The 57040-nt window shown below is 72.8% G+C and carries 49 protein-coding genes and 1 pseudogene (1 of these 50 cut by a window edge); 25 read left to right on the top strand and 25 right to left on the bottom strand.

The genetic code is table 11. From position 1 onward, the window contains the following. The 7 genes from ACFWVE_RS14490 to ACFWVE_RS14460 all read left to right on the top strand — a co-directional run. A protein-coding gene (locus tag ACFWVE_RS14490) for a hypothetical protein (protein WP_384012952.1) crosses the window boundary here: on the top strand, positions 1–162 show its 3' portion. It extends 129 nt beyond the left edge of the window; the window shows 162 of its 291 coding nt (coding positions 130–291); the start codon falls outside the window, past its left edge; the stop codon is at positions 160–162. Between the two features lie 109 nt (positions 163–271). Then, a complete protein-coding gene (locus tag ACFWVE_RS14485; protein ID WP_384012949.1) occupies positions 272–556 on the top strand; it encodes a hypothetical protein in 285 nt (94 codons plus the stop codon). A gap of 23 nt (positions 557–579) precedes the next feature. Continuing rightward, on the top strand, positions 580–1419 hold the full coding sequence (locus ACFWVE_RS14480) for a hypothetical protein (protein WP_384012946.1): 840 nt from the start codon (positions 580–582) through the stop codon (positions 1417–1419). A 1-nt stretch (position 1420) separates the two neighbouring features. Then, the gene (locus ACFWVE_RS14475) at positions 1421–2683 is read left to right on the top strand and encodes a hypothetical protein (RefSeq protein ID WP_384012943.1); all 1263 of its coding nucleotides are present in this window, start codon (positions 1421–1423) and stop codon (positions 2681–2683) included. A gap of 202 nt (positions 2684–2885) precedes the next feature. Continuing rightward, on the top strand, positions 2886–4379 hold the full coding sequence (locus ACFWVE_RS14470) for an SCO6880 family protein (protein WP_384012941.1): 1494 nt from the start codon (positions 2886–2888) through the stop codon (positions 4377–4379). Positions 4380–4660: 281 nt separating this feature from the next. Continuing rightward, on the top strand, positions 4661–6253 hold the full coding sequence (locus ACFWVE_RS14465; protein WP_384013012.1) for an ATP/GTP-binding protein: 1593 nt from the start codon (positions 4661–4663) through the stop codon (positions 6251–6253). Next, positions 6250–8097, top strand: a complete 1848-nt coding sequence (locus ACFWVE_RS14460) for a type IV secretory system conjugative DNA transfer family protein (RefSeq protein ID WP_384012938.1) — start codon at positions 6250–6252, stop codon at positions 8095–8097. Before ACFWVE_RS14465 ends, ACFWVE_RS14460 begins: the two co-directional genes overlap by 4 nt. A 40-nt stretch (positions 8098–8137) precedes the next feature. Here ACFWVE_RS14460 and ACFWVE_RS14455 read toward each other — a convergent pair. Both ACFWVE_RS14455 and ACFWVE_RS14450 read right to left on the bottom strand, forming a co-directional pair. After that, positions 8138–8644: pseudogene (locus ACFWVE_RS14455) on the bottom strand (DUF418 domain-containing protein); the annotation flags it as partial. A gap of 644 nt (positions 8645–9288) precedes the next feature. Next, positions 9289–9681, bottom strand: coding sequence for a hypothetical protein (locus ACFWVE_RS14450; protein WP_384012935.1), 393 nt, complete (start codon positions 9679–9681; stop codon positions 9289–9291). Between the two features lie 201 nt (positions 9682–9882). On the opposite strand from ACFWVE_RS14450, the gene ACFWVE_RS14445 reads away from it, so the two are divergent. Further along, complete coding sequence (locus ACFWVE_RS14445; protein WP_384012932.1) at positions 9883–10917, top strand: NlpC/P60 family protein; 1035 nt, start codon at positions 9883–9885, stop codon at positions 10915–10917. Positions 10918–11016: 99 nt separating this feature from the next. Here the strand turns inward: ACFWVE_RS14445 and ACFWVE_RS14440 are convergent, their stop codons facing one another. Beyond that, on the bottom strand, positions 11017–11934 hold the full coding sequence (locus ACFWVE_RS14440) for a hypothetical protein (protein WP_384012929.1): 918 nt from the start codon (positions 11932–11934) through the stop codon (positions 11017–11019). A gap of 225 nt (positions 11935–12159) precedes the next feature. Between ACFWVE_RS14440 and ACFWVE_RS14435 the strand changes: the two genes are divergently transcribed. From ACFWVE_RS14435 to ACFWVE_RS14420, 4 genes are all read left to right on the top strand, one after another. Continuing rightward, positions 12160–13407: a hypothetical protein gene (locus ACFWVE_RS14435; protein WP_384012926.1), complete on the top strand. Its 1248-nt coding sequence runs from the start codon at positions 12160–12162 to the stop codon at positions 13405–13407. Between the two features lie 194 nt (positions 13408–13601). Beyond that, complete coding sequence (locus ACFWVE_RS14430; RefSeq protein WP_384012923.1) at positions 13602–14153, top strand: DUF4913 domain-containing protein; 552 nt, start codon at positions 13602–13604, stop codon at positions 14151–14153. A 186-nt stretch (positions 14154–14339) separates the two neighbouring features. Continuing rightward, complete coding sequence (locus ACFWVE_RS14425) at positions 14340–15725, top strand: hypothetical protein (protein WP_384012920.1); 1386 nt, start codon at positions 14340–14342, stop codon at positions 15723–15725. Positions 15726–15755: 30 nt separating this feature from the next. Beyond that, positions 15756–17414, top strand: a complete 1659-nt coding sequence (locus ACFWVE_RS14420; RefSeq protein WP_384012918.1) for a glycosyl hydrolase — start codon at positions 15756–15758, stop codon at positions 17412–17414. A 170-nt stretch (positions 17415–17584) separates the two neighbouring features. On the opposite strand, the gene ACFWVE_RS14415 is transcribed toward ACFWVE_RS14420, so the two are convergent. Next, positions 17585–20695, bottom strand: coding sequence for a BTAD domain-containing putative transcriptional regulator (locus tag ACFWVE_RS14415; protein ID WP_384012915.1), 3111 nt, complete (start codon positions 20693–20695; stop codon positions 17585–17587). A gap of 205 nt (positions 20696–20900) precedes the next feature. On the opposite strand from ACFWVE_RS14415, the gene ACFWVE_RS14410 reads away from it, so the two are divergent. Then, complete coding sequence (locus ACFWVE_RS14410; RefSeq protein WP_384012912.1) at positions 20901–22541, top strand: hypothetical protein; 1641 nt, start codon at positions 20901–20903, stop codon at positions 22539–22541. Here the strand turns inward: ACFWVE_RS14410 and ACFWVE_RS14405 are convergent. Next, positions 22531–24156, bottom strand: a complete 1626-nt coding sequence (locus ACFWVE_RS14405) for a PH domain-containing protein (RefSeq protein WP_384012910.1) — start codon at positions 24154–24156, stop codon at positions 22531–22533. The genes ACFWVE_RS14410 and ACFWVE_RS14405 overlap by 11 nt on opposite strands. A gap of 202 nt (positions 24157–24358) precedes the next feature. On the opposite strand from ACFWVE_RS14405, the gene ACFWVE_RS14400 reads away from it, so the two are divergent. Then, positions 24359–24661 (top strand): zinc-ribbon domain-containing protein, encoded by a 303-nt coding sequence (locus ACFWVE_RS14400; RefSeq protein ID WP_384012907.1) that lies wholly within the window; start codon positions 24359–24361, stop codon positions 24659–24661. A gap of 196 nt (positions 24662–24857) precedes the next feature. Further along, complete coding sequence (locus ACFWVE_RS14395; protein WP_384012904.1) at positions 24858–25727, top strand: sporulation protein; 870 nt, start codon at positions 24858–24860, stop codon at positions 25725–25727. Positions 25728–25812: 85 nt separating this feature from the next. Here the strand turns inward: ACFWVE_RS14395 and ACFWVE_RS14390 are convergent, their stop codons facing one another. Both ACFWVE_RS14390 and ACFWVE_RS14385 read right to left on the bottom strand, forming a co-directional pair. Then, the gene (locus tag ACFWVE_RS14390) at positions 25813–26748 is read right to left on the bottom strand and encodes a M56 family metallopeptidase (protein ID WP_384012902.1); all 936 of its coding nucleotides are present in this window, start codon (positions 26746–26748) and stop codon (positions 25813–25815) included. A gap of 6 nt (positions 26749–26754) precedes the next feature. Further along, a complete protein-coding gene (locus ACFWVE_RS14385; protein WP_384012899.1) occupies positions 26755–27144 on the bottom strand; it encodes a BlaI/MecI/CopY family transcriptional regulator in 390 nt (129 codons plus the stop codon). A gap of 141 nt (positions 27145–27285) precedes the next feature. Here ACFWVE_RS14385 and ACFWVE_RS14380 point away from each other — a divergent pair, with 141 nt between their 5' ends. Next, positions 27286–27606, top strand: a complete 321-nt coding sequence (locus ACFWVE_RS14380; protein ID WP_384012896.1) for a twin-arginine translocase TatA/TatE family subunit — start codon at positions 27286–27288, stop codon at positions 27604–27606. Between the two features lie 57 nt (positions 27607–27663). On the opposite strand, the gene ACFWVE_RS14375 is transcribed toward ACFWVE_RS14380, so the two are convergent. Both ACFWVE_RS14375 and ACFWVE_RS14370 read right to left on the bottom strand, forming a co-directional pair. Next, on the bottom strand, positions 27664–28467 hold the full coding sequence (locus tag ACFWVE_RS14375; RefSeq protein WP_384012893.1) for a TIGR03943 family putative permease subunit: 804 nt from the start codon (positions 28465–28467) through the stop codon (positions 27664–27666). Continuing rightward, entirely contained in the window at positions 28464–29507 is a 1044-nt protein-coding gene (locus ACFWVE_RS14370) for a permease (protein WP_384012890.1), read from the bottom strand. Before ACFWVE_RS14370 ends, ACFWVE_RS14375 begins: the two co-directional genes overlap by 4 nt. Before the next feature lie 227 nt (positions 29508–29734). Here ACFWVE_RS14370 and ACFWVE_RS14365 point away from each other — a divergent pair, with 227 nt between their 5' ends. Next, positions 29735–31714 (top strand): potassium channel family protein, encoded by a 1980-nt coding sequence (locus tag ACFWVE_RS14365; RefSeq protein WP_384013009.1) that lies wholly within the window; start codon positions 29735–29737, stop codon positions 31712–31714. Positions 31715–31769: 55 nt separating this feature from the next. On the opposite strand, the gene ACFWVE_RS14360 is transcribed toward ACFWVE_RS14365, so the two are convergent. Continuing rightward, positions 31770–33662: a prolyl oligopeptidase family serine peptidase gene (locus ACFWVE_RS14360; RefSeq protein ID WP_384012887.1), complete on the bottom strand. Its 1893-nt coding sequence runs from the start codon at positions 33660–33662 to the stop codon at positions 31770–31772. A gap of 156 nt (positions 33663–33818) precedes the next feature. Here ACFWVE_RS14360 and ACFWVE_RS14355 point away from each other — a divergent pair, with 156 nt between their 5' ends. Then, positions 33819–34649 (top strand): SURF1 family protein, encoded by an 831-nt coding sequence (locus ACFWVE_RS14355; RefSeq protein WP_384012884.1) that lies wholly within the window; start codon positions 33819–33821, stop codon positions 34647–34649. 30 nt (positions 34650–34679) lie between these two features. Here the strand turns inward: ACFWVE_RS14355 and ACFWVE_RS14350 are convergent, their stop codons facing one another. The 9 genes from ACFWVE_RS14350 to ACFWVE_RS14310 all read right to left on the bottom strand — a co-directional run bounded on the left by ACFWVE_RS14350 (position 34680) and on the right by ACFWVE_RS14310 (position 42048). Further along, positions 34680–36083: a hypothetical protein gene (locus ACFWVE_RS14350; RefSeq protein WP_384012882.1), complete on the bottom strand. Its 1404-nt coding sequence runs from the start codon at positions 36081–36083 to the stop codon at positions 34680–34682. Next, the gene (locus ACFWVE_RS14345) at positions 36080–36754 is read right to left on the bottom strand and encodes a SigE family RNA polymerase sigma factor (protein WP_384012879.1); all 675 of its coding nucleotides are present in this window, start codon (positions 36752–36754) and stop codon (positions 36080–36082) included. Before ACFWVE_RS14345 ends, ACFWVE_RS14350 begins: the two co-directional genes overlap by 4 nt. Before the next feature lie 420 nt (positions 36755–37174). Next, the gene (locus tag ACFWVE_RS14340) at positions 37175–38236 is read right to left on the bottom strand and encodes an aspartate-semialdehyde dehydrogenase (protein ID WP_384012876.1); all 1062 of its coding nucleotides are present in this window, start codon (positions 38234–38236) and stop codon (positions 37175–37177) included. Beyond that, positions 38236–39513, bottom strand: a complete 1278-nt coding sequence (locus ACFWVE_RS14335) for an aspartate kinase (protein ID WP_384012873.1) — start codon at positions 39511–39513, stop codon at positions 38236–38238. The genes ACFWVE_RS14340 and ACFWVE_RS14335 overlap by 1 nt, the downstream gene beginning before the upstream one ends. A gap of 272 nt (positions 39514–39785) precedes the next feature. Continuing rightward, on the bottom strand, positions 39786–39947 hold the full coding sequence (locus tag ACFWVE_RS14330) for a hypothetical protein (protein ID WP_384012870.1): 162 nt from the start codon (positions 39945–39947) through the stop codon (positions 39786–39788). Between the two features lie 110 nt (positions 39948–40057). After that, entirely contained in the window at positions 40058–40246 is a 189-nt protein-coding gene (locus ACFWVE_RS14325) for a hypothetical protein (protein ID WP_384012867.1), read from the bottom strand. Positions 40247–40394: 148 nt separating this feature from the next. Beyond that, on the bottom strand, positions 40395–41054 hold the full coding sequence (locus tag ACFWVE_RS14320) for a DUF5063 domain-containing protein (protein ID WP_384012864.1): 660 nt from the start codon (positions 41052–41054) through the stop codon (positions 40395–40397). Continuing rightward, a complete protein-coding gene (gene recR / locus ACFWVE_RS14315) occupies positions 41047–41646 on the bottom strand; it encodes a recombination mediator RecR (RefSeq protein ID WP_384012862.1) in 600 nt (199 codons plus the stop codon). The genes ACFWVE_RS14320 and recR overlap by 8 nt, the downstream gene beginning before the upstream one ends. Positions 41647–41706: 60 nt before the next feature. Continuing rightward, complete coding sequence (locus tag ACFWVE_RS14310) at positions 41707–42048, bottom strand: YbaB/EbfC family nucleoid-associated protein (protein WP_384012859.1); 342 nt, start codon at positions 42046–42048, stop codon at positions 41707–41709. A 389-nt stretch (positions 42049–42437) separates the two neighbouring features. Between ACFWVE_RS14310 and ACFWVE_RS14305 the strand changes: the two genes are divergently transcribed. Beyond that, entirely contained in the window at positions 42438–43190 is a 753-nt protein-coding gene (locus tag ACFWVE_RS14305; RefSeq protein WP_384012856.1) for an SLATT domain-containing protein, read from the top strand. Positions 43191–43219: 29 nt separating this feature from the next. Here ACFWVE_RS14305 and ACFWVE_RS14300 read toward each other — a convergent pair whose 3' ends face one another. The 4 genes from ACFWVE_RS14300 to ACFWVE_RS14285 all read right to left on the bottom strand — a co-directional run bounded on the left by ACFWVE_RS14300 (position 43220) and on the right by ACFWVE_RS14285 (position 48059). After that, positions 43220–44719 carry a substrate-binding domain-containing protein gene (locus ACFWVE_RS14300; RefSeq protein WP_384013006.1) on the bottom strand — a complete coding sequence of 500 codons (1500 nt, stop codon included), beginning with the start codon at positions 44717–44719 and terminating at the stop codon, positions 43220–43222. A gap of 195 nt (positions 44720–44914) precedes the next feature. Continuing rightward, positions 44915–46876, bottom strand: coding sequence for a serine/threonine-protein kinase (locus ACFWVE_RS14295; RefSeq protein WP_384012853.1), 1962 nt, complete (start codon positions 46874–46876; stop codon positions 44915–44917). A gap of 77 nt (positions 46877–46953) precedes the next feature. After that, a complete protein-coding gene (locus ACFWVE_RS14290) occupies positions 46954–47457 on the bottom strand; it encodes a MarR family winged helix-turn-helix transcriptional regulator (RefSeq protein ID WP_384012851.1) in 504 nt (167 codons plus the stop codon). Next, complete coding sequence (locus ACFWVE_RS14285) at positions 47454–48059, bottom strand: type 1 glutamine amidotransferase family protein (RefSeq protein ID WP_384012848.1); 606 nt, start codon at positions 48057–48059, stop codon at positions 47454–47456. The genes ACFWVE_RS14290 and ACFWVE_RS14285 overlap by 4 nt, the downstream gene beginning before the upstream one ends. Before the next feature lie 141 nt (positions 48060–48200). On the opposite strand from ACFWVE_RS14285, the gene ACFWVE_RS14280 reads away from it, so the two are divergent. The 3 genes from ACFWVE_RS14280 (at position 48201) to ACFWVE_RS14270 (ending at position 51229) form a co-directional block, all read left to right on the top strand. Next, positions 48201–49556, top strand: coding sequence for an aspartate aminotransferase family protein (locus ACFWVE_RS14280; protein ID WP_384012845.1), 1356 nt, complete (start codon positions 48201–48203; stop codon positions 49554–49556). Between the two features lie 129 nt (positions 49557–49685). Continuing rightward, positions 49686–50393 (top strand): GntR family transcriptional regulator, encoded by a 708-nt coding sequence (locus ACFWVE_RS14275; RefSeq protein WP_384012842.1) that lies wholly within the window; start codon positions 49686–49688, stop codon positions 50391–50393. 185 nt (positions 50394–50578) lie between these two features. Then, positions 50579–51229, top strand: a complete 651-nt coding sequence (locus ACFWVE_RS14270; RefSeq protein ID WP_384012839.1) for a hypothetical protein — start codon at positions 50579–50581, stop codon at positions 51227–51229. Between the two features lie 110 nt (positions 51230–51339). On the opposite strand, the gene ACFWVE_RS14265 is transcribed toward ACFWVE_RS14270, so the two are convergent. Then, entirely contained in the window at positions 51340–52623 is a 1284-nt protein-coding gene (locus ACFWVE_RS14265) for an adenylosuccinate synthase (RefSeq protein WP_384012836.1), read from the bottom strand. A 186-nt stretch (positions 52624–52809) separates the two neighbouring features. Between ACFWVE_RS14265 and ACFWVE_RS14260 the strand changes: the two genes are divergently transcribed. Next, on the top strand, positions 52810–53691 hold the full coding sequence (locus ACFWVE_RS14260) for a diacylglycerol kinase (RefSeq protein WP_384012833.1): 882 nt from the start codon (positions 52810–52812) through the stop codon (positions 53689–53691). A 31-nt stretch (positions 53692–53722) separates the two neighbouring features. Here ACFWVE_RS14260 and ACFWVE_RS14255 read toward each other — a convergent pair whose 3' ends face one another. Then, on the bottom strand, positions 53723–54226 hold the full coding sequence (locus ACFWVE_RS14255) for a GbsR/MarR family transcriptional regulator (protein WP_384012830.1): 504 nt from the start codon (positions 54224–54226) through the stop codon (positions 53723–53725). Between the two features lie 149 nt (positions 54227–54375). Between ACFWVE_RS14255 and ACFWVE_RS14250 the strand changes: the two genes are divergently transcribed. Together ACFWVE_RS14250 and ACFWVE_RS14245 are read left to right on the top strand one after the other, a co-directional pair. Then, entirely contained in the window at positions 54376–55353 is a 978-nt protein-coding gene (locus tag ACFWVE_RS14250) for an ATP-binding cassette domain-containing protein (protein WP_384012827.1), read from the top strand. Then, positions 55350–57011: an ABC transporter permease gene (locus ACFWVE_RS14245; protein ID WP_384012824.1), complete on the top strand. Its 1662-nt coding sequence runs from the start codon at positions 55350–55352 to the stop codon at positions 57009–57011. Before ACFWVE_RS14250 ends, ACFWVE_RS14245 begins: the two co-directional genes overlap by 4 nt. The last annotated feature ends 29 nt before the right edge of the window (positions 57012–57040 follow it).

Below are 57040 nucleotides of genomic sequence, written 5' to 3'. Positions count from 1 at the left end.
CTGATCATCGTCGGCATGCAGATGGCGATCCAGCTGCGCCGCGGCGAACCGGGCGAGGGCGGCGAGCACTTCCGCGGGGTCTTCTACGTCACCCTCGGCTGTCTGGTCGCCTCGACGGCCGGGCCGCTCGTCGCCTTCCTCGGCAATCTGTCCCTCCTCTGAGGTTCACAAACCTCTTCGGCACCACTCACCTCAGCCGCACCTCAGCCCCATCTCACCCCTACCTCGCGCCCACCGCTCACCCGGTGGCGCCGACCTCTCGGAGATCCCCATGTCCCTGCTCCTCGAAGCCACCACCGTGCTCGCCGCCGGCGTGCCCCAGCCGGTGAGCAACGCACCCGGCGAACTGACCTCCAAGGTCAACACCGTGCTCGGCATAGCCGCCTGGGCCGGTACCGCCGCCGGCGTCGCCGGGGTGCTGATCACCGGCACGATGATGGCCGTCTCCCTCAAGCGGGGTGAGAGCTCGGAGCACATGAGCCGCCTCGGCATGGTGCTCGGCGGCTGTGTCCTGGTCGCCACCGCGGGTCCGCTGGTCGGCTTCGTCTTCAACTGAGCCCACGGACGGGAACGGTCGAGATGTTCACACGCAGGGAGTACCGGGAGCCACGCCGGTACCGGTCGGACCCGTCGGGGCCGTACTGGAAGCAGCGCGGCTGGCAGGTGTCGGCGGGGTTCCTCGCCGTCGTCGTCGTAATGAGCGGAATCGTCGCGCTGACGACCGACCAGGACACCGACGGGAAGGACGGGAACGCGCCGGCGGCCGAGGGACCGCTGTCCGGCACTCCGGCCATGAAGGACGGCCGGCCCGAGGGATGCCGTACGGATGACGGCGACGGCGACGCCCTGCCCACGGCTCCGCCCGACGACGTCGACTGGCACACCCTCGACGTCACGCGTGTGCCCGTCTCGGCCTCCGCCGGGCCGACCCTGACCCAGGGGCCCCTGTGGTGGTGTTTCGCGCACACGCCGACCGGGGCCGTGCTGGCCGCCCACATCATTCCCTCGCAGATGAGCGGACCCGACTGGCGGACCGTCGCGCGCGAGCAGGTCGTGTCCGGCCAGGGACGGGACCTGTTCGTCTTCAAGCGCTCCACGGTCCGGGACGACGACGCCACCGAATCCGGCTCCGGCGCCAGTACCGATGCCGGTGACGGACCGGGCTCAGGCTCCGGCGCGAGTGCCGGGACCGGCAGTTCGTCCGTCGCCTCCTACGCCGGATACTCGGTGCCCGCGTACTCCGGCGAGGCGGCGACCGTCGAACTGCTGCTCAAGACCAGCCAGGGCTACGCCACGACCTCCATCGCCCTGCGCTGGAGCGGCGGCGACTGGAAGGTCCAGCCCTCCGACAACGGTGCCCTGCACACGCCGGTGAAGGCGGTCCAGGGAACCAACGGCCATCTCCTTTGGGGGGTTTGACATGGCGTGCCCGACCGGTAATCCCATCGTCGACATCGCGGTGGGATTCTTCAGCTTCCTCGGGGATCCCATCGGGACCATCGTCGAGGGCGTCGCCAACGCCGTCCTCGCGGGCGCCATCGCGGTGTTCGGGGCGCTGACCACCAGCATCCCGACCCTCTCGGGAACCACGACGGCCCAGGACATCAACAGCCAGACACAGTGGATCGTGGTCTATCTGGCGGTCGGCTCGCTGCTGTTCGCGTCCGCCCGGATGGCCATCGAGCGGCGCGGTGAGGCCGGCACGACCGCGCTCAAGGGCATCATGCGGGTCATCCTCGTCTCGGGTGCCGCCACCACCGTCGTCACGGCCGCCGCCGCCCTCTCCGACGACTACTCCACGTACCTCTTCAACGCGGGCGCGGAGAAGCAGCTGAGCGCCGTGGGCGCCTGCTCCGACGGCAACGGCATCGAGGCCTTCCTGCTGCTGGTCCTCGCCTTCCTGCTGCTGATCGCCGGGATCATCCACACGATCCTGCTCTACATCCGCCTCGGCGTCATGATCCTGCTGCTGGGCACCCTCCCGCTGGCCGCCGCCGCCTCCATGACGAACTGGGGCGGCGGCTGGTGGCGCAAGCACCTCGGCTGGATGATCGCCTGGCTGTTGTACAAGCCGGCGGCCGGCCTGGTGCTGTACGCGGGCTCGGCCATGATCACCTCGGGCCAGGACGGCGGCAGCGACATCAACGAACGCATCGCCGGTATCGGCGTGATGCTGCTGTCCGCCGTCGCCCTGCCCGCGCTGCTGAAACTCGTCGTGCCCGCCACCGCCGCGCTCGGCGGGGCGTCCGCGATGTCCGGGGCGATGTCGTCCGTGGGCGGCTCCCTGGCGTCCGGCGCCCGTTCGCTCGGCGGCGGCGGAGGCGGCGGCAGCAGCAGCAGCGGTGGCGCCGGTGGGCAGAGCGGTCCGCGCGGCGCGTCGGGGGCGTCCGGTGCGGGCGGCTCGGGCGGTTCGCAGGGCTCCGCCGGTTCCGGCGGCATGTCCGGCCTGTCCGGTTCCGACGGTATGGGCCGGACAGGTGCCCCGGGGGCCGGAGCGGGCGGCGGCGCCGGCGGAGGTGGTGCCGGCGGCGGAGCGGCCGCCGGTGCGGGCCGGGCCGCCGCGGCGGCGGGAGGCCCGGTCGGTGTCGCCATCGGGGCGGCGGTGACGGCGGCGCAGGTCGTCGGCCGTACCGCCTCCGGCTCCCTCGAGGGCGCCGACGGCGACCAGGGGCACAACCGCTGACCCCGGCGACGGCCCGTCCGGGCTCGCGCGGCGCGCGGCGCACCGCGGCCCGGACGGCCGCCCGGCGCACCGGCACCTGAACGGCCGCCGGACTCCGCGTCCCCCGATGGAGTCCGGCGGTCTCCTCCCTCCCCCGCCCCCTCGCGCCCCGCCCGCCCCCACCCCGTGACCCGATCACTGAACGAAGGGAAAACGGACCCTCATGTCCACGGAAGCCGTCACCCATCCGACCTACGGGAACTGGCGCCGCCCAAGGCGTCCGGGACTCGGTCCGCTCGGGCTCGTCGGCACCTTCGGTGTCTTCGGCGGGCTCGTCCTCACCCTGCTCGCGTCCCTGATCTCGCTGTACGCGGCGATGGTCGTGTTCACCCCCATCGCGCTGTTCCTGGTCCCGCTCGCCATCCGCACCCAGGACGGCCGCAACGTCTACCAGCTGCTCGCCCTGCGCATCGGCTGGCGGCGGCGCAAGGCCAGGGGCGCGCACCTGTACGTCTCCGGGCCGCTGTCCGCCCGGCCGGGCGGCCGGTTCCGTCCGCCGGGGCTGCTCAACAAGGTCTCCGCGACCGAAGGCCGGGACGCCTACGACCGTCCCTTCGGCGTGCTGCACCACCCGAACCGCAACCTGTACACGATCGTCCTGGGCTGCGACCCGGACGGCGGTTCGCTCGTCGACCCGGACCAGGTCGACGTGTGGGTCGCCCTGTGGGGCGAGTGGCTGGCCCGTCTGTCCCACGAACCCGGGCTGCGCGGCGCCTCCGTGATCGTGGAGACCGCCCCCGATCCGGGCACCCGGCTCGCCCACGAGGTGCTGCCCCGCATCCAGCCGAACGCGCCGGCCGCCGCCCGTGCCGTGATGGAGGAGGTCGTCGAGCGCTACCCCACCGCGTCCTCCGAGATGCACACGTACATCAGCCTCACCTACGGCGTCCCCGCGGGCCAGAAGCGGAAGAAGGAGGACGTGATCACCGACCTCGCCATCCGCATCCCGGGCCTGCTCAGCGGTCTGGTCGCGGCCGGCGGCGGGGCGGCGTACCCGCTGTCCGCGGAGCGGATCGCGGAGGTCGTGCGCGTCGCCTACGACCCGGCCGTCGCCGCCGACGTCCTCAACGCCCGCGCCCAGCAGGGCGGTACGGGCCTGGAGTGGGACGACGCCGGGCCGGCCGCCGCCGTCGAGACCGTGGGCAGCTACCAGCACGACTCGGGGGTGTCCCGGACCTGGCTGATGACGCTGGCGCCGCGCGGCACCGTACGGTCCTCGGTGCTGCGGGGCATGCTGGAGGCGGCGCCCGGCACGCGGCGCAAGCGGGTCGCGCTGGTGTACCGGCCGATCGACCCGGCCACCTCGGCCCGGATCGTCGAGGCGGACCGGCGCAGCGCCCAGTTCATGGCGACGTCCGGCCGGGGCATGGTGCAGGCCCGCGCGGCCTCCGAGATGCGGGCGGCGGAGCAGACCGCTGCCGAGGAGGCGTCGGGCGCGGGGCTCGTGGAGTTCTCGCTGATGCTGACCGTCACCGTCGACACCATGGACCAACTGGCCGACGCGAGCGTCACGGTACGCAACCTGACCGCGGCCTCCCGGGTGCTGATGCGGCCCGCGGACCGGATGCAGGCGGCCGCGTTCAGCTGCACGCTGCCCGCCGGGATCCTCCCGTGGGAGCAGACCCTGATCCCGCACGAACTGCAGGAGGCGCTGTGAGCCGCCGCGACGAGAAGAAGGCCGAGCTGGCCGACCGGCTGGCGGAGCGGCGGGCCCGCGCGGAACTGGAGGCGAAGCGTCCCGGAGCGGGGGCGGGGCCCCTGCGGCCGGAGAAGTCCGGGCGCAAGGGCCGCAAGGAGCGCAAGGAACAGGAGAAGCGGGAGAAGGCCGGGTACGGGGACGGGTCCGGCGAGGACGGGTTCGGCGAGGACGGTGGCAAGCAGGGTGGCAAGCAGGGCGGCGGCAAGAAGAAGGCCGCTTCCCGCCCCCGCGAGCCGTATGTGCCGCCGCGCGGCTGGTACGGGGCCGGGGGCGGGCGGGTCGGCTACCTGGATCCGCCGACCATGTGGCGGGCCACCACCGTGCAGGCGTGCGGTATGTGGCCGTTCGCGGCCGGTTCCGGCTCGCCCATGACGGGCGTACCGCTGGGGCAGCACCTGTTCACCGGGGCCACGGTCTGCGGCGACCCGCTGAACTGGTTCACCCGGGCCCGGTACATCTCCAACCCGTCGCTGTTCATGCTCGGCATGCCGGGTCTGGGCAAGTCCACGCTCGTCAACCGCATGCTGATCGGGCTCTCCGCCACCGGTGTCGTCCCGCTGGTCCTCGGCGACCTCAAGCCCGACTACGCCGACACGGTCCGCGCCCTCGGCGGCCAGGTGATCTCCATCGGCCGCGGGCGGGGCGGCATCAACGTCCTCGACCCGGGCGCCATGGGCGCGGCGGCGGCCAGGATCGGCGGCGAGGCGGGCGAGGTGCTGAAGGCCGAGACGCACGGCCGGGTGCTGAACATGGTGGCCGCGCTCATCACCATCGTGCGCGGCCGGCCGATGGACGACCACGAGCAGTCCGTGCTCTCCGCCGTCCTGCACCACCTGCGCGAACGCACCCCGCCCGGCCGGACCGTACTGCTGCCGGACGTGCTCCGGGTGCTCACCGAGGGCCCCGACCGGGTGCGCGCGGTCACCCTCGACCGGGGGGACGACGCCCGCTACCGGGACGCCGTCGACCCGCTGCACCGCTCCCTGCTCGGCATTCTCGACGGCCCGCTCGGCGACACCTTCGCCTCCGAGACGTCCACCCGCATCAACCCGGAGGCTCCGGCGGTGTGCATCGACATCTCCGGCATCGGTGAGGCCGACACCCAGCTGACCGCCGCCGCGATGCTCGCCGCCTGGTCCGACGGACTCGGCACGGTGGCCGCCTCGCACGCCCTCGCGGACGCCGGGCTCGAGCCCCGGCGCTGGTTCTTCACCGTGCTCGACGAGCTGTGGCGCCCGCTGCGGGCCGCCTCCGGCATCGTCGACCGCATCGACGCCCTGACCCGTCTCAACCGGTCCCTCGGCCTCGGCGACGCCAAGATCACCCACACGCTCAAGGACGCCGAGGCCCTCGGCACCGACGCCGACCGGGCCAAGGCGCGTGGCTTCGTCGAGCGGGCCGGGATGGTGGTGTGCGCGGGGCTGCCGAAGGCGGAGATGGAGGACCTCGGCAAGGTGGTGGGCCTGTCCCGGCGCGAGATCGAACTCGTGTCGTCCTGGTCCTCGCCGCCCGGCTGGGGTGTCTCCGGCGACCACGAGGAGCCGCCCGGCCGGGGCCGTTTCCTCATCAAGGTCGGCGGACGCCCCGGCATCCCGATCAAGGTCGCCATCACCGACGCCGAGCGCCGGCTGCACAACACCAACACCCGGTGGACGCCGAACGAGGAGCGGGTCGAGCAGGCGGTCGAGCAGCAGCTCGCCCACACCGCCGCGCAGGTGGCGCGGGCCGCGCAGGAGGGGGCGTACGCGACGCCGGGCGGCCCCGGCGGTCCGGGGTTCCCCGGCGGTCCGGGGTTCCCCGGCGGTCCGGGCGCCGGGAGGTGGTCCGCGTGAGTGCTCCGGGCACCGGTTCCCTGCACGAGCAACTGCCGTGGGCGATCGTGGCGATCGCCGGCACCGGTCTGACCATGTTCACCGTCGCCTGGTGCGGCGGGACCCTCGGGTCCGGGCTGTCCGGCAACGGCTGGGACGGCCCCCCGTTCGCCATGTCCACCGTGTCGCAGCTGGTCTCCGACGGACCCACCGGCCTGTGGCCCGGGGCTCCGGCCGCCGCCCTCTACGCGGGCATGCTCGGCCTGCTGGTGCTCCTCGCGCTGCCCGTCGCCCTCGTCCTGCGCCTCGTCCTGGGCCGGTCCGGCCGCACCAAGGGGCTGGCCGGGCGCCGCGAACTCGCCGCCATGTGCCCCAAGGGCATCGAGGCCCGCGCCCGCGAACTGCGCCCCACCCTGAACGGCCGCGTCCGGGTGCACCCGGACGAGACCGGCAACCTCCTCGGCGATCTCAGCCCCAACGGCCCCGAACTGCGCAGCAGTTACGAGGACGTGGAGCTGGACCTGATGGCGCCGCGGGCCGGCAAGTCCACCGGCATCGCCGTCCCCCGGGTGCTGCGCGCCCAGGGCGCCGTCCTGCTGACCTCCAACAAGTCCGACGTGTACGCCGTCACCCGCGCCGAGCGCGAGAGGGCGGGCATGGTCTGGACGTTCGACCCGCAGGGCATCGCGCACACCCCGCGCGCCATGTGGTGGAACCTGCTCGGCGAGTGCCACACCATCGAGGGCGCCCGCCGCATGGCCGGTCACTTCGTGGCGTCCGTCAACGACGACACGGCGAAGAAGGACTTCTGGATCTCGGCCGCCCAGAACACCCTCACCGCCCTCTTCCTGGCCGCCGCCCGCAGCCGCACCCCGATCCACGAACTGCTCGGCTGGCTCGCCGACCCCGCCGACCGCACCCCGGTCGACCTGCTCCGCGAGGCCGGGCTCGTCGCGATGGCCGAGCAGTTGCAGGGCACCGTGCGCGGCGCGGTGGAGACCCGGGACGGCATCTACGAGACCGCCCGTCAGACCGTGTCCTGCCTGCTCGACCCGGAGATCCTCGCCTGGGTCTCGCCGGACCCCCGCCTGCCCGAGTTCCGTCCCGACCTGCACGTCCTCGGTTACGACACGCTCTACCTCCTGTCCAAGGACGGTGGCGGGTCCGCGGCGGGCGTCATCGCGGGGCTCGCCGACGCGACGATGCGGGCGGGCGTGGTCGCCGCCGAGCGCATGGGCGGCCGGCTCGACCCGCCGCTGACGGCGGTCCTCGACGAGGCCGCCAACGTGTGCCGCATCTCCGATCTGCCCGACCTGTACTCGCACTTCGGCTCGCGCGGCATCAACGTCGTCACGCTGCTGCAGAGCTACCGGCAGGGCGCCCGGGTGTGGGGCGAGGTCGGCATGGACGCGCTGTGGAGCGCGGCGACGATCAAGCTCCTCGGCGCAGGTCTGGACGACGCCGACTTCGTGCAGAAGATCTCCACGCTCGTCGGCCAGCACGACGTCCGTACGCCCACCATCTCCCGCGGCAAGGAGGGGACTTCGCGGTCGTACTCCTACCGCCAGGAGTCCATCCTGCCGCCGGACCGCATCCGCGCCCTCCCCAAGGGCACGGCTCTGCTCCTCGCCACCGGCGTCAAACCGGCGCTGATCCGGCTGCGCCCCTGGTACAAGGAGCCCGGCGCCGGGGCGATCTCGGCGGCCGCGAAGGCGGAGACGGCGGCCATTACGGAGCGCGCCGCGCGCCGTCTTCTGCCGGGGTTGGGGGATGCTCCGGGCGGGACGGAGGCGGCGGCGGGTGTGCCGGGGCTGCCGGGCACGCAGGGTGCTCCGGGGGTGACGCTGTCCAAGCCGGTGTACTGACCCGGTGCGGGGAGGTGCCGGGCCGGCGGCCCAGCGTGACCGTACGCAGGACCAGCTCGGCCGGTCCGTACCGCTTCCGGTCCATCAGCCGTACGCTGACGGCGAGTTGGACGGCATAGAGCAGTACGCACCCCGCGAGGACGGCGACCGTGCCGGCCCGGTCGTACAGTCCGAGCCCGTACCCGGTGAACACGCAGGCGAGGACGAGCGACTGGGTGAGGTAGTGGCTGAGCGCCATGCGTCCGGCGGCGGCGAGCACCCGGGCCGCCGCCGGGACGCGGGCCTCGCACCGCTGGAGCAGCAGGAGCAGGCCGCAGGCGTAGGACGCCGTGAGCGCCGGCGCGGTCAGCACCGTCACCGCCTGCCCGACCAGGAACCAGCGGCTGTCCAGCGGCCCGCTCGCGCAGCAGGCGGCGGCCACACCGCCGGCGAGGCCGGGCGGCAGCAGGCGGACGACGGCCCGCCGCAGCCACACCGGGTCCCGGCCGCGCCGCTCGGCCAGCCGGGACTTCGCCGCCGCGAACCCCGCCAGGGCGGCGGCCAGCATGGCCGGCGCGTACAGCAGGTCCGTGGCGATCACCGCCGGCAGTTCGCGCAGATGCTCGTCCAGCACCGCTCCGGCGTCGCCCCGGTACGCGGCGACGGTGTCGGCGACGCGGGGCGCGTACTCGGTGACGGTGACCGGCTCGGTGAGCGCGACGGTCAGCAGCCCGTATCCGAGCAGCAGGACTCCGAGCACGGCCAGCAGGCCGGCCGCGACACGCAGCGCGGCCCGCGCGGAGAGCCCGCGCAGCCCGTACAGCACCAGCGCGACGACGGCGTACGTGGTCAGGATGTCACCGGGATACAGGAGGACGGCGTGCGCGGCCCCCAGGACGAACAGGCCCGCCGCGCGCCGCAGATGGCGCGGGGCGAAGGCGACGCCCGCCTGCCGGGCGGACCGGGACTGGAGGACGAAGCCGTAGCCGAAGAGGAAGGAGAACAGGACGTAGAACTTGGCCGTGACCAGCGCGGTCACCACCCACGCGGCGCCCCGGTCCGGCGCCGGGGCCCCGGGCCCGCCGCCGAAGGCCGTGTACGGGCCCGCCATCAACTGGGCGTTGACCACCAGGATGCCGAACAGGGCGAACCCGCGCAGCACGTCGAGTTCGCCGACGCGCCGGGGACGGTCGGGCGAGGGCCCGGCCCGCCTCACCCGGCCATCACGACGCCGGTGCCGAACGCCAGGGTGGCGGACAGGAACCACCCGAACGACGGCGCCAGCAGATGCCTGGGCGTCCACAGCCTGGCCTGCGTGGGGTGCTCCCGCACGTACACGACCGGCACCCTGCCGCCGACCGGGGGCACTCCGTAGAACGTCCCGTACCGTCCCGGATCGAGGACGAGGTCCCTGCCGAAGTGGTCGGAGAACACGACGAGCCCGCCGCGCCGCCGGTCGGTCGCCTTGCGCGCCGTCACGAACCCCATCACCCGCCGGCCGCGCGCCCACAGGGCCGCGGCCGTCGCCATCGCCCGGACCGCGGCCAGCAGAAAGCCGAGGCCGAACCCCGTGCACAGCGCGAGTACCACCAACTCCGCGTTCATACACATCCCTTCGCCCAGGTCCTGCCGTCCGGTGCCCTGCGCGCACAACGGACGGCGAGGTCGTCCCGGTTCACCCCGGTTCCCGTGCCGTCCGCCTTGAACCTCCGGTCGGCACGGCTCCGTTGTGTGGGCGACCCCATGACATTTCCACGTCCCACCATCCCTACCCACGCGGCGCCTACGAAGGGAGCCACGAACCGCATGAGACGGATCCCGGGCGCACACGGCCACCGGACGGCGGCCGCCGTCGCGCTGGCCCTCGCCCTGACGGCGGTGCTCCACCAGCCCGCCAGTGCCGAACCGGCGACCCTCCCCGAGGTGCGCGCCGAACTCGACCGCCTCTACCACGACGCCGAGGTCGCCACCGAGAAGTACAACGCCGTCGACGGCAAGGTGACCCGGCAGAAGAAGCGCGTCGGCGCGCTCGAGGCCCAAGTGACGTCGACGGAGAAGAAGCTGACCCGCCTCACCGAGCTGGCCGGGGTGGCGGCCCGCACCCAGTACCGCGGTGGCGGTGTCCCCGCCGAGGTGCAGTTCGTCCTCGCCGACAACCCCGAACGCGCCCTGGACAACGCCTCCCTGGTCCGCCAGGCGCACCAGGGCACGAACCGGGTGATGACGGCCCTGGCCAAGACCCGCAAGGAACTGCGCACGCGCAGCGCCGACGCGGCCGACGAGCTGAAGCGGCTGCGCAAGAACCGCAGCTCCATGGACTCCCACCGCAGGACGATCCAGGCCCGCATCGACGAGGCGCAGGAGGTGGAGTCACGGCTGGCGGAGGAGCAGCGCCGCGAACTGGCCGCGCTCGAAAGGGAGGCCGCCGACGAGGCCCAGGCGACGTGGGTGGAGTCGGGTGTCCTCGACAGCGCCGGCACCGAGGGCAGCAGCGCGGGCCGCAGAGCCGTCGCCTTCGCCACCCGTGAGCTCGGCAAGCCCTACGTCTGGGGCGCCGAGGGACCCGACTCCTACGACTGCTCCGGCCTCACCTCGCAGGCGTGGCTGGCGGCGGGTGTGGCCATCCCGCGCACCTCGCAGGAGCAGTGGCGCCTGCTCCACCGCGTCCCGGTCGCGGACATGCGCCCCGGTGACCTGATCATCTACAACGCCGACGCCACCCACGTCTCCCTCTACATCGGCGACGGCAAGATGATCCACGCCCCGCGCCCGGGGCGTTCGGTGACGGTGGCGCCGGCCGGGTCGCTGGAGATCCTCGGGGTGGTCCGGCCGGACGCGTGAGGGGACGGGGGCCGCGTTCCGGTAGGACCCTCAACTCGTCGGCGTGGGCACCCCGGTACGGCACCCGCCGTACCGGGGTGCCCACGGCCCGGGCCCGGGTCACCTGCTCGGGCTGGAGCCACCCTCCCGCCTCCCGGGCCCGTGGGGCCTGGTCGCACCGTGCGTCCGGGCAGTGTCCCGCACGGACGCACGACCGCTCTCCTGCGAGTCCCGGCTGCTCGGCGGACTGAAGTCCCGCACCGGCCGGCTGGTGAGCGGGGGGACCGGAACGGCCGGACCGTTCCCCGGGGTCGACCGTGCCGTGTGGAACGACTCGGTGGAGGCGTAGGACGCAGGTGTCCCGGCCGGCGGCGGCTGCATCCGGGCCGGCAGGTCCTGGAGCGGTATGTTGTCGCGCTGCTGGTACATCGGCAGCGTCGGTGTGCTGGCGTCGGCCACCGCCTTGGTCACCGTCGCCGTGCCGGCGGCCCAGTTCGCGGCACCGCCTGCCACGGCGGTGGCGGTGCCCTGCGGGCCCAGGGTGTTGTACAGGTTGAGCCCCGTGGACACGGCCCGCCCCCCGAGCGAGACCACCCGCATCGGGTCGGCCTGGTCCTGCTGGTACAGCTGAAAGGCGTCATAGGCGGTCAGCGCCACCTGTGCGCCCAGACCCACTGTCTTCACGGCGGTCCGGGCGAGCCCTTCGGGCGCGAAGTTCGCCGCGCCCTGGATGAGGGAGGGAGCGACGTCGACCAGGGCCCTGCCGACGGTGTCCTTGTGGTCCTTGATCCACTCCGCCGCCCGCTGGTCCCATCGCAGGGCCCTGTACTCGCTGCCCGAGGAACTGGGGGTGATCGAGTAGAACCGGTCGTTGCCCTGGTTGTACACGTTGGCCACGGAGTCCCGGTGGGGCTCGGGCGCGTCGTCCGGGACGGCGGACCGCGAGTCCGTGACGCCCCCGTTGCGGTGAACCCTGACGGACTGGTAGTGGCCGGCGTTGGAAGCGGTACTGCTGGCTCCGGAATCGGATCCTGCCATGGCACCTTCCTTTCCCTCGGTACGGGCGGTGCTCCGCCGGGAGGGACGGCCGTCCTCCTCATACGGATACCGCGACCATGACAACGTCTTGGGCCGGGAAGCCGGTTCATCCCGCGCGGGCCGGCTCCTTGAACCCGTTCCGTCCGGTTTCCGTTGTGGTCCGGTAGCGAGCCGGGGCCGGCCATGAAGGGCTCGGCTCCGCACCGGACCACAAGGAGGTACGGCATGCCACCCAAGGACAAGGAAAAGAAGCGCAAGAGTTCACCCACCGGGTCGGACGGAAGCGGCCGGAGCGATTCGAGCGGTTCCAGTCTGGGGCTGCGGCAGCTCTTCGAGACACTGCCGCCGGCGCCCCCGTCGGACAGAGTCCTGAGGAACGCCCCGAACCTGGACCCGGAATCCCTGCGAGAGATGCCGCAGCGGACCCCCTGGTCCCCGGCGGGCAGCAACGAGTGGTTCTACCGGGTGGGCGACAAGGTCGCCTCCGGGATCAAGAGCAGCGCCTCCTCGGCCGCCAAATGGGCCGCGGAGCACGACACCCAGTTCATCGAATCCGTCGGCGTCGGTGGCGCGTCCGTCCTCCAGGGCGCCGGCATCGCGGGCCAGTCGGCAGCGGCGCCCGCCAACACGCCGGGGCAGGCGGCGTACGGCGGCGGTGTCACCATCTCCGGTTTGGTGGCGGCGTACCGGGGCGTCAAGGAACTCTCCAAGCTCTATTCGAACTACAAGCACCCCGACCGGGAGCCCAAGAAGGTCAACTACACGCAGATGGCCCTGGACCTGACCGCGGCCGGGTTCGCGGGCGTGTACGGCGGCTACAGCACCGGTGCGGTGCAGAGCCCGGGCACCGCCCAGATGGGCATGGCCGTGGGCGCCATCGGCGCCGGGCTGGCCAGCGGGGCGGCTCCCTGGTTCCAGAACCGGCCACCGGCGCCCACACCCGCACCCGCACCTCCCCTGCCGCCGGCCTCCCCCACCACGACCGCACCGGGCGGGTACCAGCTGGAGACGCCGTACCACGCCAGCATGACCTCGCTGACCCAGCAGATGCAGGGCTACCAGCTCTCCGACTTCACACCGGCCGGCACCCGGACCAGCTCGGTGTCCACCGGCGTCAACGACTTCTACGGCCAGCCGCCCGTCTCGGCGGCCTACCCCCGGCAGCCGTACCAGTCGGGTTCCAGCAGTCAACAGCCTTACCAGCAGGGCTCCTACAGCAATCAGCAGCCTTACCAGTCGGGTTCCGGCAGTCAGCAGCCGTACCAGCAGGGGACCTACAGCAGTCAGCAGCCGTATCAGCAGGGCACCTACCAGTCCCCGCAGAACCCGGTGTCCCGTTCGGTCTCGTCCTACTCCTACTACCCGACGGACGGGCAGAACAGCCGTCAGTCCGGCAATACCCCGTACGGGGGCGGCCACCACGGAAGCAACCACCACCAGAAGCGCGGCGGTGGTAGCGGCCCGGCCGTGTAGCCACGATTCATGACCGTTCGGCGGGGGGCGGGGCGGGCCCCCCCCCACCGGCGGGCCGCGGGGCACCAGGTCGGCCCCGGCCGACCCCCCCCCGCCGGGCGGGGGGGGTCGCGGCCCGGCGGTGTCGCCCCGATTCTTCCCCGTGGGGGGGGGGCGGCCCCGCCCCCCGCCGAACGGTCGTACCTAGGAGCACGATGACGACCGAGACCGCCGCCGGCAGGCAGGAGCGGAAGTGGGAACGGGAGCCGGACAGGGAGCGGGAGCCCGCGCCACCCCCCGAACCCGCCGAGCCCGCTCCGCCTTCCCCGCCTTCCCCGCCTTCCCCGCCTTCCCCGCCTTCCCCGCCCAAGTTCATCCTCTACCTGGAGGGCCACGAGTACGCGGACACCCTGCGCCGCCTCACTCTGTGGACACACCACGTGCTGCTGCCGGTGTACGGCAGGGAGGTGACCTCCACCGCCCCTTGGTGCGGCCGCTGGTGGGAGCACCCGGAGGCGATCGCCCAGCTGCACGCCCTGTGGCTGGCCTGGGGGGACATGACCGGGCCCGGCTCCGACGCGATCGGGCCCGCCAACTGGCACCGTGACTATCTGGGCCCGGTCATGGATTCCCTGCGGAACCCGCAGGGCCCCTTCGCCGGCTGCAAGCCCACCGCGCACCGGCCGAAGCAGACGCCGTCCGTCGACATGATGGACCCGTTCGCGCCGCCGCCCTCACAGCCCACACCTCCGGGCGGCCCGGCCTGACGGTCACCTCGACGGTCCCGTCGGTGCCTGGGCGGGCCTGGGCACCGCGGGCCGGGTGGACTGGAGAAGGCGGGAGGCGCGGCCGCCGTGCCGTGCCCCGCCGTGGCGTCCCGTTTGTTGAACCGTTGCCCCCGGCCCGCCCGTTGTCGCTTCCTGTCAGCACCTCCGACCTGAAAGAGGGGCACCGTGGCGGATGACAACGCGGCCTCCCCGAGCCGGAACCGGTTGACCAAGGAGCGCCCCGAAGTCGGACTGGCGCGTGACCTGATCAAGACCGAGTACCGCCTGCGGGACGAGCGTCGCGACAACGGGCGGGATCCGACCGGCACGGCAGGCCTCCGGGACCGCCTGGCGGCCGGGCTGCGCCGGCTCATGGACCGCCTGACGGGCCGGTCGCAGTCGGCGGCGACCCCGGCCGGCGGGGACTACGCGTCCGTCGGCGGACGGGAGGCCGACCGGTCCGATCCGTGGCCGCCCGTCCCGGCACAGAGGCCGGCGGAGGGACCGTCCGAGATGCCCTCGGCGCAGTCGGCGCATCCGGACATGGCGCGCCTCGGGGGGAGGATCGGCCGGCTGTCGACGCTCCAGCACGAGGCCTTCGAGGACGCGGTTCTCCACCTGGTCAGGACCGACGAGAACTGGAGGAAGGCGTTCGAGCAGTCCCCCGAGAGCATGCCGACCGTCGCGCGGTACGCCGCCAACGCGTACATGCGGGAGTCGCTGCGGGAGACGTCCCAGGGCGTGGATCCGCCCCAACGGGGCCGGACTTCGTGGCAGGACGACGTACTGCGGACCGCGCCGGTCACGACCACGAACGCCTACACCGACAGCGGTACGCAGACGGACACGAACGCGAGCACGGACACGGCCGCCCCCACCCTCACCGCCACCGAGGCCATGGAGGCCGCCCGGGACCGGATCATGGCCGCCGACGCGCGGCAGTTCGCGGCGCTGCGCGAGCGCTGGGAGCGTCCGGCTTCGCGGGAGCGGTCGGACATCGCACCGGCAGTGGCACCGGTCGTGGGGCAGGACCGGAGCAGCTTCGAGGCACCCCGCCAGAACGAGATGGCCGACGGCCAGGCCTTCCAGGCAGCCCAGCAGACGCAATGGCAACGCCTCGGCACCAGTCCCACCGCCGCCCCCAGCGCCCAGGACACCTTCGACGGCCAGGCCTTCCGCGCCGCCGAACAAACCCGACGAGAACAGCTCGGCAACAGCCCCACCATCACCCCACGCCCCGCCGACGCCTTCGACGGCCAGGCCTTTCTCGCGGCCGAGCGGGCCGCTCAGCAGACCGGGCGGGCCGCCCCCGCCGGCGGCCCGGTGGACAGCGCCCCTACGAGCAAGCCCCCGAGCCCCGTGTCACCCCTGACGCCGTCCGCGCCCCCGCCGTCCCTGCTCAGCGGCGAAGGGCACGCGGCCCTGCGCAGCTCGCTCGAGTCGCTCGCCCCCCTGCGCTCCCCCACGGCCCCGGGCAGCAGCAGCGACTCACCGACGAGGGCCTCCAGCCCGGCGCCCCTCAGAGCCCACACCACCACACGCACGAACCCCCAGCAGAGAGGACGGAAATGACGTACGTCGCCCCACCAGGAGGCGTGATCCATGCGTAGACCCTTCATCCGCAGGCCCGTCCTGCGCAGGCCCGTCCTGCGCAGACGCACCTCGTTCCTGCTGGCGCTGCTCCTGGTCGCCGTCGGGGTCACCGGCACCGCCCTGCTGGTCCAGAGCCAGCGCTCGGACGACGTGAGCATCGCGGGTTCGCCGGCCGCCAACGCCGGCACCGGTGAGCACACCGTCACCTTCAAGAACACGACGGGCCAGCGGATCTGGATCGGCAGCACGGTCAACGCCGACGGGTCGGCCGAACTCACCGGGCTGCCGACCTTGGACCCGGGCCAGTCGGCCACCATCACGATCCCCGAGAACTCCGGCGCCGGGCACTGGCGCGGCAAGTTCTTCGCCCGCGAGGGCTGCACCGGCGAGGAGGGCAGTACGTTCCACTGCGCCGTCGGCGACTGCGGACCGTACTCCGACCGGTGCTCGACCGGTGAACAGCCGACCGGACTCGCCGAGTTCAACTTCGATCCGAAGGACAGTCTGGCGCCCTGGTACAACGTCAGCTACGTCAACGCCGTCGCGTCGCCGATCACCATCACGCCGGACGGCGTGACACCGCCCGAGTCGGGCGAGTGCACGTCGGCGGGGTGCGTCGAGGACCTGCTGGCCGCCTGCCCGGCCGACAACCTGGTCAAGGACGAGGCCACCGGCCGGGCGCTGGTGTGCGTCAACCCGAACCGGGACGCGAAGACCCCCTACAGCGACGCGCTGGCCGGCAAGTGCCCGACCGCGTACAGCTGGTCCAAGCACGACACCGAACAGGGCAACCAGGTCGTGTACCAGTGCCGGCAGTGCACCGGCATGACCGTCACCTTCCACGGCACCGGCGAGGCCGCCGCCCCGCCCGACAACAACGCCGTGGCCCCGCCGGCCCCCGTGGTCACCGAGCAGCCCCGCGAGGGCGGCAACACCCCGGCCGCCTCCCGCAAGGGCATCAGCCTCAACCCCGTGGCGGGTGCCTCCGAGGCCCTGGCCGACTCCGGTTCGTCCTGGTTCTACAACTGGGCCTCCTCCAGCGACGGTGTCACCAGGCCGGAGGGCGTCGAGTACGTCCCGATGATCTGGGGCCCCGACTCGGTCACCGACGCCCAACTGGGCCAGGCCGCCAAGGAGGGGAAGGCGCTGCTCGGCTTCAACGAGCCGGACCATCCGGGCCAGGCCACCATGTCGCCCGAACAGGCGCTGGACCTGTGGCCCCGGCTGGAGTCCACCGGCCTGCGCCTGGGCGCACCCGCGGTCGCCTCCGGCGGTGACCTCGAGGGCGGCTGGCTGGACCGGTTCATGAAGGGGGCCGAACAGCGCGGCCTGCGCGTCGACTTCATTCCCCTGCACTGGTACGGCGCCGACTTCGGCCCCGACGCCGTCAACCAGCTGCGCGGCTATCTGCAGGCCGTGCACGACCGCTACAACAAGCCGGTCTGGCTCACGGAGTACGCCCTGATCGACTTCTCCCAGGGCACCCCGCGCTACCCGAGCGAACAGGAGCAGACCGACTTCGTCCGGTCCTCGACCGAGATGCTGAACGGCCTGGACTTCCTGGAGCGTTACGCGTGGTTCGTGCTGTCCACCGAGACCCACCGGACGGGTCTCTACGACGGGGCGGTCGCCAACGCGAGCGGGCGCGTCTACCGCGAGGTGCGCTGAGGCGCCTTGAGGTGTCCTGAGGTGCTGACGCGCTGAGGCACGCGCCGCGAGCACGTGGACGGTTCAACTCCGAAAAGATCATCGGAGTTGAACCGTCCACATCTCTTTCCCGTTGTTCGGGTGCATCCCGGCGGCTCCCCGGCGGGGCTCACGATCGAAGGAGATCCATGTCAGGCGGTCCGTTTCGGCGCAGCCTCCCGGGTGCGGGCGTCGGCCGGACCGTCCTGCAGGCGGGCGAGCCACTCGCGGACCTTCTCGGCGTCCGGATGACCGACCTCCACGAAGATCGCCAGGGCTTGGCGCCAGCTCGTCCGGGCGGCCTCCGGCTCCTCGGTGTCGAGACGGGCTTCACCGAGGTTGCCCAGCGTGTGGCCCTCGCCCCACCGGTTGCCGATGTCCCGGTGTGTCGTGAGCGCCTGGTCGTAGTACTCGACCGACTCGTCGTAGCGGCCGAGCCTGCGGTGGACCGTGCCGAGGATGTCGAGGGCGATGCCCTCGACCCAGCGGTTGCCGCTGGCGCGCAGGACGACCAGCGCCTGTTCGAGGCAGCCGAGGGCGTCGTCGTACCTGCCGAGCCGCTGGTAGGCGTCGCCCAGGTTGCACAGGGAGATGCCCTCCCCCCAGGCGCTCCCCTCGGCGCGGTCGAGCGCCAGCGACCTGCGGCTGTACTCGACGGCCTTGCCGAGCCGGCCGGCTTGCAGGTAGGAGTCGCCCAGGTTCCCGATGACCGACGACCTGCCCGCCCTGTCCCCGAGCTCCTGGAACAGGGCCAGCGCCAGGTGCAGGTGCTCGATGGCCTCGTCGAGGCTGCCGGAGGTACGCAGCGCGGCGGCCGTGTCGGCGAGGCCCTGGGCCTCGCCCCCGCGGTCCTGGGCGTCGCGGGCGGCGGTCAGCCCCGTACGGGCGGTGTCGAGCCAGTCGTGGGTGTGGCTGCGGAGGTAGAAGAACCCCCACAGGACGGCGGGCAGCCGCCATGCGGTGCCCGGCTGTCCGGACGCGGCGGCCTGGTGCACCGCGGCGACCAGGTTGGACCGTTCGGTCTCGCACCAGGCCAGCGCCTGTTCCTGCGTCGTGAACTCCAGCGGCCGGCACGCCTCGGGCAGCGGTTCCAAGGGCATACGACGGCGGCGCGGGGTGATGTGCGGGTAGGCCGCGTCGGCGGTGTACAGGTACCAGGCGAGCAGCCGTTCGACGGCCAGGTTCCGCTCCTTCGGCGTCTCCTCGACGCGTACCTGTTCGGCGGCGTACACGCGCAGCAGGTCGTGCAGGGTGTAGCGGCCGGGAAAGTGTTCGGTGAGCAGGTGGGCGCGGGTCAGCTCGGCGAGGAGGCCACGGGCCTCACGCGGGGGGAGCCCGGCGAGATCGGCCGCGGCGGGCGCGGAGATGTCCGGCCCGGAGTGCAGGCCCAGCAGCCGGAACAGGCGTGCCGCCGGGGCGGACAACGCCTTGTACGACCAGGAGAAGACGGCCCGTACGTCGGTGGCGATGCCGTCGCCGCCGGCGAAGGCGTCCAGGCTGCCGTGGCTGTCGCTCACCTCGTCCGCGATGGCGCTGAGCGGGAAGGCGGGATGGGCGCAGGCGTGGGCGGCGACGATGGCCAGCGCCAGCGGCAGCCGGCCGCACCGCGCGATGATCTCGTCCGCCGCCTTCGGTTCCGCGGCCAGCCGGTCGGTGCCGAGGCGCCGGGCGAGCAGGTCGTATGCCTCGGCGGGGGTCAGCTGGTCCAGCGTCAGGGGGTGCGCCCCTTCGGCGGCGACGAGACCGGTGAGCCGATTGCGGCTGGTGACGATGACCAGGCAGCCCGGGGTGCCTGGAAGCAGCGGGCGGACCTGCTCGGTGTCGCGGGCGTTGTCGAGGAGGATCAGCACCCTGCGCCGCGCGAGCAGGCTGCGGTAGAGCGCCACCTGCGCGTCGAGACCTGCGGGTATGCGCATCGGGGGGACGCCGAGCGCGTCGAGGAAGATACGGACGGCGTCCTCCGGCGTCACCGCCGAGCCGGTCGGGTCGAAGCCGCGCAGGTTGATGTAGAGCTGGCCGCCGGGGAAGCGGTCGGCGACCCGATGGGCCCAGTGCACGGCCAGGGCGGACTTGCCGATCCCGCCCATGCCGCCGATCGCGCTGATCACGACGGTCGCCGGGGGCCTGCCGTCCTCGGGCAACAGGGTGCGGATCCGGTCGAGTTGGGCGTGCCGTCCGGCGAAGGTCGGCAGGTCGGCGGGCAGTTGCGCGGGACGGGCGGTTCCCTCCGGGAGACCGTGCGGGTCGGAGTGGTCGGCCCGGTCCGCCGGCCGGCCGGCCGGACCGTCGTCCAACGCCGGCTCGTTTGCCGTCCTGCCGCCGGTTGCCGTGCCCTCGGCCGCTCTCCCGTCCGCCGATGCGACGCCGGACGGCTCGGACGGCTCGGCCTGGCCGGACGGCCGGAGCTGCCTGAGCGGGGCCGGGGCCGCGGGCCGGAGCGGAGCGGGTGCCGGGGCGGGAGTCGAGCCCGGAACCGGGACGGGCATCAGGGCCGGGTCGGCCGCCAGGATGCGGTCGTGCAGGTCCTGGAGCGAGGTGCCGGGCTCGATGCCCAGCTCCGTGACCAGGGCTCTCCGTGTACCGCGGTACGCGGCCAGCGCCTCGGCCTGCCGCCCGGACCGGTACAGCGCCAGCATGAGCAGCCGGCACAGCTGCTCCCGCAGCGGATACGTGCCGGTGAGCGGGATCAGCTCGGCGATCACCTCGTGATGGCGTCCGAGCTCGATGTCGATGTCCAGCCGCGCCTCCAGCGCGGTGAGCCACTCCTCGTCCAGCCAGGAGCGCACCGTCTCGGCCAGCGGGCCGGGGAGTCCGGCCAGCGCGGCTCCCTGCCACCCGCCGAGCGCGGCGTGCAGCAGTTCCGCGGCGCCGGACACGTCGCCCGCGGCGCGCGACCTCTTCGCCCGGGCGACCCGGTGCTGGAACACGGCGAGGTCCAGGGCGTCGTCCGCGATCCGCAGCACGTATCCGTCCCCGACGGAGACGACCACCCGGGGCGGCCCGGCCGGGTGCCGGTCGGGTTCCAGCACCTTGCGCAGGCGCGACACGTACGTCCGCAGGACGGACACGGCAGCCGCGGGCGGCTCCTCGCCCCAGACGGCGTCGAGGAGTTCACCGAGCGGTACGGGGCGTCCACGCCGTAACAACAGCGCCGCCAGCACGACCCTCTGTTGCGGCGAGCCGAGATCCAGTTCCTGTTTCCCGCGCCATGCCCGGACCGGCCCCAGCACAGCGAAACGAACAGAATTCACGTAGTCGTCCACCCTCGGACTCTAGTAGGACGCGGCTCCGTCACCGTCACGCGGATGGAACGTGCCATTCCGTCCCGTGTCATCGCTGTTTTGGCCGTTATCCCGCTTGTCACCGGGGAGTTGAACCATTTTCACGCGGCGTCCGTTGCGGTACGCGGGTCACGCCGACACGGACCCGGCCGTGCCATGCGGCCGGGAACGGCAGAGAGGAACGCTTATGAGCCGGGGCGAAGGGGAAGAGGCGGACGAGCCGGTCGCCGGAGGCGAACACGCCGGGTCCGGCAGGCCGCCCGAGCCGTCCCCGCACTTCACGGTGGTCATCTCCGGTGACGGTTCCGCCGCCATCAACGGTGAGCCCGTGCCGGTGGCGGAGGGGGAGACGGTCGACGCCGCGATCCTCGACACCCTGCACGGCCACGCACGCGACCGGGACATCACCGTCACAGCGGCGATCTCCGACCCCGCCGCGGGGTACGTGGCGTTCGTCGAGGTCTCCCCCGACGGTTCGAGCTCGCTGCTGGAACAGCAGCAGGAGCCGGGGGCGCCGGTGCCGGTGCCGGCGCCAACACCGTCCCTCGTGAAGGGGGAGGAGGCCCTCGACGACGCCGACGACGACGGGCCCGTCGGTGGCACCGGTTCCGTGACCGCTCCGGGCATCGATACCGACGAGGACGTCTACGACGACTTCGACGAAGCGGCGTACGCGCTTCCCGAGCCCGAGGGGCCGCCGCCCCCGCCTCCGTCCGGTGGCCCGGGACCGGGACCGGAGCCCGGGGCCGGACCGGGTTCGGGTCCGGGCATGGGCATGGGCATGGGCATGGGCATGGGCATGGGCATGGGCATGGGCGGGGGGATGGGACTGGGCTGGGGTTCGGGCTCCGGCCCGGAATCCCGGTCGGAGTCGGCCGCCCGCCCCGTACCGCCGCCGAAACCCGCCCGCAGGACCGCCGCCCGGCAGTCGGACGACGAGTTCGAGGGCCCCGGACTGCTCAGCAGGCCCCTGGTCGTCGGGCCGGTGGCACTCGGTGTGGCCGCGCTGGTCGTCATACCGCTGGTGATCCTGGGCAGCGGCGGATCGGACGGCGGCGGAAGCCAGGAACAGGCCGCCGCCCGTGCGAGCGGCTCGTCCTCGGCCGAGGCGTCACCGACCCTCAAGACGCCCCCGCGGCCGATCCCGCCCCCGCCCGGTTCGACGTCCGCCTCGCCTTCGGCCAAACCGAAGGACAAGGGCAAGGACAAGGACAAAGGCAAGGACAAGAACGGGCCGAAGCCGACGTACGCCCCGGGGGCGAAGAGCGGTGGCGGCGTCACCGTCACCGTGACCGCGACGCCTCCGAAGGACACCACCACCGTCACGGCGAAGCCCCCGCAGGACACCGCCGCCAGTGCCGTGAAACGGCTCGCCGCGAGCGACCCGTCCGGACGACACATCTGCTACCGCGCGTACGTCGCCGAGCAGGGCTGGCAGAAGCCGGTGTGCGACGGCACCATCGCGGGTACGGCGGGCCAGAACCGGCCGATCAAGGCCCTGAACATCGCTGTGCACGGCGTCGACGGATCGGCCGCCAACGCGTTCCGGCAGGTGTCGAAGCCGGTCGACGGCCGGGGCGCGTGGCAGCCGAGCTGGACGGCCATCACCGGCGACGGCAAGAACTTCTACATCGGCAGCTCGAAGCAGAACGCCCCGAACATGCTGGGCTTCGCCATCAACGTCGGCAGCGGCGAGGTCTGCCACACCGTCCGTCTGCGCCAGCGCGACTGGGGACAGCGGACGTGCAGCAAGGCACGCCCCGACTACACCTTCGGCGGCACCCTCGACAACGACGTCTGGCTGGAAGCCGTGAAGCTCACGGTGTGAACCGCCCGACGGCGGCGGCCTCTGCCGACAATCCCGGCGCCTGCCCCGGCGTGAGGTGCCGAAGGATCCGGTTCAGGTCCGCCGGCGCCGCTGCCAGGCGGACCGGGGTGCCGGCGTCGTCGAGTTCGGCGATGTGCCAGGCACCGGGGACGCCGTCGCCGTCACCGCCCCGGACCGGGCGGACCTTCCTGAGGGCGAGGCGTCCCACCGGGATCGGCCGCGCCGCGAAGCGGCCCGGACCGGGATGCGGGGTGACGGAGGGCGGGCCGTCGCCGCCCAGGACGACGTGGGTGCCGAAACGGCGGGGGTTGTAGTCGGCGACCTCCAGGAAACGGGCCCGGAGGAACACCTCCTTCTCGTCGTCGTCCCGGCCGGCGGACGGGGCCGCCCTGCCGGACCCGCTCTCCTCCGGCCCGCGGAAGCGGGTGACGCGCCACGCCCAGGCGAACAGGACCAGCGACACCAGCGCGCCCGCGACCGGCCAGAAGGTCGTCAGCGGTGACGTGAACAGCGTGGTGGGGTGCAGAGAGCAGAGCGGGAGCAGCCACAGGGCCGTACCGAAGAGGACCGCCACGAAGGGGAGGACCGACGGCAGCACCTCGTCCTCGGGGCGTCGGCGGCGCCGTATCCGCACCAGCACCCGGGCGGCGGGATAGCCCGCGACGAGGGCCACGACGGCCGCGGCGACCGCGACACTGCCGGGAGTCACGGTGTGCTCGCGCCAGACGTGACGCTCACCGGCGACCTCCTTCACGCTGCCGCGCCAGACGGTCAGCTCGACGCCGTCACCGGCACGGAACGCCCGCGCGGCCTCCTCGGAGACCCCCAGCCGCTCCAGCGGGCGGGCGTCGGTGAAGTAGAGCCGGCTGCCCTTCCTGGGGTGATGCGCCTCGGTGCGCTCGATCACCGCCGGCATCGTCGTCACGCACGTCTCCCTCCTCTCCGCGGCAGAGGCCCCGGCGGTGCACGGCACGGCCGACTTCCAGGCCCGGAGGTCCGCGTCGGCGGCCAGGACGAACGCCGCGGCCGCGCCCGCGAGTGCCAGCAGCAGCACGCTCACGACGAGGGAACCGATCCAGCCGCGCCCCGTGGTGCGGTACGAGATGACGGCGAGGTGACTCGACTCCGGAGTGCCGTGCCGGCGGTGCAGCGCACGGAACACCTCCAGCTTCTCGTCGAAGTCCGGGTCGTGGGAGGTGAGCCCCACCGGCAGAGGCAGAGTCCACTTGCGCCCGCGCCCCCGGCCCCTCCCGTCGTTCCCGTCCTGCCCCTCCCGCAGGACGACGACGATGCGGCGGACGTCCTGGGTCCGGGGCGTGTTCGCGTACTTCAGGCGTACGCGCAGATCGGCGACGTCGCTCCAGCGCACGCTCCGGCGGCGCAGGAGCGTGCGGGAGTGCACACCGCGGGCGTCGGCGCGGACCCACGCGGTGGCCCTGTCCATCGCCGCGACGGCGGCCACGGCGGACAGCACCGCGGCGACCGGCCACACGGCGAGGCCCATGAGGGCCCGGAGCAGCACGGCCGACGCCGCCCCTGTCGCCCCGAATCCGACGAGGAACCACAGGGCACCCGACCACTGGGACCGGCAGGTCACTTCCCGCGCATCGCTCATGTCCGGAATCCTGCCCGCCGTACGCCCGCGCCCGCTTGTGCACGGTGCGGCAGTCTTCGGGTCTGCCACGTTGCCGACCGCTCACCCCTCACCCACCTCGAAAGTTCCCGCGTCGTGGTTCCGGTGGACGGTGGTTTTCGTGGCGCGGGTGGTGGCACCCTCAGAGGCAGCGGCCGGCCATGCGCCTGAAAGGGGCAATCACATGATCATTTTTGGCACCAAGGGATATCTCTACCAGCTCGCGATACTCACACTGGTGTGCACCCAGTGCGGGAATCCCTCCGCGCACACGCTCAGGAAGCGGGTCACGAAGTTCACGCTGTTCTTCGTGCCGCTGTTCCCGGTCTCGACGAAGTACACGACGCAGTGCACCTTCTGCGGCGCCGAGTCGAAGGTGTCCTCGGAGCAGGCCGAGCAGTTGCAGGCGCAGGACGCGGGCCGCCCCGGCAGCGGCCAGCCGTACGGACAGCCGCCCCAGCAGCACCAGCAGCCGTACCAGCAGTAGAGCCGCGGGGCGGGCACCCTCCTCTGCCGTTCGGCTCCTTTTCGGTCGCGCTGCCCGTGCACGGGTCGCCCCACCCGGCCGCCACGGACGTCGCCCGGCACTCCCTCTATGCTCCACGCGGTTGTTCCCTGTGCGCAGGTGCAAGCAGGTGTACGCACGCGACAGGTCAAGTGGCAGATAAGGAGCGGATGCCCCGATGGTGTTCAAGCGGCTGCTCGGTTCGCCGGGGTCGGGCGGGCCCACGGTCGACACGGTTCTGGAGCCGGGGGCCGTCCGGCCCGGCGGGACGCTCGCCGGGCAGGTGCGGCTCGTGGGCGGCGACACCGCGTTCGACGTCGAGCAGGTGGCCCTTGAGCTCGTGGCCCGGGTGCAGGACGGGGAAGGGGAGGGCGGGGGAGCTGCCACCGTCGTCTTCGAGCGCTTCGCCATCGGTGGCGGGTTCCGGCTGGACGAGGGGGAGGCGCGCACCGTGCCGTTCGGGGTGACGCTGCCGTGGGAGACACCGGTCACCGAGCTGGACGGCCGGGCACTGGACGTCCGCCTCGGCGTGCGGACCGAGCTGGCGGTGTCCGGGGCGCGAAAACCGGACGCCGGCCCCGGCCTCGATCCGCTCGGTGTCGGTCCGCTCGGTGTCGGTCCGCTGCCCGCCCAGGAGGCGATCATCGGCGCGTTCCGGCAGCTCGGGTACGGGCTGCGGTCCGCCGGTCTCGAGCACGGCCGCATCGGCGGCACCGGGCAGCGGCTGCCCTTCCACCAGGAGATCGGGTTCACCCCGGCCCCGTCGTACGCGGACCGGGTGGAGGAGATCGAGCTGACCTTCCTCACCCACCCGGGCGGCATCGACGTCGTCCTGGAGGCCGACAAGCGGGGCGGCGGGAGCGCGGGCGGCGACGAGGACACCGGGCACGACGCGCTCAGCCGGTTCACCGTCGGCCACGACGACGCCCGCGACTGGGCCACCGAGGTCGACGGCTGGGTGCGGGAACTGGTCGAGCACCGGGAGGCGTACGGCAGCGACAGCACGTACGGACACGGGGGACCGCGCTCCGGGCCGGGTATCGGCTGAGAGTCCGGCCCGCCGCACCTGCACTGCCCGCACTGCTTGCACTGCCTGCACTGCCTGCACTGCTTGCACTGCCTGCCTGCCTGCCTTACAGCGGTGTCGCCGCGCGCAGGATCCAGAACAGGGTCACCGCCGCGTTGGCGGACGACATCGCCGACGCGGCCGTCCCGACGGCCGCTCCCCAGGCCGCCAGGCCCGCCGAGGTGAACACCTCCGGCCAGGATCCCGTGGCCGGAGCCGGGGCGAGCAGCGCCGCCACCCGGCGGGGGACCGGTCCCGGCGCCGCGAACGCGAGCAGGGGCGGGCCGCCGGCCCGGGAGGCGAGGGCCGCCTTGCCGATGGCGGTGGCGACGGTACGGCGGTCGCCGACCGCACGGGCCGCCTCCTCGTCCGCCCAGCGCTCCGCCGCGTACGACACCGCCGTGCGCAGGGGGCGCAGGAACGGGTTGGCATGCGCGGCCAGCCGTACGGCCAGCAGGAACCGGTGATGGCGCGCGGTGAGGTGGGCGCGCTCGTGCGCGAACAGGGCACGGCGTTCGGCGGGGGCCAGGTGGTCCAGGAGGGCGGTGGTGACCACGACCCGGTCGCGGCGCGGTCCGGTGCCCGGGAGGGCGTACGCGTACGGGGCGCCGTCGGGCAGGACCGCCACCTCCGTGTCCGGCAGGCCGGCCAGGGCCCGGTGGGCGCGGCGGCGGGTACGGACATGCCGCCACAGGGTCCGGGAGCAGACCAGCAGCACCGCGCACAGGGCGGGGATGGCGGCCTTCCCCACGACCTCGTCGTACGGGACCGCCTCCCGCACCTCCGGGTCCGACCAGCCGTCGGGCAGCGGATTGCCGGGCAGGGTGGCGGTGCCGACCACCATCACCAGACACAGGCACACCGTGCTGCACACCGCCATCACCGCCGCGACCCAGGTCAGCATCCGCGTCGCGGTCCGCGGGTGCAGGTGCTGCGCGGCGAGCCGGGCGATCGGCCATGCCGTCAACGGCAGGACGAGCGGCAGGAAGACGAACACCCCCATGAGGCCTCAGTCTTCCCCGTCGCCCCGGGGCTGACCCAGCAGTTCCCGCAGCAGTCGTTCGTCGTCCGGGCCGAGTCCGGTGACGAAGCTGGCCAGGACCGCCTCCCGGTCGCTCTCGGCGTCCAGCACCCTGCGCATCCGGTGCGCGGCGAGGCCGGCGTGGTCGGAGGCGGGGGTCCAGGCGAAGGAGCGGCCCGCGCGTTCACGGGTGACCGCGCCCTTGGCGAGCAGCCTGGTGAGGATCGTGACGACCGTCGTGTAGGCGAGGTCCTCGCCCAGGCGCTCCTGCACCCAGCCGGCCGTCGCCGGGCCGTCCGCCTCCCGCAGCGCCGACAGCACCAACGCCTCCAACTCGCCCTGTCCCCGCCGCCGGTGACGTCGACTGTGTTCGACCACGGCCTGTCTCCCTTCCGTCGTCTTCCCGTTCCCCGGCGGTCATCGTATAGACGAACGGACGCCGTCAAATTCTCTACATTGCTGTAGATTCTACGGGCGGCATCCGGCAACGGCTCACGAGAAGGACGGACGGACCCCCACATGTTCGGACTGAGCGAACTCGCGATCATCCTCATCGTCGTCATAGCCGTGCTCGCGGCGAAAAAACTGCCCGATCTGGCCCGCTCGGCCGGTAAGTCCGCCCGCATCCTCAAGGCCGAGGCCCGCGCGGCCAAGGCGGAGGCGCAGGAGGACGAGCGGCGGTCCCAGGCACAGCAGTCCCAGCCCTCTCAGCAGCCGCAGGGGGAGCGGGCGCAGCAGCCGGATGCCCCTCGGGTCATCCAGGGCGAGACCGTCGTCAAGGGCGGGACCGTCGCCCGGGAGACGGCCGCCGACGGCAGCCCCGCCCAGCAGCAGCGATAGCGGTGGTGAGCGATAGCGGTGAGCGATAGCGGTGGGTGGTAGCGGTGGCGAGCCCGCTCAGCCGTTCCAGACCTCGTCGTACGGGTCCTTCGGGGCGGGGACCGGCTTCGCCGACGTGACCTCGAAGTAGGGGACGGGCCCGTCGTTGACCGGGTCCTTCGTCCGGCGCGGGCTGTAGGTGCCGCCGACCTCCAGCCAGGCGTCCGGTTGCAGGACCGGCGGAACCTCGCCGGTCAGGGCGATCTTGACCGGTTGGCCGTCCGCGGCACAGCAGTTGAGGGACATCCGGACCAGGTAGGGAGTGCCGGACGGGTCCAGCGCGACGAAGCCGGTGATCTCGATGGGCCGGTCGCCCAGGCCGCGGCCGTCGTCGTAGACCGCGCGGGCCGCGTACTCCCCCACCCCGAGGCGCAGCGTGCCCCCGGCGGGGAGTTCCGGGAAGCCGAACGGTTTCTGCAGGGCCGTACCCGTGCGGGTGGCGCTGTACGAGCCCAGGGCCGGTGGCGCCACCAGGATCAGGGCGAGGACGGGGAGGGCGAGGAGCCAGGAGATCCGGGGCTCGTGACGCCCCTGATGATCATCAGGCCCGCCGTCGCGCCCCACGCGAGCCCCGCGAGCCCCGCGAGCCCCGCGAGCCCCGCGAGCCCCGCGCCACTCGTACCAGACCGTCGCCACCGCCGTCACGACGAGTACGGCCCCGCACAGCAGGAGCAGCGGGCGCAGGCCCGCCTTCACGTAGCGCAGGTGGAGGTCGGTCAGTCCGGCGTGCAGCACGGTCGCGCCCAGGAGGAACAGCAGGGCCGCCTGCGCCTGCCGGTTCGGGTTCTGGTTCGGGTTCGGGTGGCGACGCGACCGGTTCACAGCAGCACCGCTCCCGTCAGGACCGAGACCGCGACCGCCAGGACGAGGGTCGCCGGGGCGAAGCGCAGGGCGAAGCCGCGGCCGAACGTGCCGACCTGCATGGCGAAGAGCTTGAGGTCGATCATGGGGCCCACCACGAGGAAGGTGAGCCGGGCCGTCAGCGAGAACTGGGTCAGGGACGCGGCGACGAACGCGTCCGCCTCCGAGCAGATCGACAGCAGGACGGCCAGCGCCGCCAGCACCAGGACCGACAGCACGGGATGGTCGGCCGCCCGTTGCAGCCAGGCGGCCGGGACGACCGCCTTCAGCGTCGCCGCGGCCATCGCGCCGACCACCAGGAAGCCGCCGGCATGCATCACGTCGTGCCGGACCGACCCCCAGAACGCCGCACCCCGGCTCTGCCCCTCGTAGGACGAACGGGACGGCGGACGCAGCCAGTCGGCGCGGCCGTGGCGCTGCCACAGCCAGCCCATCAGGCAGGCCACCAGCAGACTCGCCACGAACCGGGCGAGGACCATCAGGGGATCGTCCGGGAAGGCGACCGCCGTCGCCGTCAGCACGATCGGGTTGATCGCGGGCGCGGACAGCAGGAACGTCAGGGCCGCCGCCGGGGCCACTCCCCTGCGCACCAGCGCTCCCGCCACCGGGACGGACGCGCACTCGCAGCCGGGGAGCACCGCGCCCGCCGCGCCCGCGACCGGGACCGCCAGGGACGGGCGCCTCGGCAGGGCGCGGGCGAAGAAGGACGGCGGGACGAACACCGCGATCGCCGCGGACAGCAGGACGCCGAGCACCAGGAAGGGCAGCGCCTGGATCATCACCGCCACGAACACCGTCGTCCAGCTCTGCATCACCGGGGCGCCCAGGGCGCGGCGGATCGGGTCCTGGAACATCACGGCGGAGAGCAGGAACAGGACGAGGAGGAGGGGGGAGTCGAGGTGCCGCGACTCCCCGGCCGTTCCACCGCCGCCACCGCCACCGTCACCGGGCCCCGCGTCACCGTCGGCCCCCCTGCGGGGAGCCGGCTTGGTCATGGCCACGGGCCGGGTACCTCCGGACTCGCGCGCGGGAGCGGGGACGTCGGCGGGGCGGGGCGCGCGTCCCCCTCCCCTGGATACGGAGCGGAGGGCGGGCCCGTTCAGTGCCGTTCGGCACGGTGCGGCACCGGCCGTCGTGCGCCCCTGGAACCGCCTGCGTGTATACGGCAGTCTTTCCTCTCGTGGTGAGCCTTCCGAATCAGACCCTGCCGGGCGTCCCCTCCTCGCACATGGTGGTGTGCGGTGACGACGGACTCGCGCACCGCCTCGCCGCCGAGCTCCGGGGCGTGTACGGGGAACAGGTCACCCTCGTCGTACCGCCCTCCGGACTCCGGGTGCGGGAACCGGTGGTGGGACGGGCCCGCGCCGCGTCCGCCGCGCTGCTCGACCGGTTCGTGAACGCCACCGTCAACCGCGCGGGCGGCAACGGCGGTTCGGACGACCCGTCCGGCGAACGACTGGTCGAGGCCGCCGAACCCACCGACGCCGTACTCGCCGAAGTGGGCGTCGCACGGGCCGCCGCGCTGGCCCTGGTGTACGACGACGACGAGACCAACATCCGCGCCGCCCTCAACGCCCGCCGGATCAACCCCAGGATCCGCCTCGTCCTGCGCCTCTACAACCGGCGCCTGGGCCGGCACATCGAGGACCTGCTCGACCAGGCCGCGGAGCTGTCCGGTGACGACACGCAGGGGCGTGGACGCCCCGGCGCCGACGCCTCCACCACCGTGCTGTCCGACGCCGACACGGCCGCTCCCGCCCTGGTCGCCACCGCGCTCGTCGGCACCAGCAAGATCGTCGACACCGACGGGCTGATGCTGCGCGCGGTGGAACGCCGGCCCCCGCGGCCCGGCGAGGTCGCCGATCCCGGCCTGTGCACGCTGGCGTTGCTGTCCGCGACGAGCAACGACCCGGCCGGCTCGGACGGTTCGGAGGACAGCGGCGACCAGGGGCCGCAGATGCTGCCCGACGCGGCGGCCGTCGCGGCGGCGACCGGACGCGGCACGATGGTGCTGGAGCAGGTGTCGTACTCCGGGCCGCCGCTGCCCGCCGTACGGGCCGGGGTGCCGCCGTTCGCCTCGTTGTTCTCGCAGCGGCTGCGGTGGTCGCTGGCGGGTCTCGCGACGGCCGTGGTGGTCCTGGCGGTCGTGCTGGCCCTGGTCACGGACGACCACCCGCTGCACGCCATCTACGTCACCCTGCTCGACCTCTTCGCGATCAACGAGCCCGCGCACAACCAGTCCATGGGCCGACAGGTACTGCAACTGCTCACCGGACTGGTCGGGCTGCTGCTGCTGCCGGTGATGCTGGCGGCCGTCCTTGAGGCGCTGGGCACCTTCCGCATCGTGTCGGCGCTGCGGAAGCCGCCGCGCGGGCTGAGCCGGCACGTGGTGCTGCTCGGGCTCGGCAAGATCGGCACGCGGGTGCTGACCCGGCTGCGCGAACTGCACATCCCCGTGGTGTGCGTCGAGGCCGACCCGGAGGCGCGGGGGATGGCCACGGCACGGCGGCTGGGCGTACCGGTGGTGCTCGGGGACGTCACGCAGGAGGGCGTACTGGAGGCGGCGAAGATCCACCGGGCCGACGCGTTCCTCGCGCTCACCAGCGCCGACACCACCAACCTGGAGGCCGTGCTGTACGCGCGGGCCGTACGCGCCGACCTGCGGGTCGTCCTGCGGCTGTACGACGACGAGTTCGCGACGGCCGTGTACCGCACGCTGCGGGCCGCGCACCCCGACGCGGTGACCCGGAGCCGCAGCGTCTCCCACCTGGCCGCACCCGCCTTCGCCGGGGCGATGATGGGCCGGCAGATCCTGGGGGCCATTCCGGTCGAGCGGCGGGTGCTGCTGTTCGCGGCGCTGACCGTGGGCGGGCATCCGCAGCTGGAGGGCAAGACGGTCGGCGAGGCGTTCCGGGCCGGGGCGTGGCGGGTGCTGGCCCTGGACACGGCGGCGACCCGGGCGGCGCCGGGCGCGGGCGGGAACAGCGCCGGCCATGGCTCCGGGAACGCCGCCGGTACCGGCGGGGCCGGGACCGGCGGCGCCCCGGCGGCCGGTGAGCCGTCGGGGCCGTCGGGGCCGTCGGGGCTGGTGTGGGACCTGCCCGACACGTACGTCCTGCGCGACGAGGACCGGGTGGTGCTGGGCGCCACCCGGCGGGGACTGGCGGAACTGCTCGGGCGCAGAGGGAGGGAACGGTCGGGGAGGTGACCTGCCGGTGCTCCCCGGGCGGCCGGAGCCCGGGGAACACCCGCGTCGAAATCCCTCAGCCCTGCTTCCCCTCTCCCTCCGCCGTCCCCGTCCCCGTTCCCAAGTGCCGTTCCGCGAAGTCCAGTTCCATGCGGACCTGCTTGATCCGCTCGTCGACCACCAGGGAGCCGTGCCCCGCGTCGTAGCGGTAGACCTCGTGGGGGGCCTCGCGGGACTGGAGGCGGTGGACGTAGTTCTCGATCTGCCGGATCGGGCAGCGCGGGTCGTTCACCCCGGCCGAGATGTAGACCGGCGCCTTCACCCGGTCGACGTAGGTGATCGGGGAGGACGCCTCGAACCGCTCGGGCACCTCCTCGGGCGTGCCGCCGAGCAGTGTGCGGTCCATCGCCTTCAGCGCTTCCATCTCGTCGTGGTACGCCGTGACGTAGTCGGCGACCGGGACCACCGCGATCCCCAGCGTCCACGCGTCGGGCTGGACACCCAGGCCGAGCAGGGTGAGGTAACCGCCCCAGGAGCCGCCGGTGAGGATCAGGCGGTCCGGGTCCGCGAGGCCCGAGCCGATCGCCCACTCACGGACCGCGGCGATGTCCTCCAGCTCGATCAGTCCGACCCGGTGCTTCAGCGCGTCGGTCCAGGCACGGCCGTAACCCGTGGAGCCCCGGTAGTTGACGCGGACCACCGCGTACCCGTGGTCGACCCAGGCGGCGGGGCCGGCGGCGAAGGAGTCGCTGTCGTGCCAGGTGGGGCCGCCGTGGATGTCGAAGACGGTGGGCAGCGGGCCGGTCGTGCCCTCGGGCTTCTGGACCAGGGCGTGGATCCGGCCGCCGGGGCCCTCCACCCAGACGTCCTCCACCGGCACCGAGCCGGGCGAACGCATCCCCGGCGGGTCCAGGACGATCCCGCCGCTCGTGGAGCGCACCGCAGACGGCTGGGCCGACGACGACCACAGGTACTCCACACTGCCGTCCGGCCGGGCCGTCGCGCCCGAGACGGTGCCGGGCGGGGTGTCGATCTCCACCAGCTCCGGGCCCGCCAGGTCGTAACGGAACAGCTCGCTGCGGGCCTCGAAGCTGTGCGCGATGAGCAGGCCCGTGCCGTCCGGGAACCACTCGGCGCTCACGTCGCCCGGCAGCTCCAGGGAGAGGTCCGTCTCCTCGCCCGTCGCCACGTCCCACACCAGGGGCTCCCAGCGGCCGCGCCGCTGGTGACCGATGAGCAGACGCGTGTCACCGTCGACGGGGGCGAAGCCCAGCACCTCCAGGCCCAGCTCCTCGGTGCCGCCCCTGGTGTCGTCCAGTTCGGCGACCGTGGTGCCGTCGGGGCGCAGCACGCGCAGCGCGGAGTGCATCGCGTCGCCGTGCTCGGTGTGCTCGACGGCGATCAGCGAACCGTCGTACGAGAGGTCCCCGACGCCCGCCGACTCACGGTGCCGGTAGATCTCCACCGGCGCCGCAGCCGCGTCACCCGCCCGCACCAGGTGGATCGTCGTACCGTCCTCGTCCGTGGAACGGCCCACGACGGCCGTGCTCCCGTCCCGGCCGAGGGCGAGACCGGCCGGGTACGAGGCGTCCAGACCCGGGGCGGCGAGCTCGTCCGGACCGCCCGCGAACGGCTGGCGGCGCCAGACGCCGAACTCGTCGCCGTCCTTGTCGTCGAACCACCAGATCCACTCGCCGTCCGGCGAGAGCACGCCGTCCGTGGTGCCGTTGGGCCGGTCCGTCACCTGGCGCTGCCCGCCGGTCGCCCGGTCCCAGGCGTACAGCTCGTACGTCCCCGTCGCGTTCGACACGAACAGGGAACGGTCGGGGGCGTCCTCCGCCCAGTCGGGCAGGGACACCCGCGGCGCCCGGAAGCGCTTCTCCCAGTCGGGCATCCGCTCGCCCTGATGTACTCGCTCGGTCCGGTCCGTCCGCCGCGCCGGTGCGCCGGACCCGTTGCTCTCAGTCATGGCCCCATACTGCCCGCCCCGGCGGGGTTCGCGCCGCCGAGGCCCCCGGCCTGTGGACAACCGGGATCCCCAGCCTGTGGACAACCGGCGGGACCGCGGGCCTTCGAGGCGGCCCCCGCGGGCCGGTTCCCGGGCGCGGCACCGTACGGTGGGGGCGTGTACCGGTTTCTGCTGACGCCCCGATGGTGGGGGATCAACGTCTTCGTGCTGCTCGCCATCCCCTTCTGCATCTTCATGGGGTCATGGCAGCTGGGCCGGTTCGAGGACCGCGTCGAGAACCACCGCGACGCCGAGGAACAGGTCACCTCCAGCCGGCAGGACGAGGCCCGGCAGCTGGACACGCTGCTGCCGGTGACCAAGGTGACCTCCGGCAAGCAGGCCACCGCGAGCGGCCGCTACGAGGAACAGCTCCTCGTGCCCGACCGCGACCTCGACGGCGAGCCCGGCCACTACGTCCTGACGCTGCTGCACACCGACACCGGCAAGGTGCTGCCCGTCGTACGGGGCTGGCTGCCCGGCGCCCCGGACCCGGCCGACGCGCCCGCGCCGCCGGACGGCGAGGTCACCGTCACCGGGGCGCTCCAGGCGTCCGAGACACCCGGCAGCAACGGCGTGGGCGCCCTCAGCGGCCTGCCCGAGGGACAGACCGGCGCGATCAGCTCGGCGTCCCTGGTGAACCTGGTGCCCCACGACGTGTACGACGCGTGGATCACCCTCAATGAGGGCGACTCGGGTATGCGGGCGGTGCCCGCGGTCGCGCCCGGCGGTACCGGGCTGGACCTCAAGGCCTTCCAGAACCTCGGTTACACCGCCGAGTGGTTCGCCTTCGTGGGCTTCGTGATCTTCATGTGGTTCCGCCTGGTGCGCCGCGAGGCGGAACTCCTCCGGGACACGGAACTGGGCCTGGTCCCGGACGAGCAGCCCGCGCAGGACCAGAAGCGGGACCAGGACCAGAAGCAGGACCAGCCGAGCCCGTCAGGGGTGTGACGGGCCGGCCTCGTCGGCCCGCCGTCGCCGTCAGCTCGCCGTCGTCGGCAGCAGTCCCGTCCAGTAGACGGTCCCCGCGCAGGCGTTGGACACCGTGGCGGTCGCCGTGCCCGCTCCCCCCTCCGGGGTGTACGTCACCGTCACGCTGCCGTCGGTCGTGCCGTCCTCCGTGAGGAGCTGGGTCGCGGTACCCGTGTCGCCGCCCGTGGACGTGCCGTCGTCGACCGTCGGGTTCTCGGACGGGCTGGGGTCGGGCGAGGGGTCGCCGCCGCTGCCGCCGGTGTCGCCGCCCCCGCCGTTGGTGGGGCAGGGCTCGGAGGGCACCCAGGCGAACTTCACGTCGTACGACTCACCCGGCTTGAGCACCAGTGGCCCGGCCTCCAGGGACGGGTCCGGCAGGCCCGCCGCCGCGTCCCCGGCCGTGTGCCGGGCCGAGCCCACCTTCGCGGTGTCGGCCGCACCCAGTGGCGTCACGCTCAGGCTTCCCGGACCGCCGGCGACGCAGTCGGCGGTGGACACGTTGGCCACCCGGAAGGAGCCGTAGACCGCGCCGGTGGAGTCGGGGGCGTCGCTGCTCGCGACGGCCGGGCCGAGCTGCGCGTCCGTACAGACGGGCGACCCCGCGGCGGCGCTCGCCGGGGGATCCGCCCCCTCCGTCACGCCCGTGCTCGCCCCGGTGCCGGTGTCCTTCTCCTCGTCCTTCGTGTCGTCCTTCCGGTCCCCCTCGACCTGGTCCGAGGTACCGCCCGCGGTGCTCTCGCCCTCGCCCGGGCCCTTGCCCTCGCCGGTGCCGCCCTGTGTCTGCGAGGCATGGCCCACGGCGGACGGGTTGGCGTCGGGGCCGGTGGAGTTGGAGACGTGCACGAGAGCCGGTACGGCCGTGCCGACGAAGAGGGCGGCGGCCGCCGCGCCGACGAGGATCTGCCGCTTGCGTGCCCGGCGTGCCGGGACCGCGCGCCGCAGGTAGTCCAGCGAGCCCTCGCTCGGCTCCACCACGCCCACCGAGCTGTGCAGCAGGCTGCGCAGCTCCAGCTCGTCCGGGCCGAGCCGGTCGAGTCCCTGCTCGTCCGGGCCGGCGCTGCCGTCGTTCACAGTTCCGTTCCCCGCATGCGATTGCTTCGACTGCTGCCCGAGCGGCGACACCAGCCCACGCAGCACGCGCAGGCCGTCCCCGTCGGACGACCCCGGGCCGTCGGCTCCGGTCCCGCCCTCGGACGGGGACGTGCCCCGGGAGCCGGAGGTGCCGTCGGAGCCGGAGGTGCCGTCGGACCGGGACGCGCCCTCGACGGCGAGCGTCTCGGTCGCAGGCTCCTCGGACGAACCCTCTTCGGGCTCGCGCTGCCCGCCCCCGGGGGCGGGCTCGGGCGCACTCTCCCGCGCCCCGTGCTCCTGCGGCTCGCGCTCCTCGCCGTGCACGTCCTTCCCGCCGCTCATACCGGCGTCTCCATGGCCACCCTCAGCGCCGCGATCCCGCGCGAGCCGTACGCCTTCACCGAGCCCAGCGAGATGCCGAGCGTCGCCGCCACCTGAGCCTCGGTCATGTCGGCGAAGTAGCGCAGCACCAGTACCTCGCGCTGACGGCGCTGGAGTCCTTTCATCGCCTTGATGAGGGAGTCGCGTTCCAGCAGGTCGTACGCGCCCTCCTCCGCGCTCGCCATGTCGGGCATGGGCTTGGAGAGCAGCTTCAGGCCGAGGATGCGGCGGCGCAGCGCGGAACGGGAGAGGTTGACGACCGTCTGACGCAGATACGCCAGGGTCTTCTCCGGGTCCCGGACGCGTTTGCGGGCGGAGTGGACGCGGATGAACGCCTCCTGGACTACGTCCTCGCAGGAGGCGGTGTCGTCGAGGAGGAGCGCGGCAAGGCCCAGCAGCGACCGGTAGTGCGCGCGGTAGGTCTCGGTGAGGTGGTCGACGGTCGTGCCGGCCGCCACTACGTCGTCGGCACCGCCGTCACGCTGACTGGGTATGCGGGCGGGCCGCGCTGCGGGCATCGGCGCAATCACCGGCATGCCACCGGACGCACCGGCCCTGCGGGGTCGGAGTGCCTGGCGGGGCGGGCGTAGAGCCGGGCCGCGCGGCGTTGCGAAGTCGAGTACCTCAGCCACGCCAGTTGGACACACGTCCCCCCATGAGGGTTGTACGTGCCGGACGACACGTTTATCAGGGCGTCCGGAACCGGCCGTCCCCTGTCCATGCCGGGCAGCACCACCGACAGCACACCGAATGCCCTCATGCGTCCCGCTCTTCCCCTATGCCTCATATGAACGGACGTCCCCACGTCCGGCTCCGGACGTCCCCACGTCCGGAAAAGACCACCTCGTCCTCCGGCACGCCCGGAAAAAGGGGTGCCCGCAAAGACGCTCTCCGCCCGGCACGCGGTTGCGCGGGGCGGAAGGTAAATCCTTGACTGCCTGCCGGTCGGGATCAAGAGATCAGAGCACCATGACCGGTTCACATCACTTGCACAGATCCTACAAAGCAAATGCCGTGACCAAGCATTATTTACGAGGCGGGCGGGCGGGCGGTCAGGGCCGGACCGGCACCGCCACCAGCTCGGCGATCTGCGCGGTGTTGAGGGCGGCGCCCTTGCGGAGGTTGTCGCCGCAGACGAAGAGCTCGAGCGCCGTCGGGTCGTCCAGGGCCCGGCGGACCCGCCCCACCCAGGTCGGGTCCGTGCCGACGACGTCGGCGGGCGTGGGGAACTCGCCTGCGGCGGGATTGTCGTACAGCACGACGCCTGGCGCGGTGGCGAGGATCTCGCGGGCCGCGTCGACGGTGACCTCGTGCTCGAACCGGGCGTGCACGGTGAGCGAGTGCGTGGTGATCACCGGCACGCGGACACAGGTCACGGCGACCGGAAGGCGGGGCAGGCCGAGAATCTTGCGGGACTCGTCGCGGACCTTCATCTCCTCGGAGGACCAGCCGTCCTCGCGCAGCGACCCGGCCCACGGCACGACGTTCAGCGCGACCGGATCCGCGAACGGCCCGGTGCCGTCCCCCACGGCCCGGCGCACGTCACCGGGGCCGGTCCCCAGCTCCGTACCCGCGACCAGGGAGAGCTGCTCCCGCAGCGCCCGCACGCCGGCATGCCCGGCGCCGCTGACCGCCTGGTACGAGGAGACGACCAGCTCACGCAGCCCGAACTCGGCGTGCAGCGCGCCCACGGCGACGATCATCGACAGGGTGGTGCAGTTCGGGTTGGCGACGATCCCGCGGGGGCGGATCCGCACGGTGTGCGGGTTGACCTCGGGGACGACGAGGGGCACCTCCGGATCCATGCGGAAGGCGCCGGAGTTGTCCACCACCACCGCGCCCCGCGCGACGGCGACGGGCGCCCACCGCGCGGCGACCTCGTCGGGGACGTCGAACAGCGCGACGTCGATCCCGTCGAAGGCCTCCTCGGTGAGCGCCACGACCTCGGTCTCCTCGCCGCGCACGACCAGCTTGCGGCCGGCCGAGCGCGGGGAGGCGATCAGTCTGATCTCGCCCCAGATGTCCGCCCGTTGGGACAGGATCTGGAGCAGCACCGTGCCGACGGCTCCGGTCGCTCCCACGACCGCGAGCGCCGGTCGCCCGGACCGCGTCATCAGCGGCCGGTACCCCCGTAGACGACGGCCTCGTCGCTGTCGGAGTCCAGTCCGAAGGCGGTGTGCACGGCGCGGACGGCACCGTCCACGTCGTCCTTGCGGGTGACGACCGAGATGCGGATCTCGGAGGTCGAGATCAGCTCGATGTTCACGCCGGCGTCGGACAGCGCGGTGAAGAAGTCGGCCGTGACGCCGGGGTTGGTCTTCATTCCGGCGCCGACCAGGGAGATCTTGCCGATCTGGTCGTCGTAGCGCAGGGAGTCGAAGCCGATGGTGCCCTTGTTCTTCTCCAGGGCGTCGATGGCCTTGTGGCCGTCGGTCTTCGGCAGCGTGAACGAGATGTCCGTGAGGCCGGTGGAGGCCGCGGACACGTTCTGCACGACCATGTCGATGTTGATCTCGGCGTCGGCGATCGTACGGAAGATCGAGGCCGCCTCGCCCGGCTTGTCCGGCACACCGACGACCGTGATCTTGGCCTCGGAGGTGTCGTGCGCGACACCGGAGATGAGCGCCTGCTCCACCTTCTTGTCCCCTCGCTGAATCGGCTCACTGCTGACCCACGTGCCCTGCAGTCCGCTGAAGGACGAGCGGACGTGGATCGGGATGTTGTACCGGCGGGCGTACTCCACACAGCGGTGGAGCAGCACCTTGGACCCGGAGGCCGCCAGTTCGAGCATGTCCCCGGTCGAGATCCAGTCGATCTTCCGGGCCTTCTTCACCACCCGCGGGTCGGCGGTGAACACGCCGTCGACGTCGGTGTAGATCTCGCACACCTCGGCGCCGAGGGCGGCCGCCAGGGCCACCGCGGTGGTGTCGGAGCCGCCGCGGCCGAGCGTGGTGATGTTCTTGCCCTGCTGGCTGACGCCCTGGAAACCGGCCACGATGGCGATGTTGCCGTCGTCCACCGAGGCCTGGATCCGGCCGGGCGTGACGTCGATGATGCGGGCTTTGTTGTGGACCGAGTCGGTGATGACACCCGCCTGGCTGCCGGTGAAGCTCTGGGCGTTGTGGCCCAGGTTTTTGATCGCCATGGCCAGCAGGGCCATGGAGATCCGCTCTCCCGCGGTCAGCAGCATGTCGAGCTCGCGCCCGGCAGGAATCGGGGATACCTGCTCGGCGAGATCGATCAGCTCGTCCGTCGTGTCGCCCATCGCGGAAACCACGACGACCACCTGGTGGCCGTTCTGCTTGGCTTCCACGACCCTCTTGGCGACGCGCTTGATGCCCTCGGCATCGGCTACGGAGGAGCCTCCGTACTTCTGCACGACAAGGCCCACGTGCGCTCCTCGCTCATTCCGTCGTTGTCCCACGTTTTGCGCACATGTGTGCACAGTGCGGTCGGTTCATTCTATCGAGCGCCCGAAAATCGCCTCCTCGATATCGCATCGTGAGACTTCCGGGCACCCGCGCAGGAGGGCTCATGCCCAGGGCGACGCGGGCCACTCGGAAAAGTGCCCCGCGTCACACACTCCCCCGTTCACACGTTCACACGCTCACGACCCACGACCCACGGCTCACGACCCACGACCCACGGCTCACGGCTCACGGCTCACGACCGCTCGACGCGAATGCCCTCCCGGCCGGCACAGGCGGCCGGCGCCCTGATGTCCCCCAGGTCGTCGGTGAGGATCGGCGCCTCGCCGCGGGCGATGGAGGCGAGGACGACGCTCGCGTCGATGACGTCGGACGTCTTGTTCTTCCGACAGAGCACGGCGGCCGCCTTGGCCAGGTCAGCGGTCAGCGGTCAGCGGTCAGCGGTCAGCGGTCAGCGGTCAGCGGTCAGCGGTCAGCGGTCAGCGGTCAGCGGTCAGCGGCGGCACCTCACACCCGTGCAGTACACGATGCAGACCCGCCGCCTTGGGACGCGAGTCCCAGCCCTGCGCCAGAACGCCCGCCGGGACGACGGGGGTCTTCCCCCCTGCCGAGCGCCCGGTAGTGCTGGTGGAGGAACGCCCGGTCGTTCTCCACCGCGGCGATCAGCGCGCCGGCGTCGTAGATGATGTGGCTCATGCGCTTCGACGCTCCTGCGACGTCTCTCCGAAGAGAGCGTCGAGTCGCGCATCCGCCTCGGCCGTCTCCCCAGGTGTCGGCCACCCGTACTCGTCGAAGTACTCCTCCATCGCACGCCGGCCCGCACGGAGGAGCCGACGTACACCCGTCACGTGACCGGGCGCATGCCCAGCGGGACGCCGATCTCCTCCGCCATGACCCTGCCCGCCTCGATCTCCAGGGCGTCTTCGCCCATGTCCTGGTCGGTGTCCAGACCGTCGAGGGCGGCCAGGGGCTGGTTGAGGCGGACGTGGGCCACTACGGACTGGAGTGCTCGCAGGGCCGCGGACGCGGTGGAGCCCCAGTTGGAGAAGTAGGAGAACTGCCACCACCACAGCGCCTCCGTGGTGCGGCCGGCGCGGTAGTGGACCATGCCGTGGCGGAGGTCGGTGATGACGTCGGTGAGGTCGTCGGAGATCCGGGCCGGGACGGGCGCCTTGCGGGGCTCGTAGGGGTCGAAGACCTCGGAGTAGACGTCGACCGGCTCCAGGAGGCGGGCGAGGTTCTCGCGGAGTGTGTCCACGTCGGCCTCCGGGCCCGGGTCGGGCTCGTAACGATCGTCGGGGACGATGTCCTCGTGCGCGCCCAGCCGGCCGCCCGCCAGCAGGAGCTGGGAGACCTCCAGCAGCAGGAAGGGGACCGCCGAGTCCGGCTCGTCGCCCTTGGCGACCTCCGTGACGGCGACCAGGAAGCTCTCGATCTGATCCGCGATCTGGACCGAGAAGTCGTTCGGGTCCCGGTCGGTCGCGTGCAGCGTGGCATCAGACATCTAGGAGTCGTCTCCCCTCGAAGGCGCGGCCGAGGGTGACCTCGTCCGCGTATTCCAGGTCTCCGCCCACCGGGAGGCCGCTGGCCAGGCGGGTGACCTTCAGGCCCATGGGCTTGATCATGCGGGCGAGGTACGTGGCCGTGGCCTCGCCCTCCAGATTCGGGTCCGTGGCGAGGATCAGCTCGGTGACCGCGCCGTCGGCCAGCCGGGCCAGCAGTTCCCGAATGCGCAGGTCGTCGGGGCCCACCCCGTCGATCGGGCTGATCGCGCCGCCCAGGACGTGGTAACGGCCCCGGAACTCGCGCGTACGCTCGATGGCGACGACGTCCTTGGGTTCCTCCACGACACAGATGACGGCGAGGTCGCGGCGGGCGTCACGGCAGATGTTGCACAGCTCCTCCTGCGCCACATTGCCGCAGATCGCGCAGAAGCGGACCTTCGCCTTCACTTCCATCAGGGCGTGGGCGAGACGCCGCACGTCCGTCGGCTCCGCCTGCAGGACGTGGAAGGCGATCCGCTGGGCGCTCTTCGGACCGACGCCGGGCAGCCGCCCGAGCTCGTCGATGAGGTCCTGCACCACGCCTTCGTACAACGGACTGCCCGTCCTTCCTGGAGTTCCTTCAGTACGTACCGTAGAGGCCCGCGAGCCCTCTTAGAAGGGCAAGCCGGGAATGCCGCCGCCGCCCAGGCCCTGGGCCAGCGGGCCGAGCTTCTCCTGCTGGAGGGTCTGCGCGTTCTCGTTGGCCGCCTGGACGGCCGCGACGACGAGGTCCGCGAGGGTCTCGGTGTCCTCGGGGTCCACCGCCTTCGGGTCGATCTTCAGGGCGCGGAGCTCGCCGGAGCCGGTGACGGTGGCCGTCACCAGACCGCCGCCCGCCTGGCCGTCGACCTCCATGTGCGCGAGTTCCTCCTGCGCCTGGGCCAGGTCCTGCTGCATCTTCTGGGCCTGCTGGAGCAGCTGCTGCATGTTGGGCTGGCCACCACCGGGGATCACGATTCAGCTCCTTGGTCGGTCCGTCCGTACGGGACTTTCCCGTTCGGCACGAGCCTACGTGGTCCGGGCGGCCGTCGCCCCAGCACTCTTTCGAGTGAGTCGTCCTCGCGCCCTATACCTGATCACAGCCCTCTTCCGGGTGGAAGCGGCACCCGAACCCCCGACGCGGCCACCCGTTGGGCGGTAGGAAGGGGGGCCGGCACGTCCGCGCCGATGTCCGTGTCGATCTCCGTGTCGGCCGTCCGGGTCCGGCGCCGGGCAGACGGCGGGCCGGCGTCGCGCGGGGGCCCGCAGGGGTCCCGTGGAAGTCCGGCAGAGGTCAGGTCGGGGCAGGGTCGGATTCGGGGTCGGGTTCGGGGTCAGGTTCCAAGGTCAGTAGGGAGTACCGGGTGGTTCAGCCGGAGATGCAGCCCGAGGACCGTCCGCAGGACGGGCTCGGCAAGGGGGCGGCCGGGCTGCGGCCGGGCGATCTGGCCGGGCGGGTGTTCCCGCTCGGGGACTGGGGCGAACCCGCGCCCCGGCTGGACGAGCTGTACCGGTGGGTGGAGCGCGGGGCGCTGGACACCGCCGCCTGGTACCTCTCGGACCGGGTCGGGAAGCGGCGGTGCGCGCGGGCGCTGCGTACGGGGGCCGTGGCGGGGGCGGCCACCGGAGCGGCGCTGCCGCTGCTGGACCTGACCGGAGCGACCGACGGAGCTGCCCCCTGGGGATACATGGCGCTGCTGCTCGCGGTGGTCTGCGTGGCCGCGGACCGGTTCTTCGGGGTGACGTCCGGCTGGATGCGGGACGTGGCCACCGCGCAGGCCGTGCAGCGGCGGCTCCAGGCGTTCCAGTTCGACTGGGCGTCGGAGTGCGTCCGCGAGATCCTGGGCCCGGCCGAGGGCACCGCGAGCGAGGCGGCCGAGCGGTGCCTGTCCGTGCTGCGGCGGTTCTCGGAGGACGTGGACGAGCTGGTCCGGGCCGAGACCGCGGACTGGATGATGGACTTCCGTACGGGCGCGAGCGTGCCGCCGGGCATCCAGGGGGCGCCGGCGGGCACGGGCCGCCCCGAGTCGGCCGGCCAGCCCCACGGCCGCTTCGCGACCGCGCCCGGGGCCGCCCGCCCGAACATGCCCCGCCAGCGGCCGCCGGAGGTGAGGTGAGGTGAGCGCTCCCGGTGTGCCGGGGCGGCTCAGAGTTCGGGGTCGGCGCACAGGCGCTGGACTCCCGGGTTCAGGCACGGGAGGTGGCCGTGGGTGTGGATCACGTCGTGGCCGATGCCGCGGGTCAGGTACGTCAGGAAGCTCGACGCCAGTGAGTTCGACGGCGGCCGCCCGTACGTGTAGGCGTACTCGATCTCGCGGAACGGGTAGGAGTGGTCCCCCTGCTCCAGGGCGTCGACGGACGGGGCGTTGCCGTCCAGGCTCAGCCGGTCCACGTCCTTCGCGCCGACGGCCCGGTTGAACTCGGTGTATCCGATGGAGCCGGGGAGGTCGGCGACGGTCTGCAACACCATTTCCGTCGACTCGAGTTCGCAGCGCAGGACCGGTGCCGTGGGGTCGTCCCGGGTCCGGCAGTCGAAGGACGAGTTGGCGATCTCGCCCCGGCCCAGTACCCGGTGCTGCAACACCTGCCGTGTGCCCGAGTTGGCGTCCCGGCTGACCAGGCGTACGGCGACGTCGTTACCGCCGAGTTCGCTCCAGTTCGTGATCTCGCCCCGGTACAGCCGCCGTACGTCCGCCGTGGACAGGTTTCCGATTCCTATGCCCGGGTGCGCCACCAGGCTGAAGACCGACACCGCCACCCGGTTCTCGCGCAGTTCGGGGAGCCCGTCGGGCTTGCGGCCGTCCGACAGGGCCACCACCGGCGGCGAGCCCTTCTCCGACTTCCGGCCGGCCGCCATCAGCTCCCGTATGCCCGACGTCGATCCGTGCGGGTCCACGACGATGTCGGGCTCGCTGTCCGCGCAGTCCCGCTCGTACTTCCCGGCCGCTTCCTGGAGTACGGCCTTGAAGGCCGTCGAGCCGGTGACGGTCAGTGTGCCGCCCTCGCAGCCGATGGGGCCCCGGTGGTCGTCCCGGAGGACGATGATCGTCGCCAGCGTCAGCACGCTCGCCGTGAGCATGATGGTGATCATGCGGGCGGCGCGGCTGAACAGCGGCGGCTTGTCGTCCGGGGTGGCACTGCGGTTGGGGTGCACCTCGCCGTCGCGCAGCCCGCCGGTCAGCCGGATCTCGTCGCCGACGTCACCGCCGGAGAGCAGCACCAGCAGCTTGAAGTGGTCGCCGTGGTTGAGCGGAACGCGGGGGATGCGCAGGGTGTTTCCCTCGTAGGCGAAGCCCCGTGGTGCGGTGAAGTGGGCCATCAGGTGCTCGGTGTCCGACGGCTGGGTGACCGAGACACCGAGGATGGTGCGGTTGCCGAACATCGCGGTCAGGCCGTGGAGTTCGGGGCCGGTGTAGTCGTCGCGGTCGATGCTCTGCGAGCCGTCGTTCTCGATGCGGATCAGCACCAGCGTGGCGTCGATCATGCCGGGCGCCTCGTCGAACAGGCCGAGCCGGCGGTTGACCCGGCCGGACCGCGCGTCGTCGCCGATGGGGCTCTCCAACTGCACGCGGTAGCCGATCCGTTTGCGGCGCGGTATCCGGCGTTCGTACCAGACCATGACGCCCGAGGCGGCGATACCGAGCATCGCCGTGGCCACCGCCACCAGATTTTCCGCGCTCAGCCACTCGTCCACTGCGTCGCCCCCGCTGCCGCACGTTCGATGGAGTGGTCACCGTACGGCCGTACGGAAGGGGCGGGCGAGCTTCGCGGAGCGAAGTTCGCCGAACGTTCAACGGCGGGGCGCGAGCGTGCGGTCGGCGTGGCGTGTCGGTCCCGTGGGTCAGTGCCCCGTGTCCACCCGCGAGTAGGTGAGCTGGTCGCCGTTGCCGGTGTTCACGCGCTGGAGGGTGCCGTCGGGCAGGAGGGTGATGTCGGTGGCGGCGCCCGGGGTGCAGGCGCTGCGCGGCCGGCCGACCGTCACGGTGGTCGGGCCGATCTCCAGCCGGTCGCCGGGGCCCGGGGTGCCGGTGAGGTCTCCCTCGAACACGCAGTGGTAGGTGCCGTTCCCGGTGGGACCGTCGGCGACGAGGGACATGACCGTGTCACCGGCCTCGCCCTGCTGGATGGTCAGCGTGCGGGTGTGCAGCCCGCTCGCGTTGTCGATGGTCGTCGACCAGGTGCCGAGGTATCCGGCCGGGACCGCCCCGTCGGCAACCGGCGAGGAGGTCGTCCGATCCGTCCCGGCGGTGCCGCCTGCCGCGTCCGTACCGGCCGAGGACTTCCCGTCGGGCGACGGGTCGCTGCCGTCGGTGCCCCGGGACGTGCCCTCGGTCGGCGTGCCCGAAGGGCTGCCGCCGGCGGTGACGCCGTCACCGCCGCTCATCAGCGCGTACACCGTGCCGCCCGCGGCGAGCGCGACGACCAGCGCGATCACGACGAGCAGCGCGGTGGAACGGTTGTCGCGCGGGAACTGTGCCGGGCCGCCGTACGGCGGCGGGGCGGCCCCGAAGGGCGGCGGGCCGTAGGAAGGGGTGGCGCCGGCGGCCCCGTGGCCGTTGTAGGGGTAGCCGTAGCCGGGGGACCGGGGGTGCGGCTGGGCCTGCTGCTGGGCGTACTGCCGGGGGTGGCCGTACGCGGCGGGGGGCTGCCCGGCCGCCGCGGCGCCCGCAGTCGGGCCCGGCGGCGCGGTGGGGCCGTTCGGGCCGGCGACCAGGGTGGGCAGGTGGTTCACCGGCGCACCGTCACCGGGTGCGCCCGGCGCGGGCGGGGCGGAGCCGTCGGCGGTGGGGGCGTGTTCGGGGGTGGCGGCGGGGGCCGGGCCCTCCGGCGCGGGCGACGGCGTCTGGGGATCCTCCGTGTCCAGGAGCCGTACGGCGTGCCGGCCGAGCTGGGCGACCAGGGCGCCCGGCAGCCAGGGCTCGCGGGAACGGCCGTCGGCGACGGTGTCCTCGGCGCCGGTGCGCAGCAGGATCTGGTCGAGGGTGGGTCGCCGGGCGGGGTCCTTCCTGAGGCAGTCCCTCACGAGGTCGGCGAGGCCCTCGGGGACCCGGCCGAGGTCGGGTTCCTCCTCGGCGATGCGGAACATCAGGGCGTGCACCCCGCTGTTGGCGGTACCGAAGGGCAGCTCGCCGGCGGCGGCGTAGGCGAGCACCGAGCCGAGGCAGAAGACGTCGCAGGCGGGGGTGATGCGGTCGCCGCGCACCTGCTCCGGCGCCATGAACCCGGGCGAGCCGACCAGCGCCCCGGTCCGGGTGAGGCCGCCGTCGGTCACGGTCTCCAGGGCCCGCGCGATCCCGAAGTCGATGACGCGCGGCCCGTCGATGGTGACGAGCACGTTGGACGGCTTGAGGTCGCGGTGCACGATGCCGGCGGCGTGGATGTCCTTCAGCGCGTGCGCGAGACCGGCGGCGAGGATGCGTACCGACCGCTCGGGCAACGCCCCGTGGTCGTGCCCGACGACCTGCTGGAGGCTGGGCCCGGCGACGTACCCGGTGGCGACCCAGGGCACCGGGGCCTCGGTGTCGGCGTCCAGCACCGGCGCGGTCCAGTCGCCGCCGACCTGCCGGGCGTTCTGCACCTCCTGGCGGAAGCGGGCCCGGAACTCCTCCTGCTGGGCCAGTTCCTCGCGCACCAGCTTGACGGCGACGGTGCGTCCCCGGTCGGAACGGGCGAGGTAGACCTCTCCCATACCGCCGGCCCCGAGCCGCGCGAGCAGCCGGTACGCGCCGATCCTGCCCGGGTGCCGAGCACCCCGGCCCCCCGCCGCACTCCCCGCCGCGTCCCCCGGCCCGTGCTTCTCCATCGCTCTGCCGCCTTCCCCCGCCGTGAGCAACAGCCCGAGGATAAACCGGGCAAGGTCCGGGGTGAGCCGGGCGTCGTCTACGGTTCCGTAACAGGCGGTACAGCAGACGGCACGGTGGGCGACACGGTGGGCGACACGGGTGGGCCGAGGTCGTCGAGCACGGCGCACAGGCGTTCCATCGTCTGGACCGCCTGTGCGAGTTCGGCCTCGCCGAACGCCTCCGCGAGTCGTTTCGCGAAGGCCGCGTGGCCGGGGCCGATCCCCGCGACGGCCGCGTACCCCCGCTCGGTGGGGGCGAGGAGCTTGGCGCGGCGGTGCGCCGGGTTGGGCCGGTACTCGGCGAGACCGCGATCGACCAGCAGGTCGGCGATGCGCTGCACGCTCTGCCGGGTGATGCCCATGACGCGGGCGATGCCGGAGACCGGCAGGGGTTCGCGGAGGACCGCGCCGAGCACCTGCCACCAGGCTGCGGTGAGTCCGGCGGGCCTGGCGAGTTCCTCGGCGACCGCGAGGAACTCGCCGTTCAGCCGGAAGGCGCCGAGCGCGCCGCGGCTGAGCAGATCCTGCTGTTCCCTGCTCACCGGCCCAGGGCCTCCTCGAGCTCGGCGTACGCCCGGGGGTCGGAGTCGTGGAAGAGCCGGTACCAGGCGTCGGTCGCCGGTTCGTCGTAGGCGCCGAGCAGCCGGAAGATCTCGCGGGCGAAGGCGACGGGTTCGGTGGGGCCGGCGGTGACGAGTTCACCGTCGGTGACGGCGTCGGCCTCGACATACCGCGCGCCGCCGGCGTAACCGGTCGCGGCCAGGTGGAAGGAGACGGCGCCGGTGTGCGTCCGGTCGTCGAGCAGACCCTCGCGGGCGAGTCCGGCGGTGGCGCCGCAGATGGCGGCGACGGGCACCCCGGCGTCGAGGAACGCGCGGGCCCTGCGGGCGAAGGGGGCGAGGTCGTCACCCTCGTCCCAGAGGCCGGCGCCGGTGAGGATCAGCAGCGCACTGTCCTCGGGTCGCAGTTCGTCGAGCGCGAGGTCGGGCAGCACGCGCAGCCCGCCGACGCTGGTGACGGGCGCCCCGGTGGGCGCGACGGTACGGACCTCGTACCCGGCGAGGGCGAGGTGCGCGGTGGCGTGACCGGTCTCCCAGTCGGCGAAGGTGTCGTAGACGGCGAGATGGACGGGCTTACGGATCATGACCGCTCCCTGGGTGCACCGGTGCGTGAGGCCGCCTCGGTGACGGCCGGTCGGTCCGGCCGGACCGACCTTTACGACAGCATGCTGACAGAAATGCAGCGCGCTGTCAAAGAGGGAGGGTCACGACTTACGCTCGCCCGTATGACTGCTCAGCCGAACGCCGAGGCCGGGGCCACCGTGAAGGCCGCCGACCGTGCCCATGTCTTCCACTCCTGGTCCGCGCAGGAGCTGATCGACCCGCTCGCCGTCGCCGGGGCCCAGGGGTCGTACTTCTGGGACTACGAGGGCCGGCGCTACCTCGACTTCACCAGTGGGCTCGTCTTCACCAACGTCGGCTACCAGCACCCCAAGGTCGTCGCCGCGATCCAGGAGCAGGCCGGGCGGATGACGACGTTCGCGCCCGCGTTCGCCGTCGAGGCGCGGTCGGAGGCGGCGCGGCTGATCGCCGAGCGGACGCCGGGCGACCTGGACAAGATCTTCTTCACCAACGGGGGCGCGGACGCCGTCGAGCACGCCCTGCGCATGGCGCGGCTGCACACCGGGCGGCCCAAGGCGCTCTCCGCGTACCGCTCGTACCACGGCGGCACCCAGCAGGCCGTGAACCTCACCGGCGACCCGCGCCGCTGGGCCTCCGACAGCGGCACGGCCGGGGTCGTGCACTTCTGGGCGCCGTTCCTGTACCGCTCCCGCTTCTACGCGCAGACGGAGGAAGAGGAGTGCGCGCGGGCGCTGGAGCACCTGGAGACGACGATCGCCTTCGAGGGGCCGTCGACGATCGCGGCGATCGTCCTGGAGACCATTCCGGGGACGGCGGGCGTCATGCCGCCCCCGCCCGGTTACCTCGCCGGGGTGCGGGAACTGTGCGACCGGCACGGGATCGTCTTCGTGCTGGACGAGGTGATGGCCGGGTTCGGCCGGACCGGCACCTGGTTCGCGGCGGACCTGTACGACGTCGTGCCGGACCTGATGACCTTCGCGAAGGGCGTGAACTCCGGGTACGTGCCGCTCGGCGGCGTCGCGGTCTCCGGCGCGATCGCGGACACGTTCGGGAAGCGGCCGTACCCGGGCGGGCTCACCTACTCCGGGCATCCACTGGCCTGCGCCGCGGCCGTCGCGACGATCAACGCCATGGCCGAGGAGGGCGTCGTCGAGAACGCGGCGCGGCTCGGGGAGTCCGTCGTCGGGCCGGCGCTGCACGCGCTGGCACAGCGGCACCCGAGTGTGGGCGAGGTCCGCGGGGTCGGCATGTTCTGGGCGCTGGAACTGGTGCGGAACCGGGAGACCCGGGAGCCGCTGGTCCCCTACAACGCGGCCGGTGAGGCGAACGCCCCCATGGCCGCCTTCGCCGCCGCCGCGAAGGCGAACGGCCTGTGGCCCTTCGTGAACATGAACCGCACCCACGTCGTCCCGCCGTGCACCGTGAGCGAGGCCGAACTGAAGGAGGGCCTGGCCGCGCTGGACTCGGCGCTGTCGGCGGCGGACGACTTCGTGGAGTGACCCGGACGCCCCGAAGAATCGAACAGACTCGGGTCACTCGAACACGTAAAGTGGCATGACCGTGGACGGACGCGTCGCACGGTCACGCCATGAGAACGCACGAGAACGCGACGAGGGAGACCCCCGGCCATGCCCGGCATCAGCGGCAACGGCGCGGTGACGCGCAGCACGCTGCGGCAGCAGATCGCCGACGCGCTCCGTGACGAGGTGCTGGCCGGGCGGATGGAGCCGGGGCAGGAGTTCACCGTCAAGGAGATCGCCGACCAGTACGGGGTGTCCGCGACCCCCGTACGGGAGGCGCTGGTCGACCTGTCGGCGCAGGGGCTGCTCGACGCCGACCAGCACCGGGGGTTCCGGGTGCACGAGTACTCCGTCGACGACTTCCGCGGCATGATCGAGGCCCGCACCCTGGTGATCGACGGGATGTTCCGCGCCCTGACCGACGCCCACGGCCGCCTGGCCCACATCCGGCCCGAGGAGCCCCGGGTCGCCGCCGCGCTCGCCGGGGTCCGGCGGCGCGGCGAGGAGGCCCAGCGTTCGGCCCTCGCCGGGGAGCTCACCGTACTGATCGGCTACGACCTGCGCTTCTGGCGCGAGCTCGGGGCCCTGTTCGGCAACCCCCACCTCACCGCCTTCCTGCACCGGCTCCGCGTCCAGACCTGGGTGTGCGTGGTGCAGCATCTGCGGCGGCTGCCCGATCTGCGGGGGCGGCTGTGGTGCGAACACACCGATCTGGTCGACGCGCTGGTGCGCCGTGACACCGATTCCGCCCGCGCGGTCGTCGCGTCGTACGACGCCCATTCCCTCGCCCTCGTCGAACAGCTCCCCGCGGACTGAACGGCCGGGGTGCGTGCGGCGAGGCGGAGCCCGGGGGCCGGGTCCCGCGTCGTCTGTGTTCGTATGGGTAGAGGACCTGCACGAGGGGAGTCACCCTCGTGCCGCGCCGATACCCTTCCCTGACCGCCGCACGGGATGTGCCAGACGTACCGGATGCGGTGGACGTGCTATGCGAGGAGCCCTCTTTGGCCTGTGACCTGTGGCTGGTACCGCTCGTCGACGTGTTGTGCCATACGCCCGACAATCCGTTCGCCGAGGAACTCGCGCAGTACAACAGGGTGCTCGCCGAGGCCGGGCTGCCGCCGGTGCCGGTGTACCAGTACATGCCGGGTCTGTCCGGCGAGGTCGCCCCGGTCGCGGGCTTCGACTACGACGCGCTGCACTTCCTGCGGCGCACCTACCTGCTCCAGGTGTGCGGACTGCCGGTCACCCCGGTGGGCGAGCTGGGCGGTGACTACGAGCAGTTGCTGGAGATGTTCGAGACGACGGCCCAGCAGTCGCACCTGGTGTGGCACTACGACCACGCCGGGGCCTACGTCCCCGTGGACTTCCCGCACCCGCTCTCCAGCGACGAACTCCTCGCCGGCGGCGGCCCGCTGGGCTCCTCCCACGCGCTGCTGCGGGAACTGGAGGTCGTCGCCCCGGCCCTCGGCATCGACCCGGCGAACCCCCCGGCCGCGCCGGAGCCCCCGCAGGGGCCGACCGAGCTGGAGGAGCCCGCCGTCCCCGCCCCGTACGACCCCAGCCCCTTCGCCCGCGAACGCCACGTCTGGCTCGGCCTGCACGCGGCGGCCACACGAAGCCTGGCCCAGGGCTCGATGATCGTCTTCAGCTGAACCCGGGGCGGCGGCCGGCTCGTCCCGGACGCGAAAACGTCCCGGTGACCCTGGACGGGTCACCGGGACGTCGGTACGGCGGGGTGCTGCGGGGATACCGCAGGGCCGGACTACAGGAACGAGTTGATCTGGATCGTCTCGTCGCGGCCCGGTCCCACGCCGATCGCGGAGATCGGGGCGCCGGACATCTCCTCCAGGGCCTTGACGTACGCCTGGGCGTTCTTCGGCAGGTCGGAGAAGGACTTCGCGCCGGTGATGTCCTCGGACCAGCCCGGGAGGTTCTCGTAGACCGGCTTCGCGTGGTGGAAGTCCGACTGGGAGTACGGGAGTTCCTCGACGCGCCTGCCGTCGATCTCGTAGGCCACGCAGACCGGGATCTGCTCCCAGCCGGTGAGGACGTCGAGCTTGGTGAGGAAGAAGTCGGTCAGGCCGTTCACGCGGGTCGCGTAGCGGGCGATGACCGCGTCGAACCAGCCGCAGCGGCGGTCGCGGCCGGTGGTGACGCCCCGCTCACCGCCGATGCGGCGCAGCGCCTCGCCGTCCTCGTCGAAGAGTTCCGTCGGGAACGGGCCGGAGCCGACGCGGGTCGTGTACGCCTTGAGGATGCCGATGACCCGGCTGATCTTCGTCGGGCCCACGCCGGAGCCCGTGCAGGCGCCGCCCGCGGTCGGGTTCGACGAGGTGACGAAGGGGTACGTGCCGTGGTCGATGTCGAGCAGGGTGCCCTGGCCGCCCTCGAAGAGGACCACCTTGTCCTGCTCCAGCGCCTGGTTGAGGACCAGGACGGTGTCGGCGACGTAGGGCGCCAGCTTGTCGGCGTAGCCCAGCAGTTCCTCGACCACCTGCTCGACGGCGATCGCGCGCCGGTTGTAGAGCTTGGTGAGCATCTGGTTCTTGGCGTCGAGGGCCGCCTCGACCTTCTGGGTGAGGATCGACTCGTCGTAGAGGTCCTGGACCCGGATGCCGACGCGGTTGATCTTGTCGGCGTAGGTCGGGCCGATGCCGCGGCCGGTGGTGCCGATCTTGCGCTTGCCGAGGAAGCGCTCCGTCACCTTGTCCACCGTCACGTTGTACGGCGTGATGATGTGTGCGTTGCCGCTGATCAGGAGCTTGGACGTGTCGACGCCACGCTCGTTCAGCCCGCTCAGCTCGGAGAACAGGACAGAGGGGTCGACGACGACACCGTTGCCGATGACGGGAGTACAACCGGGAGACAGGATTCCGGAAGGGAGCAGGTGGAGGGCGTACTTCTGGTCGCCCACGACCACCGTGTGGCCGGCGTTGTTACCGCCTTGGTAACGCACCACGTAGTCGACGGATCCGCCGAGCAGGTCCGTCGCCTTTCCCTTGCCTTCGTCACCCCACTGAGCACCGAGCAGCACAAGTGCGGGCACGCGCGTACACCCCTTCCGGGCGGGGCATGTCCAGGGTCAGGGGCGTACGCGGAGGATCTCCGCCGCGCACACACCGCGACCACCGTTGGCCGCCAACCGTCGGACCGGATGCCCCGGAATAGACGAAGCCCCTGCGCAACAGCGCAAGGGGCTCTTGCACAAAGATGCTACCCGAGGAAGCGAGGCATGGCCGAGGTGGCGACTTCCCCGACGTCCGATCAGCTCCTGGTGGTCATCGATCCGGTCGCCCGCCGCAGGGACGGTGAGTCCGTACGCATCGCGAAAGACGTGCTCAGCGGGGGTGCGACGACGAAGGTGTGCCTGCCGGACGGGCCGGAGGAATTCGCCCGCGCCCTCGCCCGGCGGGGCTCGAGGCGTCCGGTGCTGGTCGGCGACGACCAGGCCCTGATCCGGGCGGTGGGGCTGCTGCACCGGCAGCGGGAGCTGACCGGCTGCGCGCTGGCCCTGGTGCCGGTCGGGGGCGCGCTGTCGCTCGCCCGGTCGCTGGGGGTGCCCACGGGGGCGGTGGCCGCGTCACGCGCCGTGCTGGAGGGCACCGAGCGGCGGATGAACCTGCTGGTGGACGACAGCGACGGCGTGGTGCTCGGCGCGGTGCGGATTCCGCCGGCCGGTGCCGCGCGGATGCGGGAGGAGGCGACCGGCGAAACCGAGGGCTCCGGCAGGGGCACCGGGGCGGGGCGGCATCCGTGGCTGCGGACCTGTCAGTCCCTGGTGCGGACCCTGGTGCCGGCCCGGCCGTCCCGGACCGCCGCCCCCGAGGGCGGGCCGGTGCGGCTTCGGGTGGAGGTCGACGGGGCGACACTCGTCGACCTGCGCCAGCCGGTGGAGGCCGTCTCCATCGTCCCCGGCCCCGGCGGGATCGCCCGGGTCGAGGTGCGGCCGGTGTCGGTGGGCACGGAGGCGTCGCCGCTGCTGGCCGAGGGGCACACGGTGACGGTGTCGGGCGCGCACTTCCGCTACCGGGCGGACGCGGTCGTGTCGGGGCCGGTGGGCACCCGGACGTGGGCGGCCCGGGAGGACGCCTGGGGGCTGACCCTGCCGGTGTGAGCGGGGGCCGGCCTCGGCTCGGCGGAGCGGCTCAGTCGCGGCCGAAGTGCTCCTCCCGGTGGGCGCGCCAGCGGTCCATGAGTGTTTCGACCTCCTTCTCGGCGAACTCGAAGAAGGCCAGCGTCTCCGCCAGCCGGAGGCCCGCCGGGGTGTCGGGGCCCACGCTGGCGACGCCCTCGCGCAGCGCGTCCTGCCAGCGCCGGAGGACGGCCTCGCGGCTGGTGAGGGCCTCGTACCACTGGTCGCCGTGCACCCGGTAGCGCTCGCGGCGCGAGCCGGGCTCCCGCTCGCGGGAGACCAGGTGCTGCTGGTCCAGGTAGCGCACCGCCCCGGAGACCGCCGCGGGCGAGATCCGCAGCGCCTCCCCCAGTTCTGCGGAGGTGCTGACCCCGGTGTCCGAGGCCAGCAGGGCCGCGAAGACCCTGGCCGGCATGCGCGGCACTCCGGCCGCCACCAGCTGGGCGGCGAAGTGCTCGACGAACCGGGAGACCGCCTCGGGGTCCCGCTCCGGCCGTCCGGCCCCTTCCTCCGTCATGACTCGCTCATCTCCGCCCTCGGCCCGTACGTGTCCCGTCCGCCTCTGCGCACTCGTATCCGCAGTTCAGCGACGCCGACCAGTCTAGTCCGGCATTTATACACTTCCTTAACTTCACAAATTTGTGAAACGAGCGTACGTTCCGAAGCATGACGAAGGCCATCACCGTGTCCGGGCTCCACAAGTCGTTCGGCCGCACGCACGCGCTCGACGGTCTCGACCTGGAGGTCGAGACCGGCGAGGTCCACGGATTCCTGGGCCCGAACGGCTCCGGCAAGTCCACCTCCATCCGCGTCCTGCTCGGTCTGCTGCGGGCCGACTCGGGCACCGCCCGGGTGCTCGGCCGCGATCCGTGGGCGGACGCCGTGGAGCTCCACCGTCGCCTCGCCTATGTCCCCGGCGACGTCGAACTGTGGCCGAACCTCACCGGTGGCGAAGCCATCGACCTGCTGGCACGGCTGCGCGGCGGCCTGGACGGGAAGCGGCGCGCCGAGCTCCTCGAGCGCTTCGACCTGGACCCGACCAAGAAGGGCCGCGCCTACTCCAAGGGCAACCGGCAGAAGGTCGCCATCGTCGCCGCGCTCGCCTCCGACGCCGAACTGCTGCTGCTCGACGAGCCGACCGCCGGACTGGACCCGCTCATGGAGGTCGTCTTCCAGGACGTCATCGGCGAGGCCAAGGCGGCCGGCAGGACCGTCCTGCTGTCCAGCCACATCCTGGCCCAGGTGGAGAAGCTCGCCGACCGCGTGAGCATCATCCGGCTGGGGCGCACCGTCCAGTCCGGCACCCTCGGCGAACTGCGCCACCTGACCCGCACCACCATCGAGGTGGAGACCGAGCGGCCCGCCACCGGCCTCGACGAGCTGCCCGGCATCCACGACCTGCGGACCATCGACGAGGCCACCGGCCGGGTCCGTTTCGCCGTCGACGGCGGTCAGGTCGACGGAGCGGTCCGCAAGCTCACCGAGTTCGGCATCCGCAGTCTCGTCAGCCACCCGCCGACCCTGGAGGAGCTGATGCTCCGCCACTACGGCAGCGAGCTCGCCGCCAACGGGCACGGCACGAACGGGCACGGTACGAACGGGCAGCGCACGAACGGGCAGCACGCGAACGGAGACCTGCGATGACCACCGCGACCGCCGCCCCCGAGGCTCCGGCACCCGCCGGACCGGTCGCGGGCGGCAACGCGCTGGCCGGGACCCGGACGCTGATCCGCTTCGCCCTGCGCCGGGACCGGATCCGGCTCCCGGTGTGGATCCTGGCCCTGCTCCTCGGCACCCTCATGACGGCGAACAGCTTCAGGACGCTGTACAGCGACCCCGAGGACCGGGCGAACGCCGTCAAGAGCGTGGACAGCCCGGCCGGCCTCGCCATGTCCGGCCCCCGCCACTACCTCGACGACGACAGCTTCGGCTCCATACTGAGCCACCAGATGCTCGGCTTCACGACCGTCCTCGTCGGCCTCATGAGCGTGCTGATCATCACCCGGCACACCCGCGCCGAGGAGGAGACCGGCCGCGCCGAACTGGTGCGCTCGACCGTCGTGGGCCGCCACGCCCACCTCGCCGCCGCCCTGTCCGTCGCGGCCCTGGCCAACCTCGCCCTGGCGCTGCTGCTGGCCGTCGGCCTGGCCGGCCTGGGGATGGAGGGCATCGACACGGCGGGCTCGCTGCTCTACGGCTCCGGCCACGCCGCCGCCGGTCTCGTCTTCGCCGCCGTCGCCGCGGTCACCGTCCAGTTCACCGCGCACACACGCGGCGCGTCCGGCATGGCGCTCGCGGTCATCGGTGTCGCCTACGTGCTGCGTGCCGCCGGCGACAGCGGCGAGAACGGCGCCCTGTCCTGGCTCTCCCCGATCGGCTGGGTGCAGCGCGGCTACCCGTACGTCGACAACCGCTGGTGGCCGCTGCTGCTCTGCCTGGTGTTCGCGGCGGCGTGCGCGGCGGCGGGGTTCGTGCTCTCCACCCGGCGGGACGTGGGCGCGGGCCTGCGTCCGGAGAAGCTGGGCAGCCCCACGGCTTCCGACGCGCTCACCACACCGGTCGGCCTCGCCCTGCGGCTGCACCGCGGCATGCTGATCGGCTTCGGCACCGGCCTGTTCCTGATGGGCGCGATGTACGGATCGATCCTCGGGGACGCCGAGGCCATGCTGGAGGGCATCGACGAGATCCAGGAGGCCCTGGACCGCCTCGGCGGGGCCGGCGTCGCCGAGTCCTTCGCCTCCATGGTGATGGTCGTCCTGACGGTCGTGGCGGCGGTGTACGTCGTCATGGCGGCCCTGCGGCCCCGCTCCGAGGAGACGGCGGGCCGCGCCGAACCCCTCCTCGCCACCGGCCTCTCGCGCACCCGCTGGGTCGGCGGCCACCTGGCCGTGGCCATGGGCGGCGGTACGGTCGTGCTGCTGCTGGCCGGACTCGGCTTCGGCATCGCGGGCGCGGCCTCGACCGGTGACGCCGGGCTGCTGCCGGACCTGGTGGGTGCGGCCGTGGCGTACGCCCCCGCCCTGTGGGTCACGGTCGGCGTGGCCGTGGTGCTCTTCGGCTGGTTCCCGCGGTTCGGCCCGGCGGCCTGGATCGTGCCGGTGTACGCCTTCGTGGTCGGCTACCTCGGCCAGATCCTCCGGTTCCCGACCTGGATGAACAACCTCTCCCCGTTCGGCCACGTCCCCCGGCTCCCCGCCGCGGACATGAACTGGACCCCGCTGCTCCTGCTGTCCCTCGTCGCCGCCGGCCTGGTGTGGCTGGGCCTGGCGGGCTTCCGGCGGCGGGACCTCGAGACGAAGTAGCCGGGCAGGGCTGCGGGACGGGGCAACCG

Origin of the sequence: Streptomyces sp. NPDC058632, assembly GCF_042717095.1 — a bacterium.
Classification (GTDB): Bacteria; Actinomycetota; Actinomycetes; order Streptomycetales; family Streptomycetaceae; genus Streptomyces.
Note: the sequence above shows the minus strand (reverse complement) of the source record. Positions and strands in the feature narration are given on the sequence as shown.

Coding starts and splice junctions, on each gene's coding strand:
- ACFWVE_RS14260 (WP_384012833.1), top strand. CDS start 52,810: ATGGCCGAGGTGGCGACTTCCCCGACGTCCGATCAGCTCCTGGTGGTC.
- ACFWVE_RS14410 (WP_384012912.1), top strand. CDS start 20,901: ATGAGCCGGGGCGAAGGGGAAGAGGCGGACGAGCCGGTCGCCGGAGGC.
- ACFWVE_RS14420 (WP_384012918.1), top strand. CDS start 15,756: ATGCGTAGACCCTTCATCCGCAGGCCCGTCCTGCGCAGGCCCGTCCTG.
- ACFWVE_RS14395 (WP_384012904.1), top strand. CDS start 24,858: ATGGTGTTCAAGCGGCTGCTCGGTTCGCCGGGGTCGGGCGGGCCCACG.
- ACFWVE_RS14450 (WP_384012935.1), bottom strand. CDS start 9,681: ATGAACGCGGAGTTGGTGGTACTCGCGCTGTGCACGGGGTTCGGCCTC.
- ACFWVE_RS14445 (WP_384012932.1), top strand. CDS start 9,883: ATGAGACGGATCCCGGGCGCACACGGCCACCGGACGGCGGCCGCCGTC.
- ACFWVE_RS14430 (WP_384012923.1), top strand. CDS start 13,602: ATGACGACCGAGACCGCCGCCGGCAGGCAGGAGCGGAAGTGGGAACGG.
- ACFWVE_RS14250 (WP_384012827.1), top strand. CDS start 54,376: ATGACGAAGGCCATCACCGTGTCCGGGCTCCACAAGTCGTTCGGCCGC.
- ACFWVE_RS14365 (WP_384013009.1), top strand. CDS start 29,735: ATGGTGGTGTGCGGTGACGACGGACTCGCGCACCGCCTCGCCGCCGAG.
- ACFWVE_RS14325 (WP_384012867.1), bottom strand. CDS start 40,246: ATGAGCCACATCATCTACGACGCCGGCGCGCTGATCGCCGCGGTGGAG.
- ACFWVE_RS14440 (WP_384012929.1), bottom strand. CDS start 11,934: ATGGCAGGATCCGATTCCGGAGCCAGCAGTACCGCTTCCAACGCCGGC.
- ACFWVE_RS14380 (WP_384012896.1), top strand. CDS start 27,286: ATGTTCGGACTGAGCGAACTCGCGATCATCCTCATCGTCGTCATAGCC.
- ACFWVE_RS14485 (WP_384012949.1), top strand. CDS start 272: ATGTCCCTGCTCCTCGAAGCCACCACCGTGCTCGCCGCCGGCGTGCCC.
- ACFWVE_RS14245 (WP_384012824.1), top strand. CDS start 55,350: ATGACCACCGCGACCGCCGCCCCCGAGGCTCCGGCACCCGCCGGACCG.
- ACFWVE_RS14390 (WP_384012902.1), bottom strand. CDS start 26,748: ATGGGGGTGTTCGTCTTCCTGCCGCTCGTCCTGCCGTTGACGGCATGG.
- ACFWVE_RS14285 (WP_384012848.1), bottom strand. CDS start 48,059: ATGATCCGTAAGCCCGTCCATCTCGCCGTCTACGACACCTTCGCCGAC.
- ACFWVE_RS14400 (WP_384012907.1), top strand. CDS start 24,359: ATGATCATTTTTGGCACCAAGGGATATCTCTACCAGCTCGCGATACTC.
- ACFWVE_RS14275 (WP_384012842.1), top strand. CDS start 49,686: ATGCCCGGCATCAGCGGCAACGGCGCGGTGACGCGCAGCACGCTGCGG.
- ACFWVE_RS14300 (WP_384013006.1), bottom strand. CDS start 44,719: ATGCTCGGTATCGCCGCCTCGGGCGTCATGGTCTGGTACGAACGCCGG.
- ACFWVE_RS14350 (WP_384012882.1), bottom strand. CDS start 36,083: ATGAGCGGCGGGAAGGACGTGCACGGCGAGGAGCGCGAGCCGCAGGAG.
- ACFWVE_RS14295 (WP_384012853.1), bottom strand. CDS start 46,876: ATGGAGAAGCACGGGCCGGGGGACGCGGCGGGGAGTGCGGCGGGGGGC.
- ACFWVE_RS14480 (WP_384012946.1), top strand. CDS start 580: ATGTTCACACGCAGGGAGTACCGGGAGCCACGCCGGTACCGGTCGGAC.
- ACFWVE_RS14360 (WP_384012887.1), bottom strand. CDS start 33,662: ATGACTGAGAGCAACGGGTCCGGCGCACCGGCGCGGCGGACGGACCGG.
- ACFWVE_RS14405 (WP_384012910.1), bottom strand. CDS start 24,156: ATGAGCGATGCGCGGGAAGTGACCTGCCGGTCCCAGTGGTCGGGTGCC.
- ACFWVE_RS14475 (WP_384012943.1), top strand. CDS start 1,421: ATGGCGTGCCCGACCGGTAATCCCATCGTCGACATCGCGGTGGGATTC.
- ACFWVE_RS14255 (WP_384012830.1), bottom strand. CDS start 54,226: ATGACGGAGGAAGGGGCCGGACGGCCGGAGCGGGACCCCGAGGCGGTC.
- ACFWVE_RS14280 (WP_384012845.1), top strand. CDS start 48,201: ATGACTGCTCAGCCGAACGCCGAGGCCGGGGCCACCGTGAAGGCCGCC.
- ACFWVE_RS14435 (WP_384012926.1), top strand. CDS start 12,160: ATGCCACCCAAGGACAAGGAAAAGAAGCGCAAGAGTTCACCCACCGGG.
- ACFWVE_RS14340 (WP_384012876.1), bottom strand. CDS start 38,236: ATGACGCGGTCCGGGCGACCGGCGCTCGCGGTCGTGGGAGCGACCGGA.
- ACFWVE_RS14320 (WP_384012864.1), bottom strand. CDS start 41,054: ATGTCTGATGCCACGCTGCACGCGACCGACCGGGACCCGAACGACTTC.
- ACFWVE_RS14470 (WP_384012941.1), top strand. CDS start 2,886: ATGTCCACGGAAGCCGTCACCCATCCGACCTACGGGAACTGGCGCCGC.